General features: G+C 64.2%; 47 protein-coding genes and 1 tRNA gene (1 of these 48 only partly in view). 12 read left to right on the top strand and 36 right to left on the bottom strand.

All coding sequences use genetic code 11. The annotated features are described in order from the left end of the window. From B7G54_RS39385 to B7G54_RS28515, 5 genes are all read left to right on the top strand, one after another. The coding region (locus tag B7G54_RS39385; RefSeq protein WP_208864971.1) for a hypothetical protein at nt 1-194 on the top strand (194 nt) is incomplete at its 5' end. 176 nt (nt 195-370) lie between these two features. Then, nucleotides 371-1,588, top strand: coding sequence for a DUF2863 family protein (locus B7G54_RS28530; protein ID WP_085042080.1), 1,218 nt, complete (start codon nt 371-373; stop codon nt 1,586-1,588). A gap of 210 nt (nt 1,589-1,798) precedes the next feature. Next, on the top strand, nt 1,799-2,635 hold the full coding sequence (locus tag B7G54_RS28525; protein ID WP_085042079.1) for a response regulator transcription factor: 837 nt from the start codon (nt 1,799-1,801) through the stop codon (nt 2,633-2,635). 75 nt (nt 2,636-2,710) lie between these two features. Beyond that, nucleotides 2,711-3,385, top strand: coding sequence for an energy-coupling factor ABC transporter permease (locus B7G54_RS28520; protein ID WP_085042078.1), 675 nt, complete (start codon nt 2,711-2,713; stop codon nt 3,383-3,385). Nucleotides 3,386-3,524: 139 nt separating this feature from the next. Further along, the gene (locus B7G54_RS28515) at nt 3,525-4,181 is read left to right on the top strand and encodes a BspC domain-containing protein (protein ID WP_085042077.1); all 657 of its coding nucleotides are present in this window, start codon (nt 3,525-3,527) and stop codon (nt 4,179-4,181) included. 82 nt (nt 4,182-4,263) lie between these two features. Here B7G54_RS28515 and B7G54_RS28510 read toward each other — a convergent pair whose 3' ends face one another. Further along, complete coding sequence (locus B7G54_RS28510; protein ID WP_085042076.1) at nt 4,264-5,418, bottom strand: M14 family metallopeptidase; 1,155 nt, start codon at nt 5,416-5,418, stop codon at nt 4,264-4,266. Nucleotides 5,419-5,506: 88 nt separating this feature from the next. Beyond that, nucleotides 5,507-6,289, bottom strand: coding sequence for a peroxide stress protein YaaA (yaaA, locus tag B7G54_RS28505; RefSeq protein WP_043188790.1), 783 nt, complete (start codon nt 6,287-6,289; stop codon nt 5,507-5,509). A gap of 57 nt (nt 6,290-6,346) precedes the next feature. Between yaaA and B7G54_RS28500 the strand changes: the two genes are divergently transcribed. After that, the gene (locus B7G54_RS28500) at nt 6,347-6,826 is read left to right on the top strand and encodes a putative toxin-antitoxin system toxin component, PIN family (RefSeq protein ID WP_085042075.1); all 480 of its coding nucleotides are present in this window, start codon (nt 6,347-6,349) and stop codon (nt 6,824-6,826) included. A 33-nt stretch (nt 6,827-6,859) separates the two neighbouring features. Then, nucleotides 6,860-8,032, top strand: a complete 1,173-nt coding sequence (locus B7G54_RS28495) for a pyridoxal phosphate-dependent aminotransferase (protein WP_085042074.1) — start codon at nt 6,860-6,862, stop codon at nt 8,030-8,032. 42 nt (nt 8,033-8,074) lie between these two features. On the opposite strand, the gene B7G54_RS28490 is transcribed toward B7G54_RS28495, so the two are convergent. Beyond that, nucleotides 8,075-8,731, bottom strand: a complete 657-nt coding sequence (locus tag B7G54_RS28490; RefSeq protein ID WP_085042073.1) for a glutathione S-transferase family protein — start codon at nt 8,729-8,731, stop codon at nt 8,075-8,077. 202 nt (nt 8,732-8,933) lie between these two features. On the opposite strand from B7G54_RS28490, the gene B7G54_RS28485 reads away from it, so the two are divergent. Together B7G54_RS28485 and B7G54_RS28480 are read left to right on the top strand one after the other, a co-directional pair. Further along, nucleotides 8,934-9,725: an oxepin-CoA hydrolase, alternative type gene (locus tag B7G54_RS28485; protein ID WP_085042072.1), complete on the top strand. Its 792-nt coding sequence runs from the start codon at nt 8,934-8,936 to the stop codon at nt 9,723-9,725. A gap of 254 nt (nt 9,726-9,979) precedes the next feature. After that, nucleotides 9,980-10,672 (top strand): glutathione binding-like protein, encoded by a 693-nt coding sequence (locus tag B7G54_RS28480; protein WP_085042087.1) that lies wholly within the window; start codon nt 9,980-9,982, stop codon nt 10,670-10,672. Between the two features lie 55 nt (nt 10,673-10,727). Here the strand turns inward: B7G54_RS28480 and B7G54_RS28475 are convergent, their stop codons facing one another. The 28 genes from B7G54_RS28475 to B7G54_RS28335 all read right to left on the bottom strand — a co-directional run bounded on the left by B7G54_RS28475 (nt 10,728) and on the right by B7G54_RS28335 (nt 37,424). Next, nucleotides 10,728-11,204, bottom strand: coding sequence for a MaoC family dehydratase (locus B7G54_RS28475; RefSeq protein WP_085042071.1), 477 nt, complete (start codon nt 11,202-11,204; stop codon nt 10,728-10,730). Further along, a complete protein-coding gene (locus tag B7G54_RS28470; protein WP_085042070.1) occupies nt 11,201-11,662 on the bottom strand; it encodes a MaoC family dehydratase in 462 nt (153 codons plus the stop codon). Before B7G54_RS28470 ends, B7G54_RS28475 begins: the two co-directional genes overlap by 4 nt. Nucleotides 11,663-11,699: 37 nt before the next feature. Then, entirely contained in the window at nt 11,700-12,833 is a 1,134-nt protein-coding gene (locus B7G54_RS28465; protein ID WP_085042069.1) for an acyl-CoA dehydrogenase family protein, read from the bottom strand. Nucleotides 12,834-12,852: 19 nt separating this feature from the next. After that, nucleotides 12,853-14,049: an acyl-CoA dehydrogenase family protein gene (locus B7G54_RS28460; protein WP_085042068.1), complete on the bottom strand. Its 1,197-nt coding sequence runs from the start codon at nt 14,047-14,049 to the stop codon at nt 12,853-12,855. 54 nt (nt 14,050-14,103) lie between these two features. Further along, the gene (locus B7G54_RS28455) at nt 14,104-14,526 is read right to left on the bottom strand and encodes a DUF1178 family protein (RefSeq protein ID WP_085042067.1); all 423 of its coding nucleotides are present in this window, start codon (nt 14,524-14,526) and stop codon (nt 14,104-14,106) included. A gap of 136 nt (nt 14,527-14,662) precedes the next feature. After that, nucleotides 14,663-15,253: an NUDIX domain-containing protein gene (locus B7G54_RS28450; protein ID WP_085042066.1), complete on the bottom strand. Its 591-nt coding sequence runs from the start codon at nt 15,251-15,253 to the stop codon at nt 14,663-14,665. A 40-nt stretch (nt 15,254-15,293) separates the two neighbouring features. Next, nucleotides 15,294-15,590 (bottom strand): DUF2818 family protein, encoded by a 297-nt coding sequence (locus tag B7G54_RS28445; RefSeq protein WP_047898602.1) that lies wholly within the window; start codon nt 15,588-15,590, stop codon nt 15,294-15,296. Next, entirely contained in the window at nt 15,590-17,044 is a 1,455-nt protein-coding gene (nuoN, locus tag B7G54_RS28440) for an NADH-quinone oxidoreductase subunit NuoN (RefSeq protein ID WP_175130518.1), read from the bottom strand. The genes B7G54_RS28445 and nuoN overlap by 1 nt, the downstream gene beginning before the upstream one ends. Nucleotides 17,045-17,079: 35 nt before the next feature. After that, nucleotides 17,080-18,570 (bottom strand): NADH-quinone oxidoreductase subunit M, encoded by a 1,491-nt coding sequence (locus B7G54_RS28435; RefSeq protein WP_085042064.1) that lies wholly within the window; start codon nt 18,568-18,570, stop codon nt 17,080-17,082. A 16-nt stretch (nt 18,571-18,586) separates the two neighbouring features. Continuing rightward, nucleotides 18,587-20,641 (bottom strand): NADH-quinone oxidoreductase subunit L, encoded by a 2,055-nt coding sequence (nuoL, locus tag B7G54_RS28430; RefSeq protein ID WP_085042063.1) that lies wholly within the window; start codon nt 20,639-20,641, stop codon nt 18,587-18,589. A 17-nt stretch (nt 20,642-20,658) separates the two neighbouring features. Continuing rightward, a complete protein-coding gene (nuoK, locus tag B7G54_RS28425; protein WP_059233607.1) occupies nt 20,659-20,964 on the bottom strand; it encodes an NADH-quinone oxidoreductase subunit NuoK in 306 nt (101 codons plus the stop codon). Between the two features lie 18 nt (nt 20,965-20,982). Then, nucleotides 20,983-21,633 carry an NADH-quinone oxidoreductase subunit J gene (locus B7G54_RS28420; protein WP_085042062.1) on the bottom strand — a complete coding sequence of 217 codons (651 nt, stop codon included), beginning with the start codon at nt 21,631-21,633 and terminating at the stop codon, nt 20,983-20,985. Between the two features lie 112 nt (nt 21,634-21,745). Then, nucleotides 21,746-22,234, bottom strand: a complete 489-nt coding sequence (gene nuoI / locus B7G54_RS28415) for an NADH-quinone oxidoreductase subunit NuoI (protein WP_085042061.1) — start codon at nt 22,232-22,234, stop codon at nt 21,746-21,748. A 12-nt stretch (nt 22,235-22,246) separates the two neighbouring features. Next, nucleotides 22,247-23,314 carry an NADH-quinone oxidoreductase subunit NuoH gene (gene nuoH, locus B7G54_RS28410; protein WP_011352696.1) on the bottom strand — a complete coding sequence of 356 codons (1,068 nt, stop codon included), beginning with the start codon at nt 23,312-23,314 and terminating at the stop codon, nt 22,247-22,249. After that, nucleotides 23,315-25,645, bottom strand: a complete 2,331-nt coding sequence (gene nuoG, locus B7G54_RS28405; RefSeq protein ID WP_085042060.1) for an NADH-quinone oxidoreductase subunit NuoG — start codon at nt 25,643-25,645, stop codon at nt 23,315-23,317. An 82-nt stretch (nt 25,646-25,727) separates the two neighbouring features. Further along, nucleotides 25,728-27,038 carry an NADH-quinone oxidoreductase subunit NuoF gene (gene nuoF, locus B7G54_RS28400; RefSeq protein WP_006478267.1) on the bottom strand — a complete coding sequence of 437 codons (1,311 nt, stop codon included), beginning with the start codon at nt 27,036-27,038 and terminating at the stop codon, nt 25,728-25,730. Next, nucleotides 27,035-27,520, bottom strand: a complete 486-nt coding sequence (gene nuoE, locus B7G54_RS28395; protein ID WP_006756903.1) for an NADH-quinone oxidoreductase subunit NuoE — start codon at nt 27,518-27,520, stop codon at nt 27,035-27,037. The genes nuoF and nuoE overlap by 4 nt, the downstream gene beginning before the upstream one ends. Nucleotides 27,521-27,693: 173 nt before the next feature. After that, a complete protein-coding gene (locus B7G54_RS28390; protein WP_085042059.1) occupies nt 27,694-28,947 on the bottom strand; it encodes an NADH-quinone oxidoreductase subunit D in 1,254 nt (417 codons plus the stop codon). 9 nt (nt 28,948-28,956) lie between these two features. After that, a complete protein-coding gene (locus B7G54_RS28385) occupies nt 28,957-29,559 on the bottom strand; it encodes an NADH-quinone oxidoreductase subunit C (protein WP_069248468.1) in 603 nt (200 codons plus the stop codon). A 21-nt stretch (nt 29,560-29,580) separates the two neighbouring features. Beyond that, a complete protein-coding gene (locus tag B7G54_RS28380) occupies nt 29,581-30,060 on the bottom strand; it encodes a NuoB/complex I 20 kDa subunit family protein (RefSeq protein WP_006398799.1) in 480 nt (159 codons plus the stop codon). 62 nt (nt 30,061-30,122) lie between these two features. Beyond that, a complete protein-coding gene (locus B7G54_RS28375) occupies nt 30,123-30,482 on the bottom strand; it encodes an NADH-quinone oxidoreductase subunit A (RefSeq protein ID WP_006398798.1) in 360 nt (119 codons plus the stop codon). 153 nt (nt 30,483-30,635) lie between these two features. After that, a tRNA-Leu gene (locus B7G54_RS28370) sits at nt 30,636-30,720 on the bottom strand. Between the two features lie 112 nt (nt 30,721-30,832). Continuing rightward, entirely contained in the window at nt 30,833-31,210 is a 378-nt protein-coding gene (gene secG, locus B7G54_RS28365; RefSeq protein WP_085042058.1) for a preprotein translocase subunit SecG, read from the bottom strand. Nucleotides 31,211-31,282: 72 nt separating this feature from the next. Beyond that, nucleotides 31,283-32,038: a triose-phosphate isomerase gene (gene tpiA / locus B7G54_RS28360; RefSeq protein WP_085042057.1), complete on the bottom strand. Its 756-nt coding sequence runs from the start codon at nt 32,036-32,038 to the stop codon at nt 31,283-31,285. Nucleotides 32,039-32,179: 141 nt separating this feature from the next. Continuing rightward, nucleotides 32,180-33,199, bottom strand: coding sequence for an NAD(P)H-quinone oxidoreductase (locus B7G54_RS28355; RefSeq protein WP_085042056.1), 1,020 nt, complete (start codon nt 33,197-33,199; stop codon nt 32,180-32,182). 150 nt (nt 33,200-33,349) lie between these two features. Then, nucleotides 33,350-35,497 carry a polyribonucleotide nucleotidyltransferase gene (pnp, locus tag B7G54_RS28350; protein WP_085042055.1) on the bottom strand — a complete coding sequence of 716 codons (2,148 nt, stop codon included), beginning with the start codon at nt 35,495-35,497 and terminating at the stop codon, nt 33,350-33,352. 290 nt (nt 35,498-35,787) lie between these two features. Beyond that, nucleotides 35,788-36,057: a 30S ribosomal protein S15 gene (gene rpsO, locus B7G54_RS28340; RefSeq protein WP_006398792.1), complete on the bottom strand. Its 270-nt coding sequence runs from the start codon at nt 36,055-36,057 to the stop codon at nt 35,788-35,790. A gap of 107 nt (nt 36,058-36,164) precedes the next feature. Then, complete coding sequence (locus B7G54_RS28335; RefSeq protein ID WP_085042053.1) at nt 36,165-37,424, bottom strand: branched-chain amino acid ABC transporter substrate-binding protein; 1,260 nt, start codon at nt 37,422-37,424, stop codon at nt 36,165-36,167. Between the two features lie 169 nt (nt 37,425-37,593). Here B7G54_RS28335 and B7G54_RS28330 point away from each other — a divergent pair, with 169 nt between their 5' ends. From B7G54_RS28330 to B7G54_RS28320, 3 genes are all read left to right on the top strand, one after another. After that, on the top strand, nt 37,594-38,106 hold the full coding sequence (locus B7G54_RS28330) for a hypothetical protein (protein ID WP_085042052.1): 513 nt from the start codon (nt 37,594-37,596) through the stop codon (nt 38,104-38,106). A 381-nt stretch (nt 38,107-38,487) separates the two neighbouring features. Beyond that, entirely contained in the window at nt 38,488-39,129 is a 642-nt protein-coding gene (locus B7G54_RS28325) for a carbonic anhydrase (protein ID WP_085042051.1), read from the top strand. A gap of 37 nt (nt 39,130-39,166) precedes the next feature. Then, the gene (locus B7G54_RS28320) at nt 39,167-40,717 is read left to right on the top strand and encodes a SulP family inorganic anion transporter (protein WP_085042050.1); all 1,551 of its coding nucleotides are present in this window, start codon (nt 39,167-39,169) and stop codon (nt 40,715-40,717) included. A 65-nt stretch (nt 40,718-40,782) separates the two neighbouring features. Here B7G54_RS28320 and B7G54_RS28315 read toward each other — a convergent pair whose 3' ends face one another. The 5 genes from B7G54_RS28315 to ilvN form a co-directional block, all read right to left on the bottom strand. Further along, the gene (locus B7G54_RS28315) at nt 40,783-42,327 is read right to left on the bottom strand and encodes a 2-isopropylmalate synthase (RefSeq protein WP_085042049.1); all 1,545 of its coding nucleotides are present in this window, start codon (nt 42,325-42,327) and stop codon (nt 40,783-40,785) included. A gap of 318 nt (nt 42,328-42,645) precedes the next feature. Further along, nucleotides 42,646-43,518, bottom strand: a complete 873-nt coding sequence (pssA, locus tag B7G54_RS28305) for a CDP-diacylglycerol--serine O-phosphatidyltransferase (protein ID WP_085042048.1) — start codon at nt 43,516-43,518, stop codon at nt 42,646-42,648. Nucleotides 43,519-43,533: 15 nt separating this feature from the next. Beyond that, on the bottom strand, nt 43,534-44,178 hold the full coding sequence (locus B7G54_RS28300; protein ID WP_085042047.1) for a phosphatidylserine decarboxylase: 645 nt from the start codon (nt 44,176-44,178) through the stop codon (nt 43,534-43,536). A 127-nt stretch (nt 44,179-44,305) separates the two neighbouring features. Next, on the bottom strand, nt 44,306-45,322 hold the full coding sequence (gene ilvC, locus B7G54_RS28295) for a ketol-acid reductoisomerase (RefSeq protein WP_034190794.1): 1,017 nt from the start codon (nt 45,320-45,322) through the stop codon (nt 44,306-44,308). A gap of 95 nt (nt 45,323-45,417) precedes the next feature. Further along, nucleotides 45,418-45,488 carry the 3' end of an acetolactate synthase small subunit gene (gene ilvN / locus B7G54_RS28290; RefSeq protein ID WP_011352712.1) on the bottom strand. It continues 421 nt past the right edge of the window, so only the last 71 of its 492 coding nucleotides appear in the window; its start codon lies beyond the right edge, outside the window — the gene reads right to left on this strand; its stop codon occupies nt 45,418-45,420.

Genomic DNA, 45,488 nt, shown 5'->3' with positions numbered 1-45,488 from the left:
CTTCGTGTTTCCCGGCAGCGCTGCGTTTTCAGCAGCAGAGAAGCGAGATTATGAACCGTGTTTCGCAGCTCGTCAACAACTTTTTACACTACGTCGTTGCGACTGCGGGGCTCAACTTCCAGGCCAGCTGCGTGCGCCAGACTTGCAGCACACCACCGACCTTGCTTCCCTCTCCCGCGCTGCGTTTCCGTTAGCGCGAAAGAGGCGTGATTGTAGGTAGCTCGCGGCATTCGCGCAAGGGGTTTGAAGCAACTTTTTTACAAAAGCCGCAATTCGGCCGGCCGACCATGCCTCGGCACAAGACCGCTTATGGTGCAAAGAACGGACTAGAATGTGAGGTTCTTCGCCTCTTTCTATATACGTCTTTAATATGCGCCAGCGAATCGCCAAACGCCTCCCCCCCGATGCCGACAAACTGGTCGGTCTGTCGCTTGCGCTCTTCGCCTCGGGCAGCCGTATCGAGGATCGCTTCTGGGAAGCGAAGCTCGACGCGCTGCTCGCCAAGATCGTCCGCAACGGCAACCAGACCACGCTCGACGCAGCGCTCGACCACCTTCAGCAGAATCATCCCGACGCCTATGGCGCGCTCGCCGACATGGCCGAGACGCACAGCGAGTCGATGGTGATCGAGCACGACGGTCAACCGTTCGATGCGCTGCTGGTCGCCGTCCCGGTTCTCGCATGGACGCGCTACATGATTCCGTCGGGCCCGCTCAAGGGTGACGTTGCCGACGCGCTGCGAACGCACCTGCAAGCTCACGTCCTTGCGAACGGCACCCTCGTCGCGCTTGCCCCGTTCCTCTACAGCATCGACCAGTTGCCGCGACACCACGTCGAGACCTACCGGCTGGCCCAGCAGCTTGCACATGCGGCGATCAGCCAGCACACGCCCAAGCTCAGCTTCGGCGACCTGCCCGAAACCTCGCCGATCCTGGCCGACCCGCGCTTCCTGCTCGCCGTCGTCGCCGCGCCCGCCGGCGCACCGCTGTTCCGCTGGCAGGAAGAAGAAAACGGCAGCCGGATCGAACGTGGCCAGTGCCTCGAGCAATGGACGGCCCAGGGCGGCCCTAACCTGTCGATCGCCCTGCCCGGCTGCGAATTCGAATGCCTACTTCCGGACGCGTACTATTCGGCCTGCCGGGATGCGGACGAACGCGTGCGTCCGCACACGGTGAGAACGGCCATTCGTTATCTTTTCGACACACTTGGTGCAGCACCGCAAGAGCTGCGTGCGGTGGTCGCCGGCTTCGGCGAACGACGTATCGACGAGTATCGTGTCGGCTTCACACGGCGCGCCAGCAACGACGTAATCTACGGCGTCGTATGGCCGCTCTACGGCCGTGAAAACGGCGACGTATCGACCGACAGCGCGACGCTCGAAGGCGAAGCACCGATCGAAGGGCCGCTCGAGGAAATCGTGAGCCTGCTGAAGGAATGCGGCGTAACCGACGTCCGGCGGCACGCGGGCCGCTTCGAACCCGAATACTGCGATGACTGCGGCGTACCGCTCTACGCAGATCCGCTCGGCGAAATCGTCCACGCGGAAATGCCGGAAGACGCGTCACCCGCCCAGCCGCACTTCCACTGACCCGCACCGCAGGCCCCGACAGCCTGCCCATCCGAAGCCGCTCACGGTTCCCGCCGGAGCGGCTTTTTTCTCGTCCGCCATCCCGCCGCCCGAAATTTCATACTTTTCCTAAGCCTTTCAGCCAAGCAGACATCGTGTAAGGTCTTTGTCATCATCAGACCCAAGGCATGCCAGACGGCAGATCAATGGCTCACATAATGGAGGTTGAATATGCGGTTCCTGATGCTCAATTCAGACGCCGAGCGGCGTGACGGACTGAAGGCCCTGTTGCGACAGATCGACCGTCACGCCGGCATCAACGATGCGCCCGACAGTTTCCAGGCGCGCAGGCTGCTGCGCAATCAGCGTTTCGATCTCGTCGCGATCGACTGGCTCGACGTCGGCCGGCTCAGCGAGCTTCAGGCGCTCTGCAGCGCGTGCTCGCCGACACCCGTCGCCGTCCTGGTCGATGAAACATCGCCGGAGGCCATCCAGCGCTTCTTCAACTACGGAGTCGCCGGCGTGATCCCGCATTCCACGCGGCCGCACCTGATCGTGCGTGCGCTCGAGATCGTGCTGCTGGGCGGGCACTACATCCCGCCGATCGCGCTCCGTCTGCTGCCTTCCACTGCTGCGGCGCGCTTCGATGCCCATTTCCAGACACTCGCCGGGTCGCTTCCCCGCCGGCCGCCGAGCGGCCTCTTGTCGCCGCGGCAAGCGCAGATCATGCGCTTCGTCCATATGGGCAGCACCAACAAGATGATCGCCCGTACGCTCGGCATCAGCGAAGGCACCGTCAAGATCCACCTCGCCAGCATCTTCCAGCAACTTGGTGCCGCCAACCGCGCCGCTGCGGTCGCGATCTACAACGGCTGGCTATCGCCCCACCTCGAGGTGCTGCTGGCGAACCGCAGTCGTGCGCGCACGCCGCCCATCGGCGAACACGGCCCGGTTCCGCTGCGTGCGCAACGGAGCGACCGCCCGTACCCGTTGCCGGCCTCGATCGACAGCGCGCAGGACCTGCCGATCGCTGCCGAGCCGCCGGCGCGGTTCCGGCGCGAACGCTAGGCAAACAGTCTCGATATTGCGACGGTCGGCGTGTGCGGATTCCCACCTTTGATGCTCAACGAGTAATATGGACGCATGGGTTTTCTTTTCACACCGCTTCCGCTCTGGGTTGGCATCGGTGGCTGGATCGCCGCCGTGGCCCTGCTCGCGCTCGCGATCTGGAATCGTCCCTTCGTGCGCCTGCAGGACGCCACGCTCCAGCACGTGTGGCTCGCGCTCGTCACCGCCATTGCGGTCCTCTGGGCCTCGAATGCATGGCTCGAAGACGGCATCGTCATGCATCTGCTTGGCGCGACGCTGCTCGTCACACTGTTCGACTGGACACTCGCACTGATCGCGATGGGCGTCATCACGGCGGTTGCCGCGATCATCTTCGACGCGCCTTGGCAGGGTATTGGCCTGACCTATCTGATCTACGGCGCGCTGCCGGTTGCCGTGTCGGCATTGCTGCAGCGCGCCGCACTCGCATGGTTGCCGCACAATCTCGCGTCGTTCATCACCGGCCAGGGATTCCTGTCGCCGGCCATCGCGATCATCGCGGTCGCCGCGGCCGCAGCCGGAGTCCAGCTCGCGCTCGCGGATGGCGTGCCCGTCGTGATTCCGGCCGGCTATCTGCTGAACACCGCGCTGCTTGCACTCGGCGAAGCGTGGTTCACCGGCATGGCGACGGCACTCATCGCCGTTTATCGCCCCGCATGGGTCACGACCTTCGACGTTCGGCGCTATCGCCTCGGCGGCCCACGCGCCTGAATTGCCCTCTGGCGGCGGCACCGTCATCACGTGCCGGCGGTACTTCCCGCAGTGCGGCAGAATGCGGCATCTACTGCCGCACAACTTTTTTACGCTAAGATTGAACTCCGGTTCTTCATCGGGCATCTATACGTGCCCGATGTCTCATTCGCTCCTCACCAATAACCAGATGGACAGCTCTCCTGCGTCGCTCCGGATTTTCCGGGCGCTCGGCAAGCTGGCAGCCTGTATTGCGGGCCTGTCGCTTGCGCTTCCGACACCGGCATTCGCCGATCTGCTCGACCAGCGCTCCGAACTGATCAACAAATTCGTCAACGAAATGCATGCCGATCCACTCGCCGCCGATTGTGCGGCGCACGGCAGCTTCATCGCCAGCACGTCGACGGCCTTCGACCGCGTCGACTTCGCGCCGAACGCATTCGACAGCGGCAACGCGACGATCACGCCATGGAACGACTCGTTCGACCAGGGCAAGCAGCGCGTGAAGGTCGACAATATCGTCACGGTCGACGGACTCGGCATCCACAGCGACGGCGGCGACCCGACGCCGCTGAAATTCCGTTGCGGCTATGTCGGTCAGCAAATGCTTGCGTTCAGCTGGAACGATCCGGTTCCTCCGCTGAAACCGCGCGTCGAACGCTCCACGTCCTCGACGAAGAAATTCAAGGGCAAGTCGCACCGAGGCAAGGTCAAGGCAAAGGCTTCGAGCCGCACCGGCAGCACGAAGGCCGTCGCAACGAAAAAGTCGAGCGGCCAGAAGAAGGTCGTGAAGAAGAAAACCGCGAAGAAGTCCTGACACGGCGAATCGACATCGACAGAAGCAAAAAAGCCGGAGCATCTCAGGATGCACCGGCTTTTTTCATGTGGCGACGCGACGCTTACGCGAACGTGTCGACGTGCACCAGGATCGCCGCCAGCATCGCCGCGCCAAGCGCCGCACTACGCTCGCCGTTCCAGCCAACTCGTTCGTCAGGCAGGTTCGCGTTGTCCTTGAACGGCATCTCGAGCGTCAGCGACAGGCAGCCGAACTGGTGGCCGATGTACTTCGACGCGAGCTTGAGCGCGTCCTCCTTGTACTTGCTCGCCGCATAGCCGTGCTCAGTCTGGAAGTCGGGGCTCGCGACCTTGAACGCGTCGATGAACGCGGTCTGCTCCTTGCCCTGCTGCTCCGTAAAGCTCGGCAGCATTTCCGACCCGGCGACGAACACGTACGGCAGATCCTCGTCGCCGTGAATGTCGAAGAACATGTCGCAGCCGACCGCATGGATCGCATCGCGCACGGCCAGCACCTCGGGGCTGCGCTCGGCATCGGGCGCCATCCACTCGCGGTTCAGGTTCGCGCCTGCCGCGTTGGTGCGCAGGTTGCCATGCACGCTGCCGTCCGGGTTCATGTTCGGGACGATGTGGAACGTCACGCGATCGTAGAGCTTGCGCGCGACCGGATCGCCGGCCCAGTCGCCCCATCCGGCCAGCCGCTTGACGAGGCCTTCGACAAACCACTCGGCCATCGACTCGCCGGGATGCTGACGCGCGATGATCCACACCTTCTTCTTCGGCACGCCATCGGTTTCCGGCGTACCGAGCGTCAGTAGCGACATCGGACGGCCTTCGACCGTGCAGCCGAGTTCGACGACGCTCGCCTGCGGCAACTGCTGGACCGCGCCGAGAAATGCCGCGTGGCGCTCTTCCGAGTACGGTTCGAAATACGCGTAGTAGATGCTGTCGAATTCCGGCGTATGGTCGATGGTCATCGTCTTGCCGTCGAACGTCGTCGGCACGCGGAACCAGTCGACCCGGTCATAGCTCGCCACCGCGCTGTAATTGCGCCAGCCCGACGGATACGCGCATTCGGCAGCATTCTCGAACGTCATCACGCAGCGCTCGCCGCGCGCACCCGTCAAGCGGTAGTAAAACCATTGCGCGAATTCCGAGCGGTTGTCGCCGCGCACGCGCAGCCGAATCGCATCGGGGCTGTCGCACGCCACGACGTCGATTGCGCCTGCGTCGAAATTGCTGGTGATCGAAAGGGCCATCTGTCTCTCCTTGGGCGACCGGAACAGGCGGTATAGCGTTTGCCCGGCCTCATGCATGTGCCGGCCGTCTCGTGAACGGCCGGCAGGGTCACTCGCCGACTCGCCGGCGATATACGTAAGTCGAATCATTCGACGCAGCCGCATCGAAAGCGTAGCCTTCCGTCGCGAAATCCTTCAGCGCCTTCGGGTCGGTAATACGGTTCTCGACGATAAAACGCGCCATCAGGCCACGTGCGCGCTTCGCATGAAAGCTGATGATCTTGTAGCGGCCACCCTTCCAGTCCTCGAACACCGGCGTAATGACGGGCGCGGCCAGCAGTTTCGGCTTGACCGACTTGAAGTATTCGGTCGACGCGCAGTTGACCAGCACGCGCGCCGCGCCGCTGCGCGTTTCGAGCTGTTCGTTCAGCGCCCGCGTGATGCGATCGCCCCAGAACGCGTACAGATCCTTGCCGCGCGCGTTCGCGAAGCGTGTACCCATCTCGAGCCGGTACGGCTGCAGCAGGTCGAGCGGACGCAACAGCCCGTACAGGCCCGACAGCACGCGCACGTGCTGCTGCGCATAGTCGAGATCGGCGGACGACAGCGATTTGGCGTCGAATCCTTCATAGACGTCGCCGTTGAACGCGAGCACGGCCTGCTTCGCGTTGGCTGGCGTAAAGGTCGGCGACCAATCCGCGTAGCGCTGGAAATTCAGGCGTGCGAGCGGATCGGAGATATCCATCAGCGTCGCGATGTCCTGCGGCGAAAGCTTGCGCAGGCCGTCGATCAGTTCGGACGCGTCGTCGACGAATGCAGGCTTCGTGTAAGACTGGACATGCGCGGGCGTATCGTAGTCGAGGGATTTGGCGGGGGAGAGAACGATTATCATAGAGGCTCGCTGGCACGCCGTGCCTTGCGGTCAGACGAAAACCACCGATTGTAACGAATGACCCGCTCTCTCGCCCCGCATGCCGCACGTCGCGTCGTGCTCGACTCGAACGTCTGGATCGACATCCTCGTATTCGACGACCCCGCTACACGCCCGATCCGTGCCGCGCTCGAACGCGGCACGCTTGCCGCCGTGATCGACGGCCGCTGCCTGACCGAACTCGAGTACGTGCTCGATTATCCGCAGTTCCAGGCGCGCGCGGTCGACAAGGCGGCTGCGCTCGCGACCGTCGCCCGCCTGGCGAGCCTCGTCGAGCCGCCGGCCATCGACGCCAACGCGCCGCCATTGCCGAAGTGCAAGGACCGCGACGACCAGAAGTTTCTCGAACTCGCCCGCGCCGCCCAGGCCGAGTGGCTCGTGTCGAAAGACCGCGCGCTGCTGAAGCTTGCGAAGCGCACCGCACGCGACTTCGGCTTCCGGATCGCGCAGCCCGCGCCCTTTGCCGAGGCCTGCGCGCTCGACGCCACACCGGCCTGACGCACGCACCACCACCCGATTTCGACCGTATCGATGAACGCTCCTTCAGACATGCCAACGACTCCCGTTTTCCCCTCGCGCCTGCCGAACGTCGGCACGACGATCTTCACGGTCATGAGCGCGCTTGCCGCAGAAAAAGGCGCGGTGAACCTCGGCCAGGGCTTTCCGGATTTCGACTGCGATCCGCGCATCGTCGATGCGGTTGCCGGCGCGATGCGCAACGGGCACAACCAGTATCCGCCGATGGCCGGTGTCGCGCCGCTGCGCGACGCAATCGCAGACAAGATCGCGCAGGTCTACGGCCGGCGTTACGATCCGGCGACCGAGATCACCGTCACGGCCGGCGCGACGCAGGCGCTGCTGACGGCGATCCTGTGCACGGTGCATCCGGGTGATGAAGTGATCGTCGTCGAACCGACCTACGACAGCTACCTGCCGTCGATCGAACTCGCGGGCGGCAAGCCCGTGTTCGTCACGCTGGAGGCGCCCGACTACGCAATCCCGTTCGACCGTCTGGCGGCCGCGATCACGCCGAAAACGCGCATGATCCTGATCAACACGCCGCATAACCCGACGGGTACCGTGTGGCGCGAGGCGGACATGCGCAAGCTCGAGGAGATCGTGCGCGGCACCAATGTGCTGATCTTGTCCGACGAGGTCTACGAGCACATGGTCTATGACGGCGCGCGCCACGAGAGCGTCGCGCGCTATCCGGAACTCGCCGCGCGCAGCTTCATCGTGTCGAGCTTCGGCAAGACCTATCACGTGACGGGCTGGAAAGTCGGCTATGTCGCAGCGCCTGCCGCGCTGACCGCGGAATTCCGCAAGGTCCACCAGTTCAACGTGTTCACGGTGAACACGCCGATGCAGATCGGGCTCGCCGACTACCTGCGCGACCCGGCGCCGTACCTGACGCTTGCCGACTTCTACCAGAAGAAGCGCGACTTCTTCCGGGCCGGCCTGGAGCGCACGCGCTTCAAGCTGCTGCCCTGCACGGGCACGTACTTCCAGTGCGTCGATTATTCGGCGATCAGCGACCTGCCGGAAGCGGAGTTCTCGAAGTGGCTCACGTCGGAGATCGGCGTGGCCGCCATTCCGGTGTCGGCGTTCTATCACGAGCCGCACGAATCGGGCGTCGTCCGATTCTGCTTTGCGAAGCAGGAAAGTACGCTCGCGGCCGCGCTCGAACGGCTCGCTCGCCTGTAAGACCCGCACGGGCGGCCGCACGCCGCCCAGCGGGAGCCGCGCTTACGAACGCGCGACGCTCGTCGCGTCGACATACGCCTTGCGCTCGGCCGCCACGCGCTGCGCGGCAGGACGCTCGCCCACCTTCTTCGCATGCGCCTTCCAGTCGATGCCTGCGTCGAGCAGGAAATCGCGTCCGAATACGGCCTTCGTCGCCATTCCGATGACCGGCAGATGAACCCAGGCGGCGATGTCCGCGAGGCCGAACGATTCTCCGAGCACATACGGCGAAAACTGCGTCATCTGCTTGAATGCATCGATCGCGCGCGGCAGGCGCTTCTCGACGTGCGCCTTCATCCCGTCGCTGACCTTGCCGCCGAAAAACGCTTCGGTATAGACCTCGCGCGCCATCCATTCGAGATACAGCTCGAGCGTCTCGATCAGTTCGCGCACCTTCGCGCCTGCAAACGGGCTTGCCGGAAAAATGCCTTTCTCGGGATAGCGCGCCGCCAGGTACTCGATGATCACCTGCGACTCGAACAGCGCGCCTTCGTCGGTTTTCAGAAATGGAATCTTGCCGAGCGGCGAATCGGCGAGTTGCGCCGGATCGCTGACCGGCAAACCGCATACCGACTCCTCGAACGGAATGTCGTGCTCGAGCAGGACGAACTTCACCTTGTTGTAGTAGTTGGACAACGGAATACCGCACAGCTGTAGCATCGGAGTCTCCTTCCTCACTGAAGCGCGGCGGCATCAATGCCGGCCACATCGGGATTCATCGCGCTGAAAAGCACGTTCGTGCTAGTCTAAAGCAAGTTTTGCGTTCGTCACGACAACAATACATCTGCTACGGCATCGGCCGCATCAGCGCGCGCGATGCGCCCGCCGCCGCAGCCCCGCCATCCGATGGAGACACGCTCGCATGAGTGCTGAACTGCTGGCCTCGCGGCCACCCGAGAGCGAATCGACGCTCGTCCTCACGCTATCCAATCCCGGCGCACGCAACGCGCTGCATCCCGACATGTACGCGGCCGGCATCGAAGCGCTTGCCACCGCGGAACGAGACCCCGGGATTCGCGCGGTCGTGCTCACCGGCGCCGATCGCTTCTTCTGCGCGGGGGGCAACCTGAACCGGCTGCTCGACAACCGCTCGAAGGATCCGTCCTTCCAGGCCGACAGCATCGATCAGCTCGCAGCATGGGTAACGGCGATCCACGCTTCGACGAAGCCGGTGATCGCAGCGGTCGAAGGTGCCGCGGCCGGCGCGGGCTTCTCGCTCGCGCTCGCGTGCGACCTGATCGTCGCCGCGCACGATGCGAAGTTCGTGATGTCGTACGCGCGTGTCGGCCTGACGCCCGACGGCGGCGGTTCGTGGTTCATCGCGCGCGCGCTGCCGCGGGCGATTGCGGCCGAGATCCTGTTCGAAGGCAAGCCCGTCGCAGCCGAACGTCTGCACACGCTTGGTGTCGTCAACCGGCTCGCCGTGCCGGGCGCGGCGCTGACCGACGCGCTGGCATGGGCCGATGCGCTCGCCGGCATCTCGCCGAACGCGCTCACGCGCATCAAGTCGCTGCTCGACGACGCAACGATGCAACCGCTCGACACGCATCTCGGCACCGAGCGTGATCATTTCGTCGCATCGCTGCATCATGCGGACGGGCTCGAAGGCATCACCGCATTTCTCGAGAAACGCCAGCCCCGCTACAAGCGCTGAATCGTCGCGCCCGCTTTCGAATTGACGCGTCGCCACCGCATCGACCCGATGCTGCACGGCGGCGCCCATCTCGACGACTCGGGACGACATGCGATCGCCCGACGCCATGTAGCCCGACCCGCGCGCACGCGCCTGCGCACATGCATCGGCACGCACGTTTCCGTCGCCAGCAGCCCGCATCGATCCATGCTCTAATGACCGCCTGTCGCGGCGCTGCCGGCGCCGTTTTCGCGCATGCAACGAAGGAGTTCACGATGATCGACGTCTATAGCTGGGCGACCCCGAACGGCCACAAGGTGCACATCATGCTCGAGGAAACGGGCCTCGCCTATCGCGCCCATCCGGTCGATATCGGCGCAGGCGACCAGTTCAAGCCGGAATTCCTGACGATCAGCCCGAACAACAAGATCCCTGCGATCGTCGATCCGAACGGCCCCGGCGGCAAGCCGATCTCGCTGTTCGAATCGGGCGCGATCCTGATCTACCTCGCGGAGAAGACCGGCAAGTTCCTGCCGACCGATCCGGCCGCACGCTATGCGACGCTCGAATGGCTGATGTTCCAGATGGGTGGTGTCGGCCCGATGCTCGGGCAGGCACACCACTTCCGCCTGTATGCGCCGGAGAAGATCGAGTATGCGGTCAATCGCTACACGAACGAAGCGAAGCGCCTGTACAACGTGATGGACAAGCGTCTCGGTGAATCCGAGTATCTCGCAGGCGACGCGTACACGATCGCGGACATTGCGACGTTCCCGTGGACGCGCTCGTGGCAGAACCAGGGCATCGTGCTCGACGAATTGCCGAACGTGAAGCGCTGGTACGAGACGATTGCCGCACGACCGTCCGTGCAGCGCGGCGTCGAAGTGCTCGCATCGATGCGCAAAGCGCTGCAGGACGACAAGGCACGCGAGGTGCTGTTCGGCGCGACGCAATACGCGAAGCACTGACGCACATGTGACGGACGGAGCGGCATCCATGCATGCCGCTCCCCACTTCAGAAATTCAGAAGTAGTGCAGCGTGATGAATTCCGCTGCGCAGACAGGCAGCGGCGCGTCGGGACGCTCGACCTGCATCGTCACCGACCACGTCACCTGCACACCGCCCCGCGCGGCCTCGGTGGTTTCCTTTACCGCAAACAGCGCACGCACGCGCGCGCCAACTGGCACCGGCTTCAGGAACCGCACGCGGTTCAGTCCGTAGTTCACGCCCATCTTCTGTTCGAAACGCATCGCGTCGGCCATCAACGCCGGAATCAGCGACAGCGTCAGGAACCCGTGCGCGATCGGGCCGCCGAACGGCGACTCGCGCCGCGCGCGTTCGGGATCGACGTGAATCCATTGATGATCGCCGGTCGCATCGGCAAAGCCATCGACACGACGCTGGTCGATCGCGAGCCAGCCGCTCGCAAGCGGCTCTGCGCCGACACGCGCCTGAAGCGCCTGCGCCGATGCGATCAGCGGCAAGGTCACGTCGGTCATGCGTGCGTGCCTCCCGGATGGCGCAGCCCGAAGATCACCTTGGTATGCACGGTGATGACCGTCTCGCCGGCGGCGTTCACGCCGACCCACTCCGTCGACACGATGCCGCGGTCGGGCTTGCTCTCCGACACGCGCTTGTCGTGGACCTTCTGATACATCGTGATCGTGTCGCCGGCGCGCACCGGCTTGAGCCAGCGGATCGAGTCGATGCCCGGCGAACCCATGCTGGTCGAGTCCTGGCCGAGTTTCTTGATGAGCAGGCTCATGAACACCGAACACGTGTGCCAGCCGCTCGCGACGAGCCCGCCGAAATGCGATGCTTTCCCTGCCTCTTCGTCGAGATGGAACGGCTGCGGGTCGTAGCGTTGCGCGAACGCCTTGATGTCGTCGGGTTCGAACGTGTAACGGCCCACTTCGGTGGTGCTGCCGACCACCAGGTCTTCGTAACTGATGCCCACTAGGTGTCTCCTTGTCTGGCGCGCTTGCGCGTCGCCGTCATGCCGCGTCGGCCTGCGCGAAATCGGGCAGCGCAGCGATGCGCGCAAGATGATGATCGGTATCGCCGAGCGTCGTCTCGATGATCGTCAGCCGCTTGAACAGGTGCGCAGCGGCGACCTCGTTGGTCACGCCCATGCCGCCGTGCAGTTGAACGGCCTGCTGGCCGACGAAGCGTGCGGCGGCGCCGACCCGCGCTTTCGCGGCCGACACGGCCTTGCGCCGCGCATCGGCCTCGCCGCTCGCGTAGCGTACGGCTGCCAGGTACGTCAGCGAACGCGCCTGCTCGGCATGGATCAGCATGTCGACCATCCGATGCTGCAGCGCCTGGAAACGCGCGATCGGCACGCCGAACTGTTCGCGCGTCTTCGTATATTCGACCGTGGCGCGGTTCAGTTCGTCGAGCACGCCGACCGCTTCCGCGCACAGCAGGAACGTCGCGTAATCGGCAACCTGCTCGAGGGCTGCCGCGTCGCGCGCACCGCCCGTCAGCCGTCGCGCGGGCGTTTCATTGAGCCCGATCGTCGCGGCACGCTGGCCGTCGATCGTCCGGTAGTCGACCACCTTCGCGTTCGCGGCATCCCGTTCGACGACGAACAGGCCGATGCCGCCGCCATCGACGCGCGCGGGCACGATCCACGCATCCGCCTGTGCGCCATGCTGAACGACCGACTTCGTGCCGGTCAGCCGGTACGTGCCGCCCTGCTCGCGCGCATGCGTGTCGAGTTCGAACAGATCGTAGCGCGCATGCGGTTCGTGGAACGCGACCGCCACTCGTTTCTGCCCCTGCGCGACCGCCTCCAGCAGCACGGCATCCTCCCCGGCGCCGGAGCCGGCGATGCGCAAGGCCTCGACACCCACCGCCGTTGCCCAGTACGGCTCGATCACGAGCGCGCGGCCGAGCTCCTGCATCACGACCAGCATGTCGACCGGGCCGCCGCCGAATCCGCCCTGTGCGTCCGGCACGGGCAGCGCGGTCAACCCGAGTTCGGTGAATGCGCTCCATTGCGTGTCCGACACGCCCGCCTCGCTGCGCACGATTGCCTGGCGTGCTTCGAAACCGTATTGTTCGCCGAGATAACGGCGCAGCGCGTCGGCGAACTGCTGCTGCTCATCGGTAAAGCTGAAATCCATGGTTGTCTCCGTTCCTTGATCACAGCCCCAGAATCATCTGCGCGATGATGTTCTTCTGGATCTCGTTCGAACCGCCGTAGATCGACGTCTTCCGGTAATTGAAGTAGTACGCGGCGAGCGGTGCCGCATCGTCGTCGCCCGCGATGCTGTGCTCGCGCCGGCCATCGAGGAACGGCACGTCGAACGGTGCGGCGAGCGGGCCGATTGCGTCGACCATCAGCTCCGTGAGCGCCTGCTGCACTTCCGTGCCCTTGATCTTCAGCATCGACGCCTCGGGGCCCGGCCCCTTGCCGCTCGTTTCGCGGCTGACGACGCGCAGCACCGTCACCTCGAGCGCCATCAGCTCGACCTCGAGCGCCGCGACCTTTGCGGCAAACACGGGATCGGCAAGCAACGGCTTGCCGTTCTTGCGCTGGTTCGACGCCACGTGCTTCAGGAACGCGAGCTCGCGCTTCGACGCGCCGACGCGCGCGATGCCGGTGCGCTCATGGCCAAGCAGGTATTTCGCGTAGGTCCAGCCGCGGTTCTCGTCGCCGACGAGATTCTCGACCGGCACCTTCACGTCCTCGAAGAACACCTCGTTGACCTCATGGTCCTCGTCGAGCATGACAATCGGGCGCACCGTGATGCCGGGCGTCTTCATGTCGATCAGCAGGAACGAGATGCCCTCCTGTTTCTTCGCTGCCGGATCGGTACGCACGAGGCAGAACATCATGTCGGCGTACTGGCCGAGCGTCGTCCAGGTCTTCTGGCCGTTGACGACATAGTGGTCGCCCTGGCGCTCGGCGCGCGTGCGCAACGATGCGAGGTCAGATCCCGAACCCGGCTCCGAGTAGCCCTGACACCACCAGTCCGAGCCGTCGAGAATGCGCGGCAGATAATGACGTTTCTGCGCTTCGCTGCCGTATTTCATCAACACCGGCGCGACCATCGATACGCCGAACGGCAGCACGGTCGGCGCACCGATCCGCGCGCACTCCTCATCCCAGATGTGCCGTTGCGTCGCGTTCCAGCCCGGGCCGCCATATTCAATCGGCCAGGCGGGCGCGGACCAGCCTCGCTGGCCGAGAATCCGGTGCCAGCTCGCGAAATCCTCGCGGTCGAGTCGTTTGTGATCGAGTACCTTGGCGCGCAGTGCGTGAGGCAAGTTGGCCTCAAGCCAGGCGCGGACGTCGACGCGGAACGCGTCGTCGGCGGGTGAATAATCCAGATCCATGCGCAGTGTCTCCTGTCCGCAGCCATCCGGCCCGACAAAGACTCACTGCATATGTTATTGCAGCGGTTCTTTCAGCGCGGCAGGAATCGGCAGCGGCATCACGTCGATGCCTTCTTCGACCAAGGATTGCGCATCTTCGGGCGTCGTGATGCCACGAATGCTGCGTGCCGGCGCCTCGTTGTAATGGATGCGCCGCGCTTCCTCGGCGAAGCGCTCGCCCACATTCTCGGTTTTCTCCAGCACCTCGCGCAGCGCACGCATCACCTGCGCCTGCAGTGCACGCGGATCGGCCGGCTGCGCCTGCGTCGCGCCCGACAGATTCAGGCGCGGCGCCGACGGCAGACGGTTGACCTCGGTCGTTCCGCACACCGGACATTCGACCAGCTTGCGGGACAACTGCGCTTCGAATTCATCGGCGGAAGCGAACCAGCCTTCGAACCGATGACCGTGCGGGCACTGTAAATCGAGGACCTTCATGCTGAATCAGGGCGTATGACGAGTGTAGCGCAAAAAGCGATTTTATGAACGATCGTGCTAAATACCGATGGCGCGACGCGGAGACATCGCGTCACCGGATTGTAACGCGGCGCCCCACCCGCCGCTGACGCCGCGCTCAGGGCGTCAGGACCGGCCCGAGCGGCCACGTGCCGGACAGCACCTTGTCGAGCCACATGGTGCCGATGATCGTCTTCACGTCGGAAATCTGGCCCGTGCGCACCCATTCCTGCAGGTCGGCCTGCGTCGCGGTGAAGGTCTCGAGGAATTCGCCTTCGTCGAGCTTGCGCTCGCCGGCCGTCAAGCCGCGCGCCAGGTACAGGTCGATGAATTCGGTCGAATAGGAAATGATCGGGTGAATCCGGGCCAGGAACACGTACTCGCGTGCGGTGTAACCCGTTTCCTCGCGCAGTTCGCGCACCGCGCATGCGAGCGCGCCTTCGTTCGGATCGAGCTTGCCGGCCGGGAATTCGGCCATCACCTTGCCGATCGGATAGCGAAACTGGCTTTCCATCAGCACGCGGCCGTCGTCGAACAGCGGGATCACCATCACCGCGCCCGGATGCTGGACGTATTCGCGCGTGGCCTTCTTGCCGTCCGGCAGGCGGACGGTATCGCGCTTGAGCTTGAGGAACGCGCCTTCGAAGATCGCCTCGCTTTCGAGGCAGGTTTCGGTCAGTGCGGCGTCGTGATTGGGTAGTTCGGCCATCGGCGGCTCCGGGAATGAGCACGACGGACGGCCGGAGCCGTCAGCGTCGTTTGACGAGATACTGGAACGTAAAGCCGGGAAATGCGAACACGATGAAAAGACTGAACGTGATCGCGTAGAACTGCCAGCCCTGTTCGAAGCGGTTGCCGGCGCGCGACTCGAGCCAGAAGCCGAGCGCGCCAACGATGAAGTACAGCACGATCAGCTCGCCGATCCGCACCCACGCACTCTTCTTCGCCGCGCCGAACGGCACGACGGCGAAGAGGCGTTGGTTCAGGAACGGCAGGTTGGCGCAGACGAGCGCCAACAGCACGATAAACCAGCCGGCTGCCGACATTACAGCGGCAGCGTGTGACGAATTGCCTGCAGGCAGGCCGTCAGCAGCGGGCTCGGGATCAGGCCGAGCACGACGACTGCCAGGCCGTTCAGCACGAGGATCGTGCGCTTGCAGAAATCGCCCGAGATCGGCGTCGCATCCTGCGGTGCATCGAAGTACATCAGCTTCACGATGCGCAGGTAGTAGAACGCGCCGAACAGCGACGTGATCACGGCCAGCACGGCCAGCCACGTGAGGCCCGCGTTGACGGTCGCCTCGAGCACGGCGAGCTTCGCGTAGAAGCCGACGGTCGGCGGGATACCTGCCAGCGAGAACATCATGACCATCATCACGAACGCGAACACCGGGCTGCGCTTGTTGAGGCCCTTGAAGTCGTCGATCGATTCGGCTTCGAAGTCGCGGCGCGCGAGCAGCATCACCACGCCGAACGAGCCGAGCGTCGTGATCAGGTAGACGATCGCGTAGAACATCGCGGAGCTGTAGGCATTCGCCGGTGCCGCCGCGTCGCCCTTCACGATGCCCGCGAGCAGGCCGAGCAGCACGAAGCCCATGTTCGAGATCGCCGAGTACGCGAGCATCCGCTTGATGTTGCGCTGGACGATACCCGTGATGTTGCCGACGATCAGCGACAGTGCGGCGAGGATCACGAGCGCGGTCTGCCAGTTCTGTGCGAGCGGCAGCAGGCCCATCACCAGGAAACGCAGGCCCCACGCGAACGCGGCAACCTTCGGGCCGCCGCCGACGAACAGCGTCATCGCGGTCGGTGCGCCTTGATAGACGTCCGGCACCCACATGTGGAACGGCACGGCGCCGAGCTTGAACGCGATACCGGCGACGATGAAGACCACGCCGAACATCAATACGGCTGCGTCGGTGTTGCCGCCGACCGCCTTGTACACCTCGCCCAGCTCGAGCGAGCCGGTCGCACCGTACAGCATCGAGATGCCGTACAGCACGAAGCCCGACGCGAGCGCGCCCAGCACGTAGTACTTCATCGCGGCTTCGCTCGACTGCGCGGCATCACGGCGCAGCGCGATGACTGCGTACAGCGACAGCGACATCAGTTCGAGACCGAGGTACAGCGTCAGGAAGTTGTTACCCGACACCATGACCAGCTGGCCGAGCAGCGAGAACATGCCGAGCAGGAACACGTCGCCGCGGAACATGTCGCGATCTTCGAGGTACTTGCGCGAATAGACGAGCGAGACCGCGAAACCGAACGACACGACCGCCTTCATCATGCTCGCGAACGAGTCGACGACGATCATCTTCGAGAAGAAGTAATACGGCTGCGGGTCGAGCGCCTGCACCGCGAACCACACGCCGGCGACGACCGACGATACGACCGCGATCAGGTAGGTCAGGCGACGGCCGGAAGCACCGGTAAAGGTGTCGTTCAGCCATGCGACGACGATGGCGGCCATCACCAGCGCGTCAGGCAACAGGACATTCATAGGAGCGTTCATGATCTTGATTTCCTCCGCTCGCGTTACTGGGCCAGCGGCAGCTTCGACTGCGCGACGTGGGAGAGGAGGTTTTCCACCGAAACGTGCATCACGTCGGTGAAAGGCTTCGGATACAGACCCATCAGCAGCGTGAACGCGGCAAGCACGGCCAGCATCAGGAATTCACGACGGCCGATGTCCTTCAGCTTGGCAACGTGATCGTTCGCAACCGCGCCGAAGTACACGCGCTTGTACATCCAGAGCGTGTAAGCAGCACCGAGGATCAGCGTGAATGCCGCACCGAATGCGATCCAGAAGTTGTACTGGACGGCCGCGAGAATCACCATGAACTCGCCGACGAAACCCGACGTGCCCGGCAGGCCGCAGTTGGCCATCGAGAACAGCATTGCGAACGCCGCGAACTTCGGCATCACGTTGACGACGCCACCGTAATCGGCGATCTGGCGCGAGTGCACGCGGTCGTACAACACGCCGATGCAGAGGAACATCGCACCCGATACGAAGCCGTGCGAGATCATCTGGATGATCGCGCCTTCGACGCCGAGTTGGTTGAAGATGAAGAAGCCGAGCGTGACGAAGCCCATGTGCGCGATCGACGAATACGCGACCAGCTTCTTCATGTCGGCCTGCACCATCGCGACGAGGCCGATGTAGATCACCGCGATCAGCGACAGCGTGACCACGACCGGTGCCAGGAAATGGCTCGCGTCAGGCGTGATCGGCAGCGAGAAGCGCAGGAAACCGTACGCCCCGAGCTTCAGCATGATCGCCGCCAGCACGACCGAGCCGCCCGTCGGCGCTTCCACGTGCGCATCCGGCAGCCACGTGTGCACCGGCCACATCGGCACCTTCACCGCAAACGCGAGGAAGAACGCGACGAACAGCAGGATCTGTGGCGTCATCGCGATCTTGGCGTTCTGCCACGTCGCGAGGTCGAACGAATGCGTTTCCGTGTACAGGTAGATCAGCGCGACCAGCATCAGCAGCGAGCCGGCCAGCGTGTACAGGAAGAACTTGAATGCCGCATACACGCGGTTCGGGCCGCCCCACACGCCGATGATGATGTACATCGGGATCAGGGTCGCTTCGAAGAACACGTAGAACAGCAGGCCGTCGGCCGACGAGAACACGCCGATCATGATCCCGGACAGGATCAGGAAGGCCGCGAGGTACTGCGCGACGTTCTCGGTGATCACTTCCCATGCGGCGATCACGACGATCACCGTGATCAGCGCGGTCAGCACGACGAACCACATCGAGATGCCGTCGACACCAAGGTGATACGCGATATCGAAGCGCTCGATCCAGGTCGACTTCTCGACGAACTGCAGCGCAGCGGTGCTCGAATCGAAGCCCGTGATCAGCGGGATCGTAACCGCAAGGCCGAGCAGCGAACCGATCAGCGCAATCCAGCGGGCCGTGCCCGGATTTTTGTCGTTACCCACCGCAAGCACGAGGAGGCCGAAAACGATCGGCAACCAGATCGCGGTACTGAGAATCGGAAAAGCGTGCATTAAGTTGTCCCCCGCCTTATTTGCCGCCGAGCGTTACAAACAGGGTCAGGAGCCCCAGCATGCCGATGATCATGGCGAACGCGTAGTGATAGATGTAACCGGATTGGAGGAAGCGGATCACGCTGGCGAACCAGCCGATGAACCGGGCGCTGCCGTTGACGAGGCCGTCGATCACGACGACGTCACCTTCCTTCCACAGGCCGCGGCCGATCGCCACCGAACCACGGGCGAACACCACTTCGTTGATCTTGTCCATGTAGTACTTGTTGTCCAGCAGCGTGTAGATCGGGCCGAACGCACGGCGGATCGACGCCGGCAGTTCCGGACGCTTCAGGTACAGGAACCAGGCGACAACGACACCGGCGAGTGCGAGCCAGACCGGCAGGCCCGACACCGAGTGCAGGCCCATGCCCACCCAGCCGTGGAACTCCTCGGCCATCTCGGCCAGCGCCGGGTGGTTTTCACCGATGAAGATCACCTTGTCGAACGCGACGCCGTGCTGGAAGAAGTCACCGAACAGCATCGGGGAGATCGCGAACGCACCGATGATCACCGACGGGATCGCCAGCAGGACCAGCGGCACCCACACGACCCACGGGGTCTCGTGCGGTTCGTGCGCGTGGTCGTCATGACCGTGGCCATGGCCGTGGTCGTCGTGGCCGTGCGCCGCTGCCATGCCCATCGGCGATTCCGGATGCTTCGGCTTGCGGAAGCGCTCTTCGCCGTGGAACACCAGGAAATACATGCGGAACGAGTACAGCGCCGTGACGAACACGCTCGCGACGACCGCGAAGTACGCGAAGCCCGAACCCGGCAGGTGCGACAGCTTCACCGCGTCGATGATCGAGTCCTTCGAGTAGAAGCCCGAGAAGAACGGCGTGCCGATCAGCGCGAGCGAACCGACGAGCGACGTGATCCACGTGATCGGCATGTACTTGCGCAGGCCGCCCATGTTGCGCATGTCCTGGTCGTGGTGCATGCCCATGATGACCGAGCCGGCGCCGAGGAACAGCAGTGCCTTGAAGAACGCGTGCGTCATCAGGTGGAACACGGCGACCGGGTAAGCGGACACGCCGAGCGCGACGGTCATGTAGCCGAGCTGCGACAGCGTCGAGTACGCGACCACGCGCTTGATGTCGTTCTGGATGATGCCGAGGAAGCCCATGAAGAGCGCCGTGATCGCGCCGATCACCGTGATGAACGACAGTGCGGTGTCCGACAGCTCGAACAGCGGCGACATGCGCGTCACCATGAAGATGCCGGCCGTCACCATCGTCGCCGCGTGAATCAGCGCCGAGATCGGGGTCGGGCCTTCCATCGAGTCAGGCAGCCACACGTGCAGCGGGAACTGTGCCGACTTGCCCATCGCGCCGATGAACAGGCAGATACAGGCCACGGTCAGCAGGCCCCAGTCGGTGCCCGGGAAGTGCAGGCTCGCGAGCTCCGCGCGTTTCGCGAACACTTCGCCGTAGTTCATCGAGCCGGCAAACGCGAGCAGCAGGCCGATGCCGAGCAGGAAGCCGAAGTCGCCCACGCGGTTCACGAGGAACGCCTTCATGTTCGCGTAGATCGCGCTCTCACGCGTGAAGTAGAAGCCGATCAGCAGGTACGACACCAGACCCACCGCTTCCCAGCCGAAGAACAGCTGCAGGAAGTTGTTGCTCATCACGAGCATCAGCATCGAGAACGTGAACAGCGAGATGTACGAGAAGAAGCGCTGGTAGCCGTCTTCTTCCGCCATGTAGCCGATCGTGTAGATGTGCACCATCAGCGAGACGAAGGTCACGACGACCATCATCATCGCGGTCAGCGAATCGACGAGGAAGCCGATTTCGAGCTTCAGCGAGCCGACGTTCATCCATTCGTAGACGGTCGCGTTGAAGCTTGCGCCGCCCAGCACGTCGAAGAAGACTTTCGCCGACAGGAGGAACGCGATCATTACGCCGAGGATCGTGATCCGGTGTGCGCCCTTGCGCCCGACTGCGTTCCCGAACAGCCCCGCAATCAGCGAGCCGGCCAGCGGAGCGAGCGGAATCGCCAGCAGCAGGTTTTCATTGAGTGTCGTTGACATAACAGCGTTGCCTGAAATTAACCTTTGAGCTGATCGAGATCCTCGACATTGATCGTGTCGAGCTTACGGAACAGGGTCACCAGAATCGCCAGACCGATCGCGGCTTCCGCTGCGGCGACGGTCAGTACGAAGAACACGAAGATCTGGCCGTGCACATCGCCGAGGTAATGCGAGAACGCGACGAAGTTGGTATTCACCGCCAGCAGCATCAGTTCGATCGACATCAGGATGATGATGATGTTGCGGCGGTTCAGGAAGATCCCGACGATCGCGATCGCAAAGAGGATCGCGCCGAGCACGAGGTAATGAGCAAGAGTCAGCATGGTTTTCTTTTCCTCCGCTTAGCCGTTGGTGCTCGTACCGGCTTCGCTCTGCGCCGTTTCCGGCTGCGGCTTTTCCGCTTCCATCTTCACGAGGCGCACGCGATCGTTGCGGCGCACCTTGACCTGATCCGACACGCGCTGGCGCTTGCTGTCCTTGCCCTTGCGCTCGGTCAGCCCGATCGCGGCAATGATCGCGACCAGCAGCACGAGGCCGGCGATTTCAAACGCGAAGATGTAGTCGGTGTAGATCACCTTGCCGATCAGTCGCGTGTTCGACCAGTTGGCCATCTCGCCCGTCGCCATCGCGTGGACCGTCTGCGTGTCGCCGTAACCGCGCCACAGGATCAGCGCGGTTTCGATCACGATGATCGCGCCGACCACGGTCGCCATCGGGACGAAGCGCTTGAAGTCGCGGCGCAGGTAGTCGATGTTGATGTCCAGCATCATCACGACGAACAGGAACAGCACCATCACGGCGCCCACGTACACCAGCACCAGCAGGATCGCGAGGAACTCCGCTTCCAGCAGCATCCAGATCGCGGCGGCATTGAAGAACGCCAGCACAAGGAAAAGCGCAGACGCCACCGGGTTGCGCGAAGTGATCACCTTCAGCCCTGATACCACCAGGAGCAGCGCGAAGATGTAGAACAGTACGGTCGTGAATTCCATGATTACCGGTTCATCGTTAGGCCATAGTCAGGCGCGGCTTGCGGGACGCTCTCGCGTGCCGCACCCGTCGCGGCGGCTCGGCCCTGGCTTCGGGCCGGCACTGCAAACACAATCAACGATACGGCGCGTCGGCAGCCTTCGCCGCAGCGATGTCCTTCTCGTAGCGATCGCCCACCGCGAGCAGCATTTCCTTCGTGAAATACAGGTCGCCGCGCTTTTCGCCGTGGTACTCGAGAATCTGCGTCTCGACGATCGAATCGACCGGGCAGCTCTCTTCGCAGAAACCGCAGAAGATGCACTTCGTCAGGTCGATGTCGTAGCGCGTCGTGCGGCGCGTGTTGTCCGCGCGCGTTTCCGATTCGATCGTGATCGCCATCGCGGGGCACACCGCCTCGCACAGCTTGCATGCGATGCAGCGCTCTTCGCCGTTTTCATAGCGGCGCAGCGCATGCAGCCCGCGGAAACGCGGCGAGATCGGCGTCTTTTCTTCCGGGAACTGCACGGTGACCTTGCGCTTGAACGTGTAACGGCCGGTCAGCGCGAGCCCTTGCAGCAGCTCGGTCAGGAAGAAGGTCTTAAAGAAGTGTTGGATTGCCGTCATGATTTCGTCCGATTACTTCACCCAGATGTTGAGCGGCGACATCATCCAGAAGCCGACCACGACCACCCAGACCACCGTGACGGGCAGGAACACCTTCCAGCCCAGACGCATGATCTGGTCGTAACGGAAACGCGGGAACGTCGCGCGCACCCAGATGAACACCGACAGCAGCGCGAAGATCTTCAGCACCAGCCAGAAGATGCCCGGAATGAACGACAGGAATTCGAACGGGGCGTCCCAGCCGCCGAGGAACAGCGTCGCCGTCAGCGCCGAGATCACGATCATGTTGATGTACTCGGCGAGGAAGAACAGCGCGAACGCCATGCCCGAGTAATCGATCATGTGACCCGCGACGATCTCCGACTCCCCTTCCACCACGTCGAACGGGTGACGGTTCGTTTCGGCGATGCCCGAGATGAAGTAGACGACGAACGCCGGCAGGAGCGGCAGCCAGTTCCACGACAGGAAATTCACGCCGTGGCCCGCGAAGAAGCCGTGCTGCTGCGAACCGACGATTTCCGACAGGTTCAGGCTGCCGGCCGTCATCAGCACCAGCACCAGCGCGAAGCCCATCGAGATTTCGTACGACACCATCTGTGCCGCAGCGCGCATCGCGCCGAGGAACGCGTATTTCGAGTTCGATGCCCAGCCCGCGAGAATCACCGCGTACACGCCGATCGACGAGATCGCCATCGCGTACAGCAGGCCCGCGTTCACGTTCGCGAGGACCGCTTCGGCCTGGAACGGGATCACGGCCCACACGGCGAACGCCGGCACGACGGTCATGACCGGCGCGATCAGGTACAGCCAGCGGCTGGCGGCGCTCGGCTGAATGACTTCCTTCAGCAGCAGCTTCAGCACGTCGGCGATCGGCTGCAGCAGGCCGCCGGGGCCGACGCGGTTCGGGCCGAGACGCACGTGCATCCAGCCGATCAGCTTGCGTTCCCACAGAATCAGGTACGCGACGCACAGCAGGATGACGACGGAGACGACGAGGATGCGCACGATTGCCCACACCGTCGGCCACGCGAAGCCGAGAAGCTGGGACCCGCCCGCGTTGATCGTATCGAACAAGCTCATTTACGCCTTCTCCACCACCAGTTCACCGGACAGGCTGCCGAGCGCTGCGCCGGCAGGCGTCGCCGCCGACACGCGAACGACCGTCTCCGCAAGATTCGCGTCGCGCACGGCCGGCAACTGCACCGCACGCTCGCCCTGGCGCACGCGTACCGCGTCGCCTTCCTTCAAGCCCAGCTTGTCGAACAGCGCGGCCGGCAGGGCTGCGGCATTCGCCGCCTTCGCGGCGGCCGTCAGGTGCAGCGCACCTGCGCGGCGCACGAGCGCGTCGGCGTGATAGATCGGCACGTCGGCCAGACGCTCGAAGCCGCCGTTCGCGGCATTCGCCGCGACGCGCACCGGCGCGACCGACGTCTGGTTCGACAGGCGACCCGCGACGCCAGCATCGCCGAGCGCGGCGAGACGCACGTCTTCCGCGGTCTCGTATTCGAAGTTCGGCAGGCCGAGCAGGCTGCCGAGCACGCGCAGCACCTTCCAGCCCGGACGTGCGTCGCCGAGCGGGCGCACGACGCCGTTGAAGCTCTGTACGGTGCCTTCCGCATTCACGTACGTGCCGGCCGTTTCCGTGAACGGCGCAACCGGCAGCAGCACGTCGGCGTAGTCGAGACCGTGCTTGAACGGCGACATCACGACGACCATTTCCGCCTGGTTCAGCGCGGCCAATGCCTGCGCCGGATCGGCCGTGTCGAATTCAGGTTCGACGTTCAGCAGCACGTAGCCCTTGCGCGGCTGCGCGAACGCTTCGCGTGCGTTCAGGCCGCCTTCGCCCGGCAATGCGCCGACGACGTGCGCGCCGACCGTGTTCGCCGCTTCCGTCAGGAAGCCGAACGTGGCGCCGGTGTTGTCGGCGATCCACTTGGCGACCGCGTGCAGCTTTGCGAATTCCGGATGGCGGACCGCGACGTTGCCGAGCAGCACCGCGCGGCGTTCGCCGTTCGCGAGCGACTGGGCGACAGCCTGCGCAGCCGGCGATGCCGTGACGCCCGCGAGCGTGTCGGGCAGTGCGACGCCGCGCAGTTGCGCGACGGCCGCAGCGATACCGGCCAGTTGGTCAAGCCATGCCGACGGCGCGGCAACGATGCGCTGCGCGGTCGGGATCAGTGCGTCGTCGCCGGTCGCGTGCAGGAAGTGCAGCTTCGCGCCATTCTTCGCGGCCTGACGCAGGCGGGCGGCGAACAGCGGATGGTCGCGGCGCAGGAACGAACCGACGACGAACGCGGCGTCCACGTTCGACAGGTCGGCGATCGGCATGCCGAGCCACGGTGCGCCCTGGACAGGCGCCGAGAAATCCTGCTGACGCAGACGGAAGTCGACGTTCGGCGTCTTCAGTTCGTTGGCGAGCTGCTTCACGAGGAACAGCTCTTCAGCGGTACTGTGCGCGCTCGCGAGCATCGCCAGCGCGTTTGCGCCGTGATCCGCGGCGATGCCCTTCAGGCCCTTCGCGACGTATTCGAGTGCGGTCTGCCAGTCGGTCTCGATCCACTGGCCGCCCTGCTTCAGCATCGGCTTCGTCAGGCGCTCTTCGCTGTTGAGGCCTTCATACGAGAAGCGATCCTTGTCCGAGATCCAGCATTCGTTGATGGCTTCGTTCTCGAACGGCAGCACGCGCATCACGCGGTTGTTCTTCACTTGCACGACGAGGTTCGCGCCGACGGAGTCGTGCGGGCTCACCGACTTGCGACGCGACAGTTCCCACGTACGGGCGCTGTAGCGGAACGGCTTGCTGGTCAGCGCGCCGACCGGGCACAGGTCGATCATGTTGCCCGACATCTCGGAATCGACCGTCTTGCCGACGAACGTCGTGATTTCCGAGTGCTCGCCGCGGCCCAGCATGCCGAACTCCATCACGCCGGCGATTTCCTGGCCGAAGCGGACGCAGCGCGTGCAGTGGATGCAGCGCGACATTTCTTCCATCGAGATCAGCGGGCCCACATTCTTGTGGAACACCACGCGCTTCTCTTCCGAGTAGCGCGACGACGACTTGCCGTAGCCGACCGCCAGATCCTGCAGCTGGCATTCGCCGCCCTGATCGCAGATCGGACAGTCGAGCGGGTGGTTGATGAGGAGGAATTCCATCACCGACTGCTGTGCCTTCACGGCCTTGTCGGATTGCGTATGGACGATCATGCCGGCCGACACGGGGGTCGCGCAGGCAGGCACGGCCTTCGGCATCTTCTCGACTTCGACGAGACACATCCGGCAGTTGGCTGCAACCGACAGTTTCTTGTGATAGCAGAAGTGAGGAATGTACGTATCCGCCTTGTGCGCAGCCTGGATCACCATGCTGCCTTCGGGCACCTCGACCTTCTTGCCGTCTATTTCAAGTTCAACCATGATGGTGAATGGTCCTTAACCTATTTCCGCCCGTTCGCGCCTTCGCCCGACCGTGCGCTCAAATTCCGCAACCGGGTTCGCTTCAGGCTGCCGCCGCGTGCGCGTGGCCGCCGACCATGCAGTGCTTGTGCTCGACGTGGTACGCGAATTCGTCCCAGTAGTGCTTGAGCATTCCGCGTACCGGCATCGCCGCCGCATCGCCGAGTGCACAGATCGTGCGGCCCATGATGTTCTCGGCAACCGAGTTCAGCAGGTCCAGATCTTCCTGGCGGCCTTCGCCGTGCTCGATACGGTTCACGACGCGATACAGCCAGCCGGTGCCTTCACGGCACGGCGTGCACTGGCCGCACGATTCCTCGTAGTAGAAGTACGACAGGCGCAGCAGCGAGCGCACCATGCAACGCGTCTCGTCCATCACGATCACCGCGCCGGAACCGAGCATCGAGCCCGCCTTCGCGATCGAATCGTAGTCGAGATCCGTCTGCATCATGATGTCGCCCGGGATCACCGGTGCCGACGAACCGCCAGGAATCACGGCCTTGATCTTCTTGCCGCCGCGCATCCCGCCGGCGAGCTCCATCAGCGTCGCGAACGGCGTGCCGAGCGGCACTTCGTAGTTGCCCGGACGCTCGACGTCGCCCGACACCGAGAAAATCTTCGTGCCGCCGTTGTTCGGCTTGCCGATCTCGAGGTAATTCTGCGGCCCGATGGACAGCAGGAACGGCACCGCGGCGAACGTCTCGGTGTTGTTGATCGTGGTGGGCTTGCCGTACACGCCGAAGCTCGCCGGGAACGGCGGCTTGAAGCGCGGCTGGCCCTTCTTGCCTTCGAGCGACTCGAGCAGCGCCGTTTCCTCGCCGCAGATGTACGCGCCGTAACCGTGGTGCGCGTGCAGCTGGAACGAGAATTCCGAGCCCATGATGTTGTCGCCGAGGAACCCGGCGGCACGTGCTTCATCGAGCGCCGCTTCGAAGCGTCGATACACTTCGAAGATTTCGCCGTGGATGTAGTTGTAGCCGACGGTGATGCCCATCGCGTACGCGCCGATGGCCATGCCTTCGATCAGCGCGTGCGGGTTCCAGCGCAGGATGTCGCGATCCTTGAACGTGCCCGGCTCGCCTTCGTCCGAGTTGCAGACGAGATACTTCTGCCCCGGGAACTGACGCGGCATGAAGCTCCACTTCAGGCCGGTCGGGAAGCCCGCACCGCCACGGCCGCGCAGGCCCGACGCCTTGACGTCGGCGATCACCTGCTCAGGCGGAATCTTTTCTTCGAGAATGCGGCGCAGCTGCTTGTAGCCGCCGCGCGCAACGTAATCTTCGAGATGCCAGTTCTCGCCGTTCAGACCAGCGAGGATCAGCGGTTTGATGTGACGGTCGTGGAGGGACGTCATTTCGAGAGCTCCTCAAGCAGCTGGTCGATCTTCTCGCGGCTCATGAAGCTGCACATTCTGTGATTGTTCACCAGCAGCACCGGCGCATCGCCGCACGAGCCCATGCATTCGCCTTCCTTCAGCGTGAACTTGCCGTCGGGCGTGGTCTCGCCGAAGCCGATGCCGAGCTTCTGTTTCAGGTAGTCGGCAGTCGCTTCCGCGCCACCGTGCGGGCCAAGCTGGCACGGCAGGTTCGTACAGAGCGTGATCTTGTGCTTGCCGACCGGGTTGAGCTCGTACATCGTGTAGAACGTCGCGACTTCCTGCACGGCAACGGCCGGCATGCCGAGATAGTCCGCAACGAACTGCATCAGTTCGGGCGACAGCCAGCCGTGCTCTTCCTGAGCAACGGCCAACGCCGACATCACGGCGGACTGTTTCTGATCGGCGGGATACTTCGTCAACGCGCGATCGATTTCCTTCAGGCCTTCAGCTGAGATCATTTTCAGACACGACTCTTTCAATTCCTACCGAACGAACAACCTGCCGCACACTGGGGTGCATGGACGGCAGACCTGGCGCTCACTCTGTTGACAGCTTGCGAAGCTGCGCCGGTTCAGCGCGCATCGCGTGCGACTTACTGCTCGCCGCCCGCTCGCGCGGGCGGCGCTAACCATTAGCGATCGATTTCGCCGAACACGATGTCCTGCGTACCGATGATCGTGACGGCGTCGGCGATCATGTGACCGCGCGCCATTTCGTCGAGCGACGCCAGGTGCGCGAAACCCGGTGCGCGAATCTTGAGGCGATACGGCTTGTTGGCACCATCCGACACGAGGTAGATACCGAACTCACCCTTCGGATGCTCGACCGCCGCGTACGCTTCGCCTTCCGGCACATGGAAACCTTCGGTGAAGAGCTTGAAGTGGTGAATCAAGTCTTCCATGTTGGTCTTCATGCCGACGCGCGACGGCGGTGCAACCTTGTGATTGTCCGTCATCACCGGGCCCGGATTCTTGCGGAGCCACTCAATACACTGTTTCGCGATGCGGATCGACTGGCGCATTTCTTCGACGCGCACCAGATAGCGGTCGTAGCAATCGCCGTTCACGCCGACCGGCACATCGAAATCCATGCGATCGTACACTTCGTACGGCTGCTTCTTGCGCAGATCCCAGGCGATGCCCGAGCCGCGCAGCATCGGGCCCGTCAGGCCCATCTGCAGCGCACGTTCCGGGCTGACCACGCCGATCCCGACCAGACGCTGCTTCCAGATCCGGTTGTCGGTGAGCAGCGTTTCGTATTCGTCGACGCACTTCGGGAAGCGCGCGAAGAAATCGTCGATGAAGTCGAGCACCGAGCCGCTGCGCGCTTCGTTCATCTTCGCGAGCGCCTTCTCGTTGCGGATCTTCGACGCCTTGTATTGCGGCATTGCGTCAGGCAGATCGCGATAGACGCCGCCCGGACGGTAGTACGCCGCGTGCATCCGGGCGCCGGACACCGCTTCGTACACGTCCATCAGGTCTTCGCGTTCGCGGAATGCGTACAGGAACACGGCCATCGCGCCGACGTCGAGCGCGTGCGCGCCGATCCACATCAGGTGGTTCAGCACACGCGTAATCTCGTCGAACAGCACGCGGATGTACTGCGCGCGCTCCGGCACGTCGATGCCGAGCAGCTTTTCGATCGCGAGCACATAGCCGTGCTCGTTGACCATCATCGACACATAGTCGAGACGGTCCATGTACGGCACGGACTGGATGAACGTCTTGGATTCCGCGAGCTTTTCCGTCGCGCGGTGCAGCAGGCCGATGTGCGGATCGGCACGCTGGATGACTTCGCCGTCGAGCTCGAGCACGAGGCGCAGCACGCCGTGCGCTGCCGGGTGCTGCGGGCCGAAGTTGAGCGTGTAGTTCTTGATTTCTGCCATGACGCCCCCTTAATGTTTCAGACCGCCATAGCGATCCTCGCGGATCACGCGCGGCGTGATTTCGCGCGGCTCGATCGTCACCGGCTGGTACACGACCCGCTTCTCTTCCGGGTCGTAACGCATTTCGACATAGCCCGACACCGGGAAGTCCTTGCGGAACGGGTGGCCAATGAAGCCATAGTCGGTGAGGATGCGGCGCAGGTCGGGGTGGCCTTCGAACACGATGCCGTACAGGTCGAACGCTTCGCGCTCGTACCAGTTCGCGGAGGTCCAGATATCGACCAGCGACGCCACGATCGGCAGGTCGTCGTCCGGCGCGAATACGCGCAGGCGCAGGCGCCAGTTGTTCGTGACCGACAGCAGGTGCGACACGGCCGCGAAGCGCGGGCCGTCGTAGGCGCCGTCGCCGAAAGTCTGGTAGTCGACGCCGCAGAGGTCGATCAGCTGCTCGAAACGGAGCTTCGGATCGTCGCGCAGCATCTTTGCGACTTCGAGGTAATCGCTCGCCTTCACGACGAGCGTCAGTTCACCGATCGCTTCGGTGAGGCTCACCACGCGCGCGCCGAGCGCGGCTTCGAGGTTGGCCTTGAGGGTCTCGATTTTGCTTGCCATATTGAGGGGACGCTCGGGGCTTTATTGACGGGCGATGGTATTGGTGCGACGGATCTTCGCCTGAAGCTGGATCACGCCGTAGACCAGCGCCTCGGCCGTGGGCGGACAGCCCGGCACGTAGACGTCGACCGGCACGATCCGGTCGCAACCGCGGACCACCGAATACGAGTAGTGGTAGTAGCCGCCGCCGTTCGCGCACGACCCCATCGAGATCACCCAGCGCGGCTCGGCCATCTGGTCGTACACGCGGCGCAGTGCGGGTGCCATCTTGTTGCAGAGCGTGCCGGCGACGATCATCACGTCCGACTGGCGCGGGCTCGGGCGAAACACGACGCCGAACCGGTCCAGATCGTAACGGGCTGCGCCCGCATGCATCATTTCGACGGCGCAACACGCGAGCCCGAACGTCATCGGCCACAGCGAGCCGGTACGCGTCCAGTTGATCAGCTTGTCAGCCGTCGTGGTGACAAACCCTTCCTTCAAGACCCCTTCGATACTCATTTGCTTTCCACTCCAGACGAGCGACCGAGCGTGGCCGCCCATGCAAACCGGCGATTAACCCATCACTCCCAGTCGAGGCCGCCTTTCTTCCAGATATAGGCAAAGCCCAGCAGGAATTCGAGCAGAAAAATCATCATTGCGATGAAACCCGGCCAGCCGATATCGCGGAGCGCGACGCCCCACGGAAACAGGAATGCGGTTTCGAGATCGAAGATGATGAACAGGATGGCGACGAGGTAGTACCGGACGTCGAATTTCATCCGGGCGTCTTCAAAGGCTTCGAAGCCGCACTCGTACGGTGCGTTCTTCTCGACGTCCGGCTTGTTGGGACCAAGGAGCTTGCCGATGCTGACCAGCGCTATACCTAAACCAGTGCCCACGAGGAGGAACAACAAGACGGGGTAATAGGCTGCGAGGTTCAAGGCAATCCTCTATCGGTTGGTTCTGAGCGTCCGGAGAATACCACTTCCGGCGGAAGGAATCATTTCGGAGTACAGGCGATCGCAAGACAACCGCAAGCACACCCCAGAAATGAAAAATGCCAGCCACTAGAAGCGGCTGGCATTGAGTAACTTTGGTGCCGACGGCGAGACTCGAACTCGCACAGCTTTCGCCACTACCCCCTCAAGATAGCGTGTCTACCAATTTCACCACGTCGGCACTGCATGCAACCGGGGTTGTAACTACTTGTTTCCCGCGAATCGCTTCAAGAATTAAATTCTAACCTGACTTCGGGATTTGTTCAACGCACAACCGCAAAAAAATTAACTTTTTATTTCGGGACATCCTGGCCCGGCGCGCTTGCAGCCGAACCCGCGGCAGCGGATGCCGCGACGGCCGGCACCGACGCCGCAGGCGCCGAAACCGGCGCGGTCGCCGCCGCGCCGAGCACGCCCGCCGACGGTGTCGACTTGTACGAGCCGAGGTACGTCAGCGCGAGCGTCGCGACGAAGAAGATCGTCGCGAGAATGCCCGTCGTACGCGACAGGAAGTTCGCCGAGCCCGTCGCACCGAACAGGCTGCCCGACGCACCGCTGCCGAACGCGGCGCCCATGTCGGCACCCTTGCCGTGCTGCAGCAGCACGAGACCAATCACACCGAGTGCAGACAGCACCTGCACCACAATAATCAGCGTCTTGAATAACAGCATCACACCCACCCGAATGGATCGGGCGACCGGAACGACCGGCCGCCGTCATGGTTCAATTCGATCGCGGACCGCTCAGCGTGCGGCCCGGCAGATCGCCAGGAAATCTTCCGCCTTCAGCGACGCGCCGCCGATCAGGCCGCCGTCGATGTCCGGCTGCGCAAACAGCTCTTCCGCGTTGTCCGGCTTCACGCTGCCGCCGTACAGCACGGACACGTCCGCCGCGCCCTTTGTCGCGAGACGCGCACGCAGGAACGCGTGCACGTCCTGTGCCTGCGCCGACGTCGCACTCTTGCCCGTGCCGATCGCCCAGACCGGCTCGTACGCGACGACGATGCGCGCGGCCTCGTCGGCGGTCAGCACGGCCAGCACGGCGTCGAGCTGCGCACCGACCACCTGCTCGGTCGCACCCGATTCGCGCTCGTCGAGCGTCTCGCCGACGCATACGACAGGCGTGAGCCCCGCTGCGAGCGCGCGCTGCGCCTTCGCCGCGACCGTCTCGTTGCGCTCGCCGTGATACGCGCGACGCTCCGAGTGACCGACGATCGCATAGCGTGCGCCGAACTCCGCGACCATCGCGGCGGCCACTTCGCCGGTGAACGCGCCCTGCTCGTGCGCCGACACGTCCTGCGCCCCCCAGGCGACACGGCCGCCGTCGAGCTGCGCCTGAACCTGCGCGAGATACGGGAACGGCACGCACACGCCGACCGACGTTTCGGCCGCCACCGCGCCCGCGCCCTGCACCACTTCGTTCAGCAATGCCTGGTTGCCGGCCAGCCGGCCGTGCATTTTCCAGTTGCCGATCACACGCTTAGTTCTCTGTTTCGACATCGTGTCTGTCTCGTCACCGCTTGGTCATTAACGCGCCGGAAACCGGCCGTCAGGTTTGATCTGGCGAAGCAAACCGGCGATTTTACTGCGCGCGGCTTGAACCGGTCAAACCGCGCATGTCAAGCCCGGCCGCACGGGCCGTCAGGCGTTCGTACCCCAATCGAGCACGATCTTGCCGGTGTGCTCGCTGCTTTCCATCAGCGCGTGCGCCTGCGCGGCCTCCGCAGCGGGCAATACGCGATAGATCACCGGCTTGATGCGGCCGTCGGCAAGCAGCGGCCACACGCGCGCCTTCAGTTGCGCGGCGATCTGCGCCTTGAACTCGACCGGACGCGGGCGCAGCGTCGAACCCGTGATCGTCAGCCGGCGACGCAGGATCTCACCCAGGTTGACGTCGGCCTTCGCGCCACCGAGCAGCGCGATCAGCACGAGACGGCCGCCATCCGCAAGCGCGGACAGTTCGCGCGGCACGTACGAGCCCGCCACCATGTCGAGGATCACATCAACGCCGCGATCGTGCGTCAGCGACTTCACGACTTCGACGAAGTCCTCCGTCTTGTAGTTGATCGCGCGTTCGGCGCCGAGCGCCTCGCACGCACGGCACTTGTCGGCAGTACCGGCCGTCGCGAACACGCGAAAACCGAGCGCGTGCGCGATCTGGATCGCCGTCACGCCGATGCCGCTCGAGCCGCCCTGCACGAGCAGCGTCTCCTGCTCGCCGCCCTCGCCCGCGCCGAGTTGCGCACGGTCGAACACGTTGCTCCACACGGTGAAAAACGTTTCGGGCAGCGACGCGGCCTCGATATCGGTCAGCCCGTCGGGCACCGGCAGGCATTGCAGCAGCGGTGCGACCGCATACTCGGCATAGCCGCCGCCCGCGAGCAGCGCACACACGCGATCGCCGAGCGTCAGGCCGAACGGATTCAGCGCGGCGTCGGACAGGTCGCCGCCGACGATCTCGCCCGCGACCTCGAGGCCCGGCAGATCCGACGCACCCGGCGGCGGCGCATAGGCGCCCTTGCGCTGGAACACGTCGGGCCGGTTCACACCGGAAGCCGCCACCTTGATCAGCACTTCGCCGCGCTTCGGTTCGGGGCGCGGACGCTCCGCAAGCTTCAGCACGTCGGGGGCGCCGAATTCGGTGATTTCGATGGCTTTCATGGTGATGGTCGCTCCGGGATCAGGATCGGACGGATGGCGCGCCCGCGCACGGCACGGGCGCCTGGCCGGCGCTGCTGCGCCGCACAACGATGCTACAGAAAAAACGGCCGGCACGCTTTCGCACTGCCGGCCGTTGGTCCGCCCGCCCGCTTACTGCTGCGGCGGCGTGTCCGACTGCGACGCCGCCGCTGCTTCATTCAGCAGCGCCTTCGCCGACAGACGCACGCGACCCTTTTCGTCCGTCTGGATGACCTTGACCTTCACTTGCTGGCCTTCCTTCAGGTAGTCGTTGATGTCCTTCACACGCTCGTTGACGATTTCCGAGATGTGCAGCAGGCCGTCCTTGCCCGGCAGCAGGTTCACGATCGCGCCGAAATCGAGCAGCTTGAGCACCGTGCCTTCGTACACCTGGCCGACTTCGATCTCGGCCGTGATTTGCTCGATGCGCTTCTTCGCTTCGGCCATGCCGTCGCTGTTCGTGCTCGCGATCGTCACGACGCCGTCATCGGAGATGTCGATGGTCGTGCCCGTTTCTTCCGTCAGCGCGCGGATCACCGAACCGCCCTTGCCGATCACGTCGCGGATCTTTTCCGGGTTGATCTTGATCGTGATCATGCGCGGCGCGAACTCCGACAGTTGCGTGTTCGCACCCGAGACTGCCGACGTCATCTTGCCGAGGATGTGCATGCGGCCTTCCTTCGCCTGCGCGAGCGCGACCTGCATGATTTCCTTCGTGATGCCCTGGATCTTGATGTCCATCTGCAGCGCCGTCACGCCTTGCTCCGTGCCGGCCACCTTGAAGTCCATGTCGCCGAGGTGATCTTCGTCGCCGAGGATGTCGGTCAGCACCGCAAACTTGTTGCCTTCGAGGATCAGGCCCATCGCGATGCCCGCGACGTGCGCCTTCATCGGCACGCCGGCGTCCATCAGTGCGAGGCAGCCGCCGCACACCGATGCCATCGACGACGAACCGTTCGATTCGGTGATTTCCGACACTACGCGGATCGAGTAGCCGAATTCGTCGGCGCTCGGCAGGCACTTGACCAGTGCACGCTTCGCGAGGCGGCCGTGGCCGATTTCGCGGCGCTTCGGCGAGCCGACGCGGCCCGTTTCGCCGGTCGCGAACGGGGGCATGTTGTAGTGGAGCATGAAGCGCTCGCGATATTCGCCTTCGAGCGCGTCGATGATCTGCTCGTCACCCTTCGTGCCGAGCGTCGCGACGACCAGCGCCTGCGTTTCGCCGCGCGTGAACAGCGCCGAGCCGTGGGTACGCGGCAGCACGCCGGTACGGATCTCGATCGGGCGCACGGTGCGCGTGTCGCGGCCGTCGATGCGCGGCTCGCCGTTCAGGATCTGCGAACGGACGATCTTGGCTTCGATGTCGAACAGCACGTTGCCGACCGTTGCCTTGTCGGCTGCGACCGTACCGGCCGCCAGCGCGTCTTCCTCGAGCTTCGCCGAGGTCGCTGCGTAGACTTCCTTCAGCTTCGCCGAACGCGCTTGCTTGTCGCGAAGCTGGTAAGCCGCGAGCAGGTCGTTCTGTGCCAGCTCGGTCACGCGCGCGATCAGCGCTTCGTTCTTCGGTGCCGGCTGCCAGTCCCACTCGGGCTTGCCGCCTTCGCGCACCAGTTCGTGGATCGCGTCGATCGCGACCTGCATCTGCTCGTGGCCGAACACCACGGCGCCCAGCATCACGTCTTCCGACAGCTGATCGGCTTCCGACTCGACCATCAGCACGGCGCGCTCCGTACCCGCGACGACGAGGTCGAGGCTCGATGCCTTGATCTGGTCACGCGTCGGGTTCAGCACGTAGGCGTTATCGATGTACGCCACGCGTGCGGCACCGACCGGGCCGTTGAACGGCAGGCCCGACACGGCGAGCGCAGCCGATGCGCCGATCAGCGCGGGGATGTCCGCCGGGATTTCCGGGTTCACGGACAGCACGTGGATCACGACCTGGACTTCGTTGTAGAAGCCTTCCGGGAACAGCGGGCGCAGCGGACGGTCGATCAGGCGCGACGTCAGCGTCTCGTGCTCCGACGGACGGCCTTCGCGACGGAAGAAGCCGCCCGGGATCTTGCCGGCCGAATAGGTCTTCTCGAGGTAGTCGACGGTCAGCGGGAAGAAATCCTGGCCCGGCTTCGCCGACTTCGCGCCGACGACGGTTGCCAGCACGACGGTGTCTTCGACGTCGACGATCACGGCGCCGCTTGCCTGGCGAGCGACTTCACCGGTTTCGAGGCGCACCTTGTGCTGGCCCCACTGGAATTCCTTCACGACCTTGTTGAACATGGACATGGTTGCTCCTTTGAATTCATGCATTTCATTCGCCGCGCCGGCCATCCCGCGCGGCGGCGTCCCGACCGAATCACCCGGAGCAAGGTGTGTTTTTTATGCCATTCCAGCGCGGCGCTCGTGCAGCGACGCGCTGGAATGACACAAACCCCGCCCCGGTATCAGTCGTTGCGGCAGCCCTGCACGTATGTGCCGGACAGCCTGCGGTGCGTGTGACGCTACGCATCGCGCAAAAACAAAATGCCTGTATCAGCGGACTGACACAGGCATCTTGCTGGCGGCAATCGCCTCGATTACTTACGCAGACCCAGCTTCTCGATCAGTGCGCGGTAACGGTCGGCATCCTTGCCCTTGAGGTAGTCGAGCAGCTTGCGGCGGCGGCTCACCATGCGCAGCAGGCCGCGGCGGCTGTGGTGATCCTTCGCGTGGGTCTTGAAGTGACCCGTCAGTTCGACGATACGTGCGGTCAGCAGTGCGACCTGGACTTCGGGCGACCCCGTGTCGTTGGTACCGCGGGCGAACTGAGCAACAACTTCCGACTTCTTGATATCTGCAACAGACATGTGATTTCCTTTCTAACTGAACAGGCGGACACGGAAGAATGGCCGTGCCGTGACTTACAACCGGCGCGCATTGTAGCACAACTCCGCACCGTTCTTACCGCCTCCTGTCACGGGCGCGTCATCGAGCAGGCGGACGGCACCTCCGTACGCTGCGCCGGCACCGCGAGCACCGTCCGGAAGCCGTAGCCGGAGCCCTCGTTGTCGAAGCGCACGCCCGGCGTGCCGGCCTTGTCCATCTCCATTACGTAAAGGGGCTGGATCAGCTGGTGATCCTGCCCCCGCATCCGCGACGCATGGAAACCGTCGTCGAATGACAAACCCTCGAGCGCCCGCGCGACCGCAACGGGGTTGGCCGAACCCGCGCGATTCATCGCCGCGGCCAGCATCTCGATCATCAGGCTCATCCGCCGCACCGGATAGTCCTCCTGGGCGGCCGGAAAACGGTTCCGGAACGCGCGGTAGAACGCATCGGATTTCGCGCCGCCCGCGTTCGGGTGCCAGTCCGCCACGGCCACGACCCGTCCGACACCGGCGTCGCCGAGTGCCGCCGGCGCGCCGAGGCTGTTGCCATAGAACGTATAGAACTTCGCATTCAGCCCCTGCTCGCGCGCCGCCTTCACGAGCAGCGTGAGGTCGTTGCCCCAGTTGCCGGTCACGACCGCGTCGGCGCCGCTCGCGCGGATCTTCGCGATGTACGGCGAGAAATCCTTGATCCGGCCGATCGGGTGGAATTCGTCGCCGGCGATCGTCACGTCCGGGCGCCGCGCAGCCAGCGCCTGCCGTGCGAGCGTGCTGACGTCGTGGCCGAAACTGTAGTCCTGGTTCAGCAGGTAGACCTTGCGGAGCGCGCGGTCGCGCGCCATCACGTCCGCGAGCGCGGCCATCCGCATGCCCGCGTGCGCGTCGAAGCGGAAATGCCAGAAACTGCAGCGCGCGCCGGTCAGCGCCGGATCGTCGGCCGAATAGTTGAGGAACAGCATCCGGTTGTCCGGATCGCGCGCGTTCAGCTTGTCGAGCGCCGCGACGAGCGCGGCCGCGACGGCTGAACTGTTGCCCTGCGCGACGAATCCGATATGGCGGTCCGCGGCCGCGCGCAGTTGCACGAGTGCCTCCTCGGGGCTGCCCTTGCTGTCGAGCACGACAAGTTCGAGCGGATGCGCGCCGTCGCGCAGCTTCACGCCGCCCGCCGCGTTGACCTGTTCGACGCCGAAGCGCAGGTTGCGCTCGACCGCCGCACCGGCGTTCGCGAACGGGCCCGACATCCCTTCGATCAGCGCGATCCGCACCGGCTCGCCGCCGGCAAACGCGGACGACACCAGTATCCACCCCGCGCTCAACGCGAGCGCGCACCGCTTCCACCCCTGCATCGGCCACCTGCCCTTCAATCTGCCCGAGAAGCGCGGATCATAGGCCGGCGCCCCCGCCGCCCGCAAGCGTGACCGCACAGGCGATCCGCACCGATTTTTTCCGCGCGATGCGCGGTCGCGCACCGTCCGTGATAAAACGGGACTTGTTTCCGTGTTCTGGAGAATCCCCATGCGCTTTCGCATTTCCGTGCGCCTGCCGGTGCTGCTCGCCAGCGCCGCCGCGCTGCTGGCCGGTTGCGCGCAACCGTGGCAGCAATACCAGGCCGGCCAGGACGAGTCGGCGATCGTCGCACGCATGGGCCCGCCGCGCGAGATCTACGACCTGCCCGGCGGCGGCAAGCGCCTGATGTGGCCGACCCAGCCGATGGGCGAAATCACCATCGCGGCCGACGTCGACGCAGCCCACAAGATCGTCAACGTGCGCCAGGTCCTGCAGCCGAGCGAGTTTTATCGCGCGGAGATCGGCAAGTGGACGAAGACCGACGTCCTCGTCAACTTCGGACGCCCCGTCGAGACGTCCTACTTCCCGCTGATGAAGCGAGAGGTGTGGACCTACCGGTATCTCGAGGACAACGTCTGGTACATGATGTACAGCTTCTACTTCGATCCGCAGGGCATCCTGCGCATCACGCAGAAAACGCCCGACCCGCTGCACGACCCCGACCGCCGCAACCTGTTCTGACCGATTAAGCATTTACGCGCAATTTTCACCGTGGCCATTCACGAATCATTTCGTGAATGGCCATTTCCTTTTTTCCGCTTTCCGATTAATTCGGCAAATACCACGGAAATCTTTTCCGATCGTAACATTCAGATGGCAACACGCTGACATCCCTGTCATGCGGGCCTTTGCGCGGAAACAGGCATAAGCAATGCATGTCATGCGGCGGATTGGTGCATGCAATGCACTACGCCAAGCCAATTTGAAACAAATTGTTTCAACGCACCCGAAGCGCTAGGGCATACCCCTAATATCAGTCGAAATAGAACCTTTCAATTTAGAAAGAATGCCATTACGTCATTTCCGCCGATATTCGTTTGCCCCTATCAAAAAGGAGTCCTCATGAATCGCCCCAAGAGCATGCTGGTTGCCAACATCGCCTGGGCCCGCGAAACGCGTGAATACACGCCCGGTTTCTTCGACGCGCTGGCGCGCGGCCAGAACCCGCGCGTGCTGTGGATCGGCTGCGCCGACAGCCGCGTGCCGGCCGAAACCATCACGCACTGCGCGCCCGGCGAGCTGTTCGTCCATCGCAACATCGCGAACCTGTTCCATCCTGACGACGACAATTCCGCCAGCGTGCTCGAGTACGCGGTGCGCGTGCTGCAGGTCGACCACGTGATCGTGTGCGGGCACTACGGGTGCGGCGGCGTACGCGCGTCGCTGCTGCCGCCACCGTCCGACCTGCCGCACGTCGCGCGCCGCATCGCGCCGCTCTGCGCGCTCGCGCGGCGCCATCGCGACACGCTCGACGGGCTTGACGACACGGCCGCCGCCGACCGCCTCGCCGAACTCAACGTGCTCGAACAGGTGCGGCTGCTGCGCGCGTCCCCCATCGTGCGGGGCCGCGAACGGCCGCCGCTCGTGCACGGCTGGATCTTTTCGCTCGCCGACGGCCGCCTGCAGGAACTCGATTCCGGCTACACCGCTCCGCCCGCCGACGTCGAACCCGTGCAGGCCGCGACGGCCGGCGCGCTCGGCTGACCTACCCCGCCCCCAAGCCAATGAAATCGCCCCAACCATGAAACTGAACGAGCGCCTGTCCACCCTGCCGCGCGACATCGTCGCCGGCGTCGTCGTTTTCCTCGTCGCGCTGCCGCTGTGTCTCGGCATCGCCAATGCATCCGGCGTCGAACCATTCGCCGGGCTCGTGTCCGGCATCGTCGGCGGCATCGTCGTCGCGCTGCTGAGCGGCTCGTCGCTGTCCGTCAGCGGGCCGGCCGCGGGCCTCGTCGTGATCGTCGTCGAAGGCATCGGGCAACTCGGCAGCTTCTCCGCGTTCCTGCTCGCGGTACTGCTGTCCGGCGTACTGCAGTTCGGGTTCGGCATGCTGCGCGCCGGCCGCTTCGCCGCCTATGTGCCGTCGCCCGTCATCAAGGGCATGCTCGCCGCGATCGGCCTGTTGCTGATCGTGAAGCAGATTCCGTTCGCGTTCGGCATCGGCGGCTCGGCAGCGCAATCGTTTGCGAACTGGCCGGGCCTGCCGGTCGCGTGGGCCGCGACAGCCATCGCACTCGCATCGCTCGCGCTGCTGGTCGCGTGGGACACGCCCGCGCTGCGCCGCTTCGCACTGGTGCGCTCGGTACCGGCCCCGCTCGCGGTGGTCGTGCTGGGTATCGGCGCCACGCTCGTGCTGAGCGTCGTCGCACCGTCGGTCGCGCCAGGCGCTGCCCATCGCGTGACGCTGCCCGAACTCGGATCGTTCGCGGCCTTCGCGGCGTCGCTCAAGCATGCGGAGCTCGGCCCGAACTTCGCGCAGCTCGTCAATCCGGACGTGTGGCGCGTCGCGATCACGCTCGCGGTCGTCGCGAGCCTCGAGACGCTGCTGAGCCTCGAAGCGGTCGAGCAGATCGATCCGAAGCGCCGGCCGACCCAGCCCGACCGCGAGCTCAAGGCCCAGGGCGTAGGCAATCTCGTCGCGGGCGCGATGGGCGGCCTGCCGATCACGTCGGTGATCGTGCGCAGCTCGGTGAACGTCAATGCGGGCGCGCAAAGCCGGATGTCGGCGATCGTGCACGGGATGCTGCTGCTCGCGAGCGTGTTCGCGCTCACCGGCCTGATCAACCTGATCCCGCTCGCGAGCCTCGCCGCGATCCTGATCCACACCGGCTTCAAGCTCGCGAAACCCGCGTTGTTCCGCTCGGTGATGAAACAGGGGCCGGCCGCGTTCGTGCCGTTCGCCGCGACGATCGCCGGCGTGCTCGCAGTCGACCTGCTGTTCGGCATCGCGCTCGGCCTCGCCTGCAGCGTGCTGGCAGTCGCCATCGCGAACCTGAAAAGCCCCGTCACGCTCGCGCAGCACGACGACCACTTCCTGCTGTCGTTTCGCAAGGACGTGTCGTTTCTCGGCAAGGTACAGGTCAAGCACCACCTGCGGCACATTCCCGACCGGGCCGCAGTGATCATCGACGCGACGCGCGCCGACTACATCGATCACGACGTGCTCGAACTGCTCGACGCGTTCGTCGCCGATGCGCCGCGACGCGGCATCGCGGTGGAGTTCCGGCGGCGCAGCCCGGCGCCGCGCACGGCCGCGCGCCGCTGGCTGTTCCGTGCGCCGGCCGCCGAATGAGCGGCAAATGAAAAAACGCCCCGGCGGCGCTGGGCCGCACGGGGCGTTTCGGTGATGCGCAGCGCTTATGAGCGCTGCGGATTGAGCTTGTCGTCCTTCGAATGCAGCTTGTTCAGTGCGGAAATGTATGCCTTCGCGGATGCCGCGACGATGTCCGGATCAGTGCCGACGCCATTGACGATCCGCCCGCTCTTCGACAGCCGGACAGTCACTTCGCCCTGTGCCTGCGTGCCGGTCGTGATCGCGTTCACCGAATACAGCAGCAGTTCGGAACCGCTGCCGACTTCGCTCTCGATCGCATTGAACGTCGCATCGACCGGACCGTTGCCGCGCGCCTCGCCGGTCACTTCCTTGCCTTCGACCCCGAACACGACCTTCGCATGCGGCTGCTCGCCCGTTTCCGAGTGCTGCGACAGCGACACGAACTTGAAGTGCTCCTGCTCGTGCGCGAACGCCGATTCCTCGGACACGATCGCGATGATGTCCTCGTCGAAGATCTCGGCCTTGCGGTCGGCCAGATCCTTGAAACGCATGAACGCGGCATTCAGTTCGCTCTCGCTGTCGAGCGACACGCCGAGCTCCTGCAGGCGCTGCTTGAACGCGTTACGGCCCGACAGCTTGCCGAGCACGATCTTGTTCGCGGTCCAGCCCACGTCTTCCGCGCGCATGATCTCGTAGGTGTCGCGCGCCTTCAGCACGCCGTCCTGGTGGATGCCCGACGCGTGCGCGAACGCGTTTGCGCCGACCACGGCCTTGTTCGGCTGCACGACGAAACCGGTGATCTGCGACACGAGCTTCGACGTCGGCACGATCTGCGACGTGTCGATGCCGACGTCGAGACCGAAGTAGTCCTTGCGCGTCTTCACGGCCATCACGATTTCTTCGAGCGACGTATTGCCCGCGCGCTCGCCGAGACCGTTGATCGTGCACTCGACCTGACGCGCACCGCCGATCTTCACGCCGGCGAGCGAGTTTGCGACGGCCATCCCGAGATCGTTATGGCAGTGCACCGAGAAGATCGCCTTGTCCGAATTCGGAATGCGTTCGCGCAGCGTCTTCACGAGGTTGCCGTACAGCTCCGGCACGCCGTAGCCGACCGTGTCGGCAATGTTGATCGTCGTCGCGCCTTCGGCGATCACGGCTTCCAGCACGCGGCACAGGAAATCCATGTCGGAGCGGCTGCCGTCTTCCGGCGAGAATTCAACGTCGTCGGTGAACTTGCGCGCGAAGCGCACCGCGAGGCGAGCCTGCTCGAACACCTGGTCGGGCGTCATCCGCAGCTTCTTCTCCATGTGCAGCGGCGACGTCGCAATGAACGTGTGGATCCGGAAGCTCTCGGCCGGCTTCAGCGCGTCGGCCGCACGCTGGATGTCCTTGTCGTTGGCGCGCGCCAGCGAGCAAATCGTGCTGTCCTTAATGAGACCGGCGATCGTGTGGATCGCATCGAAATCGCCGTTCGAGCTGGCCGCGAAGCCGGCCTCGATCACGTCGACCTTCATCCGCTCGAGGTGCTTCGCGATACGGATTTTCTCTTCCTTCGTCATCGACGCGCCGGGCGATTGTTCGCCGTCACGCAACGTCGTATCGAAAATGATCAGCTTGTCTGTCATGGGGGGCTCCAGGGCTTTTTATACGGAAGTCAAACGTAACGAGATCGCGCCACCGCTGGCGACGCTCAACAACAGACGAGGCTTGACGGAGGGCGAGAACGGTCAGCGCGGCAGGCGCGCCAAAGCTAGCGCGCGTAGCGGCGCACCGGCTAGAAGGAGGGAGAGGCGGGAAAAGGCAGTCATGCCGAAGACTATAGCGGCATTCCGTTGGGTGCGCAATCGGACGGCACCCGGGGTTTCCGGCGGCCCGGTTCAAAAAAGGGGCAAAAGAAAACGGCGGCCTCGAAGCCGCCGTTTCCGGGAAAAAACGCATGTGCGTCAGTGATCGCGCTGCGACGAGCGCGCCGGATTCGCGCGCCCGCGGATGGCCATGTAGGCCCAGAACACATAGCCGGACAGCCCGTACAGCACGAACAGGCAGAACAGCATCAGCGGCGGGTCGGACGACACGAGCACGAACGCGACGACGACCAGCAGGATCGCCGCGAACGGCACGCGGTGCCGCACGTCGAGCGCCTTGCCGCTGTAGAACGGCGCGTTCGACACCATCGTCACGCCCGCGTAGATCGTCAGCACGAACGCGACCCACGGCAGCCAGCCGAGCTTCAGCGGCACGCGATTGTCGGTGGCGAGCCACACGAAGCCCGCGATCAGCGCGGCGGCAGCCGGGCTCGGCAACCCCTGGAAGAAGCGCTTGTCGACGACGCCGATGTTCGTATTGAAGCGCGCGAGCCGCAGCGCGGCGCCCGAGCAATAGACGAACGCGGCGAGCCAGCCCCAGCGGCCGAGATCCTTCAGCACCCACTCGTACATCACGAGCGCGGGCGCGACGCCAAACGACACCATGTCCGACAGGCTGTCGAACTGCTCGCCGAACGCGCTCTGCGTATGCGTCATGCGGGCGACGCGCCCGTCCATCCCGTCGAGCACCATCGCGACGAAGATCGCGATCGCGGCGATCTCGAAACGCACGTTCATCGCCTGCACGACCGCGAAGAAGCCGCAGAACAGCGCGGCGGTCGTGAACGCGTTCGGCAGCAGGTAGATGCCGCGTGTCTTCAGGAACCGCTGGCGCGCGGCGCGGCGGCTCTCGATGGGCCCCGATTCGGGCGCCATCACCTTGTTGCGGCGGAACGGACGTGGTGTCTGGCCGGCGCCGTTGCGCGGCCGACGCGGTTTGAATGCGGCCATCGTGCGCCTCGCCGCTTACTGTTCGAGTTCGGCGAGGATCGTCGACGACGCGTAGACCTTCTCGCCGATCGACACCTTCGCGCGGCTACCGAGCGGCAGGTACACATCGACGCGCGAGCCGAAGCGGATGAACCCGTAGCGCTGGCCGCGCGACAGCGGCTCGCCGGCGCGCACGTAGCAGAGAATCCGGCGTGCGACGAGGCCCGCGATCTGCACGGCCGTCACGGTCTTGCCGCTCGCCGTCTGGATCACGACCGCATTGCGTTCGTTCTCGGTCGACGCCTTGTCGATCGCCGCGTTCAGGAACGCGCCCGGGAAGTACTCGACCTTGGAGATCGCGCCATCGACCGGCGAACGCTGCGAATGGACGTTGAAGACATTCATGAACACGCTGATCTTCAGCGCTTCTCGGTTCGCGTACGGATCCTGCGCGGTCTCGACCGCGACGATGCGGCCGTCCGCCGGGCACAGCACGGCGTTCGGCTGCGCCGGGATCGGGCGCTGCGGATCGCGGAAGAACTGGACGACGAAGACGAGCAGCAGCCAGAACGGCCACGCGAAGCCGAAGCCCCCGATGGCGTGGATCAACAGCGCAATGACGGCTGCAATCGCGATGAACGGCCAGCCTTCGCGCGCGATGATCGGATGAGGATAGTTCATGGATTCGTTCTGTGTTCGGTGAATTGCAAAGCCCGTAGGATAGCAAAAGCCGCCCGGGGCACTGCTGCCTTCGGGCGGCTTTTTGGTACCGGCCCTCTATTCGAGGGGCCGGAACAGCTCGCGGGGCTTAGTTCTTCGTCTGGTCGACGAGCTTGTTCTTCGCGATCCACGGCATCATCGCGCGCAGCTTCGCACCGACCTGTTCGATCTGGTGCTCGGCCGTCAGGCGGCGGCGCGACTGCAGCGTCGGCGCGCCTGCCTTGTTCTCGAGGATGAAGCTCTTTGCGTACTCGCCCGTCTGGATGTCGGTCAGGCACTGCTTCATCGCCTTCTTCGTCTCTTCCGTGACGACACGCGGGCCCGTCACGTACTCGCCGTACTCGGCGTTGTTCGAGATCGAGTAGTTCATGTTCGCGATGCCGCCTTCGTAGATCAGGTCGACGATCAGCTTCAGTTCGTGCAGGCACTCGAAGTACGCCATTTCCGGCGCGTAGCCTGCTTCGACCAGCGTCTCGAAGCCCGCCTTGATCAGCTCGACGGTACCGCCGCACAGCACGGCCTGCTCGCCGAACAGGTCGGTTTCGGTTTCTTCACGGAAGTTGGTTTCGATGATGCCTGCACGGCCGCCGCCGTTCGCTGCCGCGTACGACAGCGCGATGTCGCGTGCCGCGCCCGACTTGTTCTGCGCAACCGCGATCAGGTGCGGCACGCCGCCACCTTGCGAGTACGTGCCGCGAACCGTGTGGCCCGGTGCCTTCGGCGCGATCATGATCACGTCGAGGTCGGCGCGCGGGATCACCTGGCCGTAGTGGACATTGAAGCCGTGCGCGAACGCCAGCGCTGCGCCCTGCTTGATGTTCGCGTGCACTTCCTTCGCGTACACGTCGGCGATCTGCTCGTCCGGCAGCAGCATCATGACGACGTCTGCGCCCTTCACCGCTTCCGCGACTTCCTTGACCGACAGGCCTGCGTTTTCAGCCTTGCTCCACGACGCGCCATCCTTGCGCAGGCCAACCGTCACGTTCACGCCGCTTTCCTTCAGGTTCAGCGCGTGTGCATGGCCTTGCGAGCCGTAGCCGATGATCGTGACTTGCTTGCCCTTGATGAGGGAGAGGTCGGCGTCTTTGTCGTAGAAAACGTTCATGATGGTTCCTTCGCTAATTCAAAAATTCAACAATTCGTTCGGATGGAGTACTGCGGGCCGGGACATGACGGCGCACCCGGCGTGCCGGTCTGGCATCACACCTTCAGGATGCGCTCGCCGCGTCCGATGCCGGAGCTGCCGGTGCGCACGGTCTCCAGGATCGCGC

The organism is Burkholderia puraquae, from assembly GCF_002099195.1.
Lineage (GTDB): Bacteria > Pseudomonadota > Gammaproteobacteria > Burkholderiales > Burkholderiaceae > Burkholderia > Burkholderia puraquae.
The sequence above is the reverse complement of the archived record's forward strand: the minus strand, read 5'-3'. Positions and strand labels throughout refer to the sequence as shown.

Coding starts and splice junctions, on each gene's coding strand:
- B7G54_RS28450 (WP_085042066.1), bottom strand. CDS start 15,253: ATGGCCGAACTACCCAATCACGACGCCGCACTGACCGAAACCTGCCTC.
- ilvC (WP_034190794.1), bottom strand. CDS start 45,322: ATGAACGTTTTCTACGACAAAGACGCCGACCTCTCCCTCATCAAGGGC.
- B7G54_RS28520 (WP_085042078.1), top strand. CDS start 2,711: ATGGGTTTTCTTTTCACACCGCTTCCGCTCTGGGTTGGCATCGGTGGC.
- B7G54_RS28445 (WP_047898602.1), bottom strand. CDS start 15,590: ATGTCGGCAGCCGGCTGGTTTATCGTGCTGTTGGCGCTCGTCTGCGCC.
- B7G54_RS28490 (WP_085042073.1), bottom strand. CDS start 8,731: ATGCTACAGCTGTGCGGTATTCCGTTGTCCAACTACTACAACAAGGTG.
- nuoG (WP_085042060.1), bottom strand. CDS start 25,645: ATGGTTGAACTTGAAATAGACGGCAAGAAGGTCGAGGTGCCCGAAGGC.
- B7G54_RS28510 (WP_085042076.1), bottom strand. CDS start 5,418: ATGGCCCTTTCGATCACCAGCAATTTCGACGCAGGCGCAATCGACGTC.
- B7G54_RS28480 (WP_085042087.1), top strand. CDS start 9,980: ATGATCGACGTCTATAGCTGGGCGACCCCGAACGGCCACAAGGTGCAC.
- B7G54_RS28300 (WP_085042047.1), bottom strand. CDS start 44,178: ATGAACTATCCTCATCCGATCATCGCGCGCGAAGGCTGGCCGTTCATC.
- B7G54_RS28330 (WP_085042052.1), top strand. CDS start 37,594: ATGCGCTTTCGCATTTCCGTGCGCCTGCCGGTGCTGCTCGCCAGCGCC.
- tpiA (WP_085042057.1), bottom strand. CDS start 32,038: ATGTCGAAACAGAGAACTAAGCGTGTGATCGGCAACTGGAAAATGCAC.
- B7G54_RS28315 (WP_085042049.1), bottom strand. CDS start 42,327: ATGACAGACAAGCTGATCATTTTCGATACGACGTTGCGTGACGGCGAA.
- nuoH (WP_011352696.1), bottom strand. CDS start 23,314: ATGAGCTTGTTCGATACGATCAACGCGGGCGGGTCCCAGCTTCTCGGC.
- B7G54_RS28335 (WP_085042053.1), bottom strand. CDS start 37,424: ATGCAGGGGTGGAAGCGGTGCGCGCTCGCGTTGAGCGCGGGGTGGATA.
- B7G54_RS28435 (WP_085042064.1), bottom strand. CDS start 18,570: ATGCACGCTTTTCCGATTCTCAGTACCGCGATCTGGTTGCCGATCGTT.
- nuoI (WP_085042061.1), bottom strand. CDS start 22,234: ATGACGGCAATCCAACACTTCTTTAAGACCTTCTTCCTGACCGAGCTG.
- B7G54_RS28525 (WP_085042079.1), top strand. CDS start 1,799: ATGCGGTTCCTGATGCTCAATTCAGACGCCGAGCGGCGTGACGGACTG.
- secG (WP_085042058.1), bottom strand. CDS start 31,210: ATGCTGTTATTCAAGACGCTGATTATTGTGGTGCAGGTGCTGTCTGCA.
- B7G54_RS28320 (WP_085042050.1), top strand. CDS start 39,167: ATGAAACTGAACGAGCGCCTGTCCACCCTGCCGCGCGACATCGTCGCC.
- nuoK (WP_059233607.1), bottom strand. CDS start 20,964: ATGCTGACTCTTGCTCATTACCTCGTGCTCGGCGCGATCCTCTTTGCG.
- B7G54_RS28530 (WP_085042080.1), top strand. CDS start 371: ATGCGCCAGCGAATCGCCAAACGCCTCCCCCCCGATGCCGACAAACTG.
- B7G54_RS28485 (WP_085042072.1), top strand. CDS start 8,934: ATGAGTGCTGAACTGCTGGCCTCGCGGCCACCCGAGAGCGAATCGACG.
- rpsO (WP_006398792.1), bottom strand. CDS start 36,057: ATGTCTGTTGCAGATATCAAGAAGTCGGAAGTTGTTGCTCAGTTCGCC.
- B7G54_RS28475 (WP_085042071.1), bottom strand. CDS start 11,204: ATGACCGACGTGACCTTGCCGCTGATCGCATCGGCGCAGGCGCTTCAG.
- pssA (WP_085042048.1), bottom strand. CDS start 43,518: ATGGCCGCATTCAAACCGCGTCGGCCGCGCAACGGCGCCGGCCAGACA.
- B7G54_RS28420 (WP_085042062.1), bottom strand. CDS start 21,633: ATGGAATTCACGACCGTACTGTTCTACATCTTCGCGCTGCTCCTGGTG.
- pnp (WP_085042055.1), bottom strand. CDS start 35,497: ATGTCCATGTTCAACAAGGTCGTGAAGGAATTCCAGTGGGGCCAGCAC.
- nuoN (WP_175130518.1), bottom strand. CDS start 17,044: ATGAATGTCCTGTTGCCTGACGCGCTGGTGATGGCCGCCATCGTCGTC.
- nuoE (WP_006756903.1), bottom strand. CDS start 27,520: ATGATCTCAGCTGAAGGCCTGAAGGAAATCGATCGCGCGTTGACGAAG.
- B7G54_RS28390 (WP_085042059.1), bottom strand. CDS start 28,947: ATGGCAGAAATCAAGAACTACACGCTCAACTTCGGCCCGCAGCACCCG.
- B7G54_RS28380 (WP_006398799.1), bottom strand. CDS start 30,060: ATGAGTATCGAAGGGGTCTTGAAGGAAGGGTTTGTCACCACGACGGCT.
- B7G54_RS28465 (WP_085042069.1), bottom strand. CDS start 12,833: ATGGATTTCAGCTTTACCGATGAGCAGCAGCAGTTCGCCGACGCGCTG.
- B7G54_RS28515 (WP_085042077.1), top strand. CDS start 3,525: ATGTCTCATTCGCTCCTCACCAATAACCAGATGGACAGCTCTCCTGCG.
- B7G54_RS28385 (WP_069248468.1), bottom strand. CDS start 29,559: ATGGCAAGCAAAATCGAGACCCTCAAGGCCAACCTCGAAGCCGCGCTC.
- B7G54_RS28355 (WP_085042056.1), bottom strand. CDS start 33,199: ATGAAAGCCATCGAAATCACCGAATTCGGCGCCCCCGACGTGCTGAAG.
- B7G54_RS28460 (WP_085042068.1), bottom strand. CDS start 14,049: ATGGATCTGGATTATTCACCCGCCGACGACGCGTTCCGCGTCGACGTC.
- nuoF (WP_006478267.1), bottom strand. CDS start 27,038: ATGACGTCCCTCCACGACCGTCACATCAAACCGCTGATCCTCGCTGGT.
- B7G54_RS28325 (WP_085042051.1), top strand. CDS start 38,488: ATGAATCGCCCCAAGAGCATGCTGGTTGCCAACATCGCCTGGGCCCGC.
- B7G54_RS28495 (WP_085042074.1), top strand. CDS start 6,860: ATGAACGCTCCTTCAGACATGCCAACGACTCCCGTTTTCCCCTCGCGC.
- B7G54_RS28500 (WP_085042075.1), top strand. CDS start 6,347: ATGACCCGCTCTCTCGCCCCGCATGCCGCACGTCGCGTCGTGCTCGAC.
- B7G54_RS28455 (WP_085042067.1), bottom strand. CDS start 14,526: ATGAAGGTCCTCGATTTACAGTGCCCGCACGGTCATCGGTTCGAAGGC.
- yaaA (WP_043188790.1), bottom strand. CDS start 6,289: ATGATAATCGTTCTCTCCCCCGCCAAATCCCTCGACTACGATACGCCC.
- nuoL (WP_085042063.1), bottom strand. CDS start 20,641: ATGTCAACGACACTCAATGAAAACCTGCTGCTGGCGATTCCGCTCGCT.